The 56,786-nt window shown below is 53.3% G+C and carries 57 protein-coding genes and 1 pseudogene (1 of these 58 running past the window's edge); 44 read left to right on the plus strand and 14 right to left on the minus strand.

All coding sequences use genetic code 11. From position 1 onward, the window contains the following. A partial coding sequence (locus tag VFK44_04180; GenBank protein ID HET7627570.1) for a glycosyltransferase occupies nucleotides 1-882 on the plus strand: 882 nt, incomplete at its 5' end. Nucleotides 883-885: 3 nt separating this feature from the next. Here the strand turns inward: VFK44_04180 and VFK44_04185 are convergent. Continuing rightward, nucleotides 886-1,908 (minus strand): asparaginase, encoded by a 1,023-nt coding sequence (locus VFK44_04185; protein HET7627571.1) that lies wholly within the window; start codon nucleotides 1,906-1,908, stop codon nucleotides 886-888. Nucleotides 1,909-2,057: 149 nt separating this feature from the next. Between VFK44_04185 and VFK44_04190 the strand changes: the two genes are divergently transcribed. The 4 genes from VFK44_04190 (at nucleotide 2,058) to VFK44_04205 (ending at nucleotide 5,442) form a co-directional block, all read left to right on the plus strand. Then, complete coding sequence (locus VFK44_04190; protein ID HET7627572.1) at nucleotides 2,058-2,528, plus strand: Hsp20/alpha crystallin family protein; 471 nt, start codon at nucleotides 2,058-2,060, stop codon at nucleotides 2,526-2,528. Between the two features lie 144 nt (nucleotides 2,529-2,672). Further along, entirely contained in the window at nucleotides 2,673-3,287 is a 615-nt protein-coding gene (locus tag VFK44_04195) for a TetR/AcrR family transcriptional regulator (GenBank protein ID HET7627573.1), read from the plus strand. After that, nucleotides 3,284-4,555, plus strand: a complete 1,272-nt coding sequence (locus VFK44_04200; GenBank protein HET7627574.1) for an MFS transporter — start codon at nucleotides 3,284-3,286, stop codon at nucleotides 4,553-4,555. Before VFK44_04195 ends, VFK44_04200 begins: the two co-directional genes overlap by 4 nt. A 98-nt stretch (nucleotides 4,556-4,653) precedes the next feature. Then, a complete protein-coding gene (locus VFK44_04205) occupies nucleotides 4,654-5,442 on the plus strand; it encodes a carbon-nitrogen family hydrolase (GenBank protein HET7627575.1) in 789 nt (262 codons plus the stop codon). Here the strand turns inward: VFK44_04205 and VFK44_04210 are convergent. Beyond that, a complete protein-coding gene (locus VFK44_04210) occupies nucleotides 5,433-5,603 on the minus strand; it encodes a hypothetical protein (protein HET7627576.1) in 171 nt (56 codons plus the stop codon). The genes VFK44_04205 and VFK44_04210 overlap by 10 nt on opposite strands. 661 nt (nucleotides 5,604-6,264) lie before the next feature. On the opposite strand from VFK44_04210, the gene VFK44_04215 reads away from it, so the two are divergent. Beyond that, the gene (locus VFK44_04215) at nucleotides 6,265-6,915 is read left to right on the plus strand and encodes a transcriptional regulator (GenBank protein HET7627577.1); all 651 of its coding nucleotides are present in this window, start codon (nucleotides 6,265-6,267) and stop codon (nucleotides 6,913-6,915) included. Between the two features lie 339 nt (nucleotides 6,916-7,254). On the opposite strand, the gene VFK44_04220 is transcribed toward VFK44_04215, so the two are convergent. Both VFK44_04220 and VFK44_04225 read right to left on the minus strand, forming a co-directional pair. Beyond that, nucleotides 7,255-7,377 (minus strand): hypothetical protein, encoded by a 123-nt coding sequence (locus tag VFK44_04220; GenBank protein HET7627578.1) that lies wholly within the window; start codon nucleotides 7,375-7,377, stop codon nucleotides 7,255-7,257. Then, complete coding sequence (locus VFK44_04225; GenBank protein HET7627579.1) at nucleotides 7,374-7,742, minus strand: MarR family transcriptional regulator; 369 nt, start codon at nucleotides 7,740-7,742, stop codon at nucleotides 7,374-7,376. Before VFK44_04225 ends, VFK44_04220 begins: the two co-directional genes overlap by 4 nt. Nucleotides 7,743-8,160: 418 nt before the next feature. Between VFK44_04225 and VFK44_04230 the strand changes: the two genes are divergently transcribed. Genes VFK44_04230 through VFK44_04250 form a run of 5 tightly spaced genes read left to right on the plus strand, consistent with a single transcriptional unit; the run spans nucleotide 8,161 to nucleotide 12,676 of the window. Further along, entirely contained in the window at nucleotides 8,161-9,333 is a 1,173-nt protein-coding gene (locus tag VFK44_04230) for an ABC transporter substrate-binding protein (GenBank protein HET7627580.1), read from the plus strand. A 14-nt stretch (nucleotides 9,334-9,347) separates the two neighbouring features. Further along, on the plus strand, nucleotides 9,348-10,232 hold the full coding sequence (locus VFK44_04235) for a branched-chain amino acid ABC transporter permease (GenBank protein HET7627581.1): 885 nt from the start codon (nucleotides 9,348-9,350) through the stop codon (nucleotides 10,230-10,232). A gap of 3 nt (nucleotides 10,233-10,235) precedes the next feature. Beyond that, nucleotides 10,236-11,219 (plus strand): branched-chain amino acid ABC transporter permease, encoded by a 984-nt coding sequence (locus VFK44_04240; protein ID HET7627582.1) that lies wholly within the window; start codon nucleotides 10,236-10,238, stop codon nucleotides 11,217-11,219. After that, entirely contained in the window at nucleotides 11,191-11,970 is a 780-nt protein-coding gene (locus VFK44_04245; protein ID HET7627583.1) for an ABC transporter ATP-binding protein, read from the plus strand. The genes VFK44_04240 and VFK44_04245 overlap by 29 nt, the downstream gene beginning before the upstream one ends. Continuing rightward, complete coding sequence (locus tag VFK44_04250) at nucleotides 11,963-12,676, plus strand: ABC transporter ATP-binding protein (GenBank protein ID HET7627584.1); 714 nt, start codon at nucleotides 11,963-11,965, stop codon at nucleotides 12,674-12,676. The genes VFK44_04245 and VFK44_04250 overlap by 8 nt, the downstream gene beginning before the upstream one ends. Before the next feature lie 32 nt (nucleotides 12,677-12,708). Here the strand turns inward: VFK44_04250 and VFK44_04255 are convergent, their stop codons facing one another. Further along, nucleotides 12,709-13,431 (minus strand): type II toxin-antitoxin system prevent-host-death family antitoxin, encoded by a 723-nt coding sequence (locus tag VFK44_04255; GenBank protein ID HET7627585.1) that lies wholly within the window; start codon nucleotides 13,429-13,431, stop codon nucleotides 12,709-12,711. Between the two features lie 253 nt (nucleotides 13,432-13,684). On the opposite strand from VFK44_04255, the gene VFK44_04260 reads away from it, so the two are divergent. The 6 genes from VFK44_04260 (at nucleotide 13,685) to VFK44_04285 (ending at nucleotide 17,990) form a co-directional block, all read left to right on the plus strand. Next, complete coding sequence (locus tag VFK44_04260; protein ID HET7627586.1) at nucleotides 13,685-14,401, plus strand: (Fe-S)-binding protein; 717 nt, start codon at nucleotides 13,685-13,687, stop codon at nucleotides 14,399-14,401. Between the two features lie 19 nt (nucleotides 14,402-14,420). After that, the gene (locus tag VFK44_04265; protein ID HET7627587.1) at nucleotides 14,421-15,815 is read left to right on the plus strand and encodes a LutB/LldF family L-lactate oxidation iron-sulfur protein; all 1,395 of its coding nucleotides are present in this window, start codon (nucleotides 14,421-14,423) and stop codon (nucleotides 15,813-15,815) included. Beyond that, the gene (locus tag VFK44_04270; GenBank protein HET7627588.1) at nucleotides 15,815-16,498 is read left to right on the plus strand and encodes a lactate utilization protein C; all 684 of its coding nucleotides are present in this window, start codon (nucleotides 15,815-15,817) and stop codon (nucleotides 16,496-16,498) included. Before VFK44_04265 ends, VFK44_04270 begins: the two co-directional genes overlap by 1 nt. A 106-nt stretch (nucleotides 16,499-16,604) precedes the next feature. Further along, a complete protein-coding gene (locus tag VFK44_04275) occupies nucleotides 16,605-17,123 on the plus strand; it encodes a universal stress protein (GenBank protein HET7627589.1) in 519 nt (172 codons plus the stop codon). Nucleotides 17,124-17,318: 195 nt separating this feature from the next. Next, complete coding sequence (locus VFK44_04280; GenBank protein HET7627590.1) at nucleotides 17,319-17,762, plus strand: SgcJ/EcaC family oxidoreductase; 444 nt, start codon at nucleotides 17,319-17,321, stop codon at nucleotides 17,760-17,762. A gap of 6 nt (nucleotides 17,763-17,768) precedes the next feature. After that, the gene (locus VFK44_04285) at nucleotides 17,769-17,990 is read left to right on the plus strand and encodes an excisionase family DNA-binding protein (GenBank protein HET7627591.1); all 222 of its coding nucleotides are present in this window, start codon (nucleotides 17,769-17,771) and stop codon (nucleotides 17,988-17,990) included. Between the two features lie 101 nt (nucleotides 17,991-18,091). On the opposite strand, the gene VFK44_04290 is transcribed toward VFK44_04285, so the two are convergent. The 4 genes from VFK44_04290 to VFK44_04305 form a co-directional block, all read right to left on the minus strand. Continuing rightward, nucleotides 18,092-18,901 carry an AAC(3) family N-acetyltransferase gene (locus VFK44_04290; GenBank protein HET7627592.1) on the minus strand — a complete coding sequence of 270 codons (810 nt, stop codon included), beginning with the start codon at nucleotides 18,899-18,901 and terminating at the stop codon, nucleotides 18,092-18,094. A gap of 61 nt (nucleotides 18,902-18,962) precedes the next feature. Further along, on the minus strand, nucleotides 18,963-19,385 hold the full coding sequence (locus VFK44_04295; protein HET7627593.1) for a hypothetical protein: 423 nt from the start codon (nucleotides 19,383-19,385) through the stop codon (nucleotides 18,963-18,965). Next, entirely contained in the window at nucleotides 19,349-20,182 is an 834-nt protein-coding gene (locus tag VFK44_04300) for a sulfurtransferase (protein HET7627594.1), read from the minus strand. The genes VFK44_04295 and VFK44_04300 overlap by 37 nt, the downstream gene beginning before the upstream one ends. Before the next feature lie 115 nt (nucleotides 20,183-20,297). Continuing rightward, nucleotides 20,298-21,731 (minus strand): amidase family protein, encoded by a 1,434-nt coding sequence (locus VFK44_04305; GenBank protein HET7627595.1) that lies wholly within the window; start codon nucleotides 21,729-21,731, stop codon nucleotides 20,298-20,300. A 609-nt stretch (nucleotides 21,732-22,340) separates the two neighbouring features. On the opposite strand from VFK44_04305, the gene VFK44_04310 reads away from it, so the two are divergent. The 7 genes from VFK44_04310 to VFK44_04340 are packed head-to-tail and all read left to right on the plus strand — an operon-like array spanning nucleotide 22,341 to nucleotide 30,646. Continuing rightward, entirely contained in the window at nucleotides 22,341-23,330 is a 990-nt protein-coding gene (locus tag VFK44_04310; GenBank protein ID HET7627596.1) for a Gfo/Idh/MocA family oxidoreductase, read from the plus strand. Next, on the plus strand, nucleotides 23,282-24,316 hold the full coding sequence (locus VFK44_04315; protein HET7627597.1) for a sugar-binding protein: 1,035 nt from the start codon (nucleotides 23,282-23,284) through the stop codon (nucleotides 24,314-24,316). Before VFK44_04310 ends, VFK44_04315 begins: the two co-directional genes overlap by 49 nt. Continuing rightward, nucleotides 24,313-25,863, plus strand: coding sequence for a sensor histidine kinase (locus VFK44_04320; GenBank protein HET7627598.1), 1,551 nt, complete (start codon nucleotides 24,313-24,315; stop codon nucleotides 25,861-25,863). Before VFK44_04315 ends, VFK44_04320 begins: the two co-directional genes overlap by 4 nt. After that, nucleotides 25,850-27,463, plus strand: a complete 1,614-nt coding sequence (locus VFK44_04325; protein HET7627599.1) for a response regulator — start codon at nucleotides 25,850-25,852, stop codon at nucleotides 27,461-27,463. Before VFK44_04320 ends, VFK44_04325 begins: the two co-directional genes overlap by 14 nt. A gap of 34 nt (nucleotides 27,464-27,497) precedes the next feature. Further along, the gene (locus tag VFK44_04330; protein HET7627600.1) at nucleotides 27,498-28,805 is read left to right on the plus strand and encodes an extracellular solute-binding protein; all 1,308 of its coding nucleotides are present in this window, start codon (nucleotides 27,498-27,500) and stop codon (nucleotides 28,803-28,805) included. A 52-nt stretch (nucleotides 28,806-28,857) separates the two neighbouring features. Next, entirely contained in the window at nucleotides 28,858-29,823 is a 966-nt protein-coding gene (locus VFK44_04335; protein HET7627601.1) for a sugar ABC transporter permease, read from the plus strand. Nucleotide 29,824: 1 nt separating this feature from the next. Next, complete coding sequence (locus tag VFK44_04340; protein HET7627602.1) at nucleotides 29,825-30,646, plus strand: carbohydrate ABC transporter permease; 822 nt, start codon at nucleotides 29,825-29,827, stop codon at nucleotides 30,644-30,646. A gap of 100 nt (nucleotides 30,647-30,746) precedes the next feature. Here VFK44_04340 and VFK44_04345 read toward each other — a convergent pair whose 3' ends face one another. Both VFK44_04345 and VFK44_04350 read right to left on the minus strand, forming a co-directional pair. Beyond that, complete coding sequence (locus tag VFK44_04345) at nucleotides 30,747-31,115, minus strand: hypothetical protein (GenBank protein ID HET7627603.1); 369 nt, start codon at nucleotides 31,113-31,115, stop codon at nucleotides 30,747-30,749. Nucleotides 31,116-31,150: 35 nt separating this feature from the next. After that, nucleotides 31,151-31,876, minus strand: a complete 726-nt coding sequence (locus tag VFK44_04350) for a class I SAM-dependent methyltransferase (GenBank protein ID HET7627604.1) — start codon at nucleotides 31,874-31,876, stop codon at nucleotides 31,151-31,153. Nucleotides 31,877-32,075: 199 nt separating this feature from the next. Here VFK44_04350 and VFK44_04355 point away from each other — a divergent pair. Together VFK44_04355 and VFK44_04360 are read left to right on the plus strand one after the other, a co-directional pair. Next, nucleotides 32,076-32,150, plus strand: a pseudogene (locus VFK44_04355) (YjcZ family sporulation protein). 199 nt (nucleotides 32,151-32,349) lie between these two features. Then, on the plus strand, nucleotides 32,350-32,457 hold the full coding sequence (locus VFK44_04360) for a YjcZ family sporulation protein (GenBank protein HET7627605.1): 108 nt from the start codon (nucleotides 32,350-32,352) through the stop codon (nucleotides 32,455-32,457). A 115-nt stretch (nucleotides 32,458-32,572) separates the two neighbouring features. Here the strand turns inward: VFK44_04360 and VFK44_04365 are convergent, their stop codons facing one another. Together VFK44_04365 and VFK44_04370 are read right to left on the minus strand one after the other, a co-directional pair. Next, nucleotides 32,573-33,343 carry a MerR family transcriptional regulator gene (locus VFK44_04365; GenBank protein ID HET7627606.1) on the minus strand — a complete coding sequence of 257 codons (771 nt, stop codon included), beginning with the start codon at nucleotides 33,341-33,343 and terminating at the stop codon, nucleotides 32,573-32,575. A gap of 932 nt (nucleotides 33,344-34,275) precedes the next feature. After that, the gene (locus tag VFK44_04370) at nucleotides 34,276-35,499 is read right to left on the minus strand and encodes an ROK family protein (protein HET7627607.1); all 1,224 of its coding nucleotides are present in this window, start codon (nucleotides 35,497-35,499) and stop codon (nucleotides 34,276-34,278) included. Between the two features lie 154 nt (nucleotides 35,500-35,653). Between VFK44_04370 and VFK44_04375 the strand changes: the two genes are divergently transcribed. The 9 genes from VFK44_04375 to VFK44_04415 all read left to right on the plus strand — a co-directional run bounded on the left by VFK44_04375 (nucleotide 35,654) and on the right by VFK44_04415 (nucleotide 46,363). Beyond that, nucleotides 35,654-36,691: a family 43 glycosylhydrolase gene (locus VFK44_04375; GenBank protein HET7627608.1), complete on the plus strand. Its 1,038-nt coding sequence runs from the start codon at nucleotides 35,654-35,656 to the stop codon at nucleotides 36,689-36,691. A gap of 59 nt (nucleotides 36,692-36,750) precedes the next feature. Continuing rightward, complete coding sequence (galT, locus tag VFK44_04380; protein ID HET7627609.1) at nucleotides 36,751-37,731, plus strand: galactose-1-phosphate uridylyltransferase; 981 nt, start codon at nucleotides 36,751-36,753, stop codon at nucleotides 37,729-37,731. Beyond that, on the plus strand, nucleotides 37,724-38,902 hold the full coding sequence (locus VFK44_04385) for a galactokinase (GenBank protein ID HET7627610.1): 1,179 nt from the start codon (nucleotides 37,724-37,726) through the stop codon (nucleotides 38,900-38,902). The genes galT and VFK44_04385 overlap by 8 nt, the downstream gene beginning before the upstream one ends. A gap of 30 nt (nucleotides 38,903-38,932) precedes the next feature. Next, nucleotides 38,933-39,979 (plus strand): aldose epimerase family protein, encoded by a 1,047-nt coding sequence (locus VFK44_04390; protein ID HET7627611.1) that lies wholly within the window; start codon nucleotides 38,933-38,935, stop codon nucleotides 39,977-39,979. A 338-nt stretch (nucleotides 39,980-40,317) separates the two neighbouring features. Further along, entirely contained in the window at nucleotides 40,318-41,229 is a 912-nt protein-coding gene (locus tag VFK44_04395; GenBank protein HET7627612.1) for a helix-turn-helix domain-containing protein, read from the plus strand. A 164-nt stretch (nucleotides 41,230-41,393) separates the two neighbouring features. Continuing rightward, nucleotides 41,394-42,671 carry an ABC transporter substrate-binding protein gene (locus VFK44_04400; protein ID HET7627613.1) on the plus strand — a complete coding sequence of 426 codons (1,278 nt, stop codon included), beginning with the start codon at nucleotides 41,394-41,396 and terminating at the stop codon, nucleotides 42,669-42,671. Between the two features lie 77 nt (nucleotides 42,672-42,748). Continuing rightward, a complete protein-coding gene (locus tag VFK44_04405) occupies nucleotides 42,749-43,648 on the plus strand; it encodes a sugar ABC transporter permease (protein ID HET7627614.1) in 900 nt (299 codons plus the stop codon). Next, nucleotides 43,645-44,478 (plus strand): carbohydrate ABC transporter permease, encoded by an 834-nt coding sequence (locus VFK44_04410; GenBank protein ID HET7627615.1) that lies wholly within the window; start codon nucleotides 43,645-43,647, stop codon nucleotides 44,476-44,478. The genes VFK44_04405 and VFK44_04410 overlap by 4 nt, the downstream gene beginning before the upstream one ends. Nucleotides 44,479-44,614: 136 nt before the next feature. Beyond that, the gene (locus tag VFK44_04415; protein ID HET7627616.1) at nucleotides 44,615-46,363 is read left to right on the plus strand and encodes a glycoside hydrolase family 2 TIM barrel-domain containing protein; all 1,749 of its coding nucleotides are present in this window, start codon (nucleotides 44,615-44,617) and stop codon (nucleotides 46,361-46,363) included. 372 nt (nucleotides 46,364-46,735) lie between these two features. Here the strand turns inward: VFK44_04415 and VFK44_04420 are convergent, their stop codons facing one another. Continuing rightward, nucleotides 46,736-47,611, minus strand: a complete 876-nt coding sequence (locus VFK44_04420; protein HET7627617.1) for a LysR family transcriptional regulator — start codon at nucleotides 47,609-47,611, stop codon at nucleotides 46,736-46,738. A 179-nt stretch (nucleotides 47,612-47,790) separates the two neighbouring features. On the opposite strand from VFK44_04420, the gene hpaI reads away from it, so the two are divergent. The 9 genes from hpaI to VFK44_04465 all read left to right on the plus strand — a co-directional run. Further along, the gene (gene hpaI, locus VFK44_04425) at nucleotides 47,791-48,708 is read left to right on the plus strand and encodes a 2,4-dihydroxyhept-2-ene-1,7-dioic acid aldolase (GenBank protein ID HET7627618.1); all 918 of its coding nucleotides are present in this window, start codon (nucleotides 47,791-47,793) and stop codon (nucleotides 48,706-48,708) included. 11 nt (nucleotides 48,709-48,719) lie between these two features. Next, nucleotides 48,720-50,198, plus strand: coding sequence for a 5-carboxymethyl-2-hydroxymuconate semialdehyde dehydrogenase (gene hpaE / locus VFK44_04430; protein HET7627619.1), 1,479 nt, complete (start codon nucleotides 48,720-48,722; stop codon nucleotides 50,196-50,198). A 14-nt stretch (nucleotides 50,199-50,212) separates the two neighbouring features. Beyond that, nucleotides 50,213-51,688: a 4-hydroxyphenylacetate 3-monooxygenase, oxygenase component gene (gene hpaB / locus VFK44_04435; protein HET7627620.1), complete on the plus strand. Its 1,476-nt coding sequence runs from the start codon at nucleotides 50,213-50,215 to the stop codon at nucleotides 51,686-51,688. A 12-nt stretch (nucleotides 51,689-51,700) separates the two neighbouring features. Beyond that, entirely contained in the window at nucleotides 51,701-52,684 is a 984-nt protein-coding gene (gene hpaD, locus VFK44_04440) for a 3,4-dihydroxyphenylacetate 2,3-dioxygenase (protein HET7627621.1), read from the plus strand. Nucleotides 52,685-52,696: 12 nt separating this feature from the next. Then, nucleotides 52,697-53,533: an FAD synthetase family protein gene (locus VFK44_04445; protein ID HET7627622.1), complete on the plus strand. Its 837-nt coding sequence runs from the start codon at nucleotides 52,697-52,699 to the stop codon at nucleotides 53,531-53,533. Nucleotides 53,534-53,552: 19 nt separating this feature from the next. Beyond that, the gene (locus VFK44_04450; GenBank protein HET7627623.1) at nucleotides 53,553-54,017 is read left to right on the plus strand and encodes a flavin reductase family protein; all 465 of its coding nucleotides are present in this window, start codon (nucleotides 53,553-53,555) and stop codon (nucleotides 54,015-54,017) included. A gap of 74 nt (nucleotides 54,018-54,091) precedes the next feature. Next, entirely contained in the window at nucleotides 54,092-55,282 is a 1,191-nt protein-coding gene (locus tag VFK44_04455; protein HET7627624.1) for an ABC transporter substrate-binding protein, read from the plus strand. Between the two features lie 70 nt (nucleotides 55,283-55,352). Further along, the gene (locus VFK44_04460; protein ID HET7627625.1) at nucleotides 55,353-56,234 is read left to right on the plus strand and encodes a branched-chain amino acid ABC transporter permease; all 882 of its coding nucleotides are present in this window, start codon (nucleotides 55,353-55,355) and stop codon (nucleotides 56,232-56,234) included. 8 nt (nucleotides 56,235-56,242) lie between these two features. Next, on the plus strand, nucleotides 56,243-56,786 hold the 5' portion of the coding sequence (locus VFK44_04465) for a branched-chain amino acid ABC transporter permease (GenBank protein HET7627626.1). It continues 488 nt past the right edge of the window; only the first 544 of its 1,032 coding nucleotides appear in the window; the start codon lies at nucleotides 56,243-56,245; the stop codon falls past the right edge of the window.

The following is a 56,786-nucleotide window of genomic DNA, read 5'->3' on the forward strand; positions in this document are numbered from 1 at the left end:
GGCAACTATTATGCGTTCTCTGTGGACGGCGAACGCATGGGCTGGATTCATGAGGATGCGATCGATATCGTCAAGGAGCCGACAATTATCAAGGAGAGAGCGGTCGCGCGAATCGCGCAAATTTGCTTGAAGGAAAACGACGACGTTTGGGATCGGCCGTTCGGGTTGACGGATGCGGAAAAGACCGTGAAAAACGCAAAGTTTCTCGACGGAAGCATCGTTCATGTGGATAAGGAAGCGACGACGCCGGCAGGCACGTCTTCCCATGTTGTTAAGAACGGCTCCCCGCTCGGCTGGCTGCACAACCGTTCGCTCGTCGTACGGGACTTGTTAGGGATCGAAGTCGACGGCCGCTTCATCCCGGAACCGAGCCGGGAAAACGTCAACTTCGTCAACGTCGGCCGGTTGTCGCCGGAAAAAGGGCAGGACAACCTCATTCGCGCGTTCGCCCGTTTTCACAGGCGGCACGCGAACAGCAAATTGTACATTTTAGGAAACGGTCCGTTGAAGCCCGATTTACAAGCGTTGGCCAAGGAACTCGACGTCGATGACGCGGTTTACTTGCTCGGCCAGTTGGAAAACCCGTTCGCTTTCATGAGAAAGTGCGACTGCTTCGTCCTCTCTTCGCATTATGAAGGGCAGCCGATGGTGCTGCTCGAAGCGATGACGCTCGGCATGAACATCGTCGCGACGGACATCGTCGCCAACCGTACGGTTCTCGACGACGGCAGCTACGGCTTGCTCGTCAAAGACAGCGTCGACGGGCTTGTGAAAGGGATGACGCAAGTCGCTGAACGAAACGTTCCTATGAAAAAATTCGATTACGAAACGTACAATCTGACCGCCATGGCCACCTTTTACGAAAAATTACAGTCCTCGTGATTCTCACGAGGACTGTACGCGTTCAAGCGTGAAATCGGCAACGATCTTGCCGATCTTTTCTTTTCTAACATTGTACACCGGAGGCTCAACGTACGCTTCCAGCTCGGCAAACGTCTCCGCTGAACCGACACCGAGCTGCTTCAGCACCGCCATCGCCGCCGCTTTCGTCGCCCGCTCGTTCCCGTCTTCGACTTTCACGAGCACGCCGAGCCCTTCCCCGACAATGCCGATCCCTTGCACGCCTTCGGCTCCGACCTTCGCGACGACTTTTCCGCCGTAAGCTTTCATCACGTCGGTATCGAACCGGCGCGTACCGCCGACGAGCTCCGGATGCGCGGTCATCGCTTCCCGCACTTTACGCAGCGCCGCTGCGTGCTTCGTTCCCTCCGGTTCGGCGAGCCGCGCATAGCCGTAAGCGGCGTTGGCGAGCGGCAAGCGGTGCACCGGCACGCCGCAGCCGTCGACGCTCGTGGCAATTTGCTCCGCCGGGTAGTCGCACACCTCGGCGATCACTTGCAAAATCCGTTGTTGCACCGGATGATCCATCTCCCGATACGTGTCAACATCTTCTTTCATGTAAACGGCTGTCGCGAGCATGCCCGAATGCTTGCCCGAACAATTGCTGAACACGGGAGTAAGGTCCCCGCCGCCGAGTATGTGCTTTTCGTACCCTTTTCGGTCTCTCGGCACGTGTGCGCCGCACTGCAAGGCGTCTTCTCCGATGCCGACACGTTCCAGCATCGTGTGAACCCCGCTGCGGTGGAAATCTTCGCCGTTATGGCTGGCACATGCGAGCGCAAGGTCGTTCGCGGTGAACCCGAAGTGGGCGGCTGCGCCTGTTTCGATGAGCGGAACGGCTTGAAACGGCTTCATCGACGAGCGCGCAAACGTTAACCGTTCCGGGTCTCCGTACTTATACAATAATTGGCCGTTACGGTCGACGACGGCCGCGTGAATCGCATGCGTGCTTTCCACGTAATCGCCGCGGTAAACTTTGATCGCGCCATGCGCGGATGGTTGCGTCATTCCACATCTCTCCCTCGTTCGATTCCAATCAAGATTATAGCACGTCACCTAACGCGAAGATAGACAAGCGTTTTCATCTAGGAATAATTTTACACAGATCGCGCATTTTATGAATGAGACTCGTTTGAAAGGAAGGTGTTTGATAAAAAATGAATGATTTGACGCAGTGGAACGACCGCAACCATCCTTTTTCCCGCTTCCGCGAAGAAATGGGCGGCTTAATGCAGCGCTTCTTCAATGATCCGTTTTTCTGGAACGACGATTTCATCGACCGCCGTTCCGGTTTCCAGCCGAAGCTGAACGTGAAGGAACGCCCCGACCGATACGTAGTCGAGGTGGAAGTGCCGGGCATGAATCCGCAGGAAATCGATATTGAATTGCATGGCAACCGGCTGACGATCAAAGGGGAAAGAAGAATGGAAGAAACGGTCAACGAAGAAGGCCATTTTCACCGCATGGAAAGCAGCTACGGCTCGTTTCAGCGTTCGTTCCCTTTGCCTGACGATGCCAACTTGGAGACCATCACCGCCGAAAGCAAGAGTGGTGTCGTCACGATTCAAGTGCCGAAAAACGAACAGCAGCAACCGAGAAAAATCGACATCGGTAACGTCGAACATTGATGGCCGAAAGGCGATGATTTCTCATCCGGGAGCGTCTTCTGCTCCCATTTTTATATGCATTCCGGAACTTGAAATCTTTGGTTGAATAAGGTACTATGAGAAAAAATGATTGATTGATCAATCAAAAAAGGAGAGCCGGCAAAAATGGGGAAACGACAAAAGCAACAAGAAGAGAAAAGGGCAAGGATTGTGAAGGAAGCGATTCCGTTATTCGCGCGAAGCGGGTATACGCAAACGACGATGAACGAGATTGCCAAGGCGTCCGGAGTGAGTTTCGGCAGCGTGTTCACGTATTTCGGGAGCAAAAGTGCTTTGTTCGAGGCATGTGTATTGGAACGGTTGGATGAATGGGGACCGCTGTTGCTGGAAGTCGGGGGGAACGGCGGAAGTGCGTTGCGCCAAATCGAAGAAATGATTCGCGTCCACGTGGAATGGTTTACGCGTGAACAAGAATACTTGAGGCTGATTCAATATGTGCTCGGGCAGCCGGATCGGTTTGAATCGTTGATCCGGCATTTGGACGAATTCCTCGTCCGGTTTCAAGTGGCGTTGCGACCGCTCATCGTTCAAGGACAAGCGAACGGGGAATTGGAACAAGCGGATGCCGATATCGTTGCCTTGGCCTACATCTCCTACTTGAATGGGATTCGGCTGACGATTGGCTTTCCGGCCGAAGAGGAGATTTGGCAAAAGTTCGCCGAGCAGGCGATCTGGTTGTTCCGACCGGTTCGGCCATCCGGGAAGGCGGTGGAGCAATGAAAATTTTCGAATTGCATCCGACCGTGCAGCTGCGTTTAGGCATTCAATTTTTCGCGGCGCTCGTTTCGAGTTCGGTGCTTCCGTTTCTGGCGGTATATTTCGCCGGGCGTCTCGGGCAAACCGTCGTCGGGCTCATGCTCGTCACCATCGTCTTGTCGGGGATCACCGGCGGGTTTGCAGGCGGATTTTATTCGGATAAAATCGGCCGGAAAAAGCTGATGATTGCTGCGGATTTCGTCGTCGTCCTCACGTACGTCGCCATTGCATATGTAAATTCCCCGTGGCATGATTGGCCCTACGTCACTTTCGTCCTGTTCATCGTTGCCACCTTTGCCGAAGGGGTGATGGTTCCCGTTGCACAAGCGATGATCATTGACGTCAGTTCGCCGGACAACCGAAAGTTTATTTTTCGCCTGACCTACTGGGCGATGAATTTAGCGGTCGCGCTCGGCGGCATCATCGGAGCGTATTTGTTCGAGGCACACCATTTTGCGTTGTTTTTAGGCATTGCTGCGGTGAGTGCCGCTTCGATGCTCATTACGATCTTCTGGATTTCGGAGACTTACGTGCCGCGTCAAGTCTCCGAAGAAAAGTCCGCAGCCGGGCCGTCGATTTTTTCCACCTATCTGGCCGTGTTGAAGGATTCCATTTTTATAAAATTTGTCGTTTCCGGCATCTTGTTGCTGTCCCTTGAGCAACAACTGACGAACTATTTGGGTGTCCGTTATGCGCAACACATCCCAACCCAAGATTTGTTTCCGGGCGACGCTTTCCGGTTTCAAGTGGACGGTTTGAAAATGCTCGGCTTTCTGCGGACGGAAAACACATTAATCGTCGTCTTCTTTACGGTTCTCATCACGATGTTGGTCAAGAAATTTTCTGATTCGTGGGTGTTTTACGTCGGTGCCGGGATGTTTACGCTCGGGTATTTCGTGCTTGGGATCAGCGTAAGTCCATGGGTGCTCTTCGCTGCAATGGTCATTGTGTCCGCCGGCGAAGTGTTGTACGCTCCAGTTAAACAAGCGTATTTGGCCAATATTGCTCCCGAAAACCGCAGAAGTTCCTACATGGCGCTCAACAACTTAACCTTTTACATTGCGATGATCGTTGCCGCTGTTTTCATTACGCTCGGCAGTTGGCTGCCATTCGGCGTCATTGCCGGCCTGTTTTTGCTGATGGGGGCGGTGAGCATAGGGTTGTTTCGACGGATCATGCCTGAATTGGAAAAGCGGAGCGCGTTGAACGAAAGCAAACCGTCGGCGGGATAACCGGAAGGAGTTTCGAGGGGCAGCGGTGAATGGTACAATGTAAAAAAAAATCGCGGCGGACACGGACGTTGTCCCAGCCGATCAGAGGAGTGGTTGAAATGAAATATGCCGTTTGGCAGACGGATATTGTCGCCGGCGATCCAGAGCGGAATCGTGCGCAGGCGGCCGAATGGGCGGCGGAAACGGTAAAAATTGATGCCCCGGACGTGCTCGTCTTGCCGGAGATGTGGACGACGGCCTATACGCTGGACCGGCTCGAAGAAGTCGCCGACCGCGACGGCGAACCGACGTTGTCGTTCTTGCGGGAGCTGGCGAAACAACACGGCGTGCACGTGATCGGCGGTTCGATCGCCAACAAGCGGGACGGTGAATTTTACAACACGGCGCTCGTCGTCAATCGCGCCGGCGAAGTCGTCCATACGTACGACAAAATTCACCTCGTGCCGATGCTCGACGAACCGGCCTATTTGGCCGGCGGCACCTCGAGAGCCGCGCTCTTCGAGCTCGACGGCGTCAAAATGGCCGTCATCATCTGCTACGACCTGCGCTTCCCCGAGCTCGCCCGCCAGCTCGCGCTGGCCGGCGCCGAGGTGCTCCACATCGTCGCCGAATGGCCTTCGGCCCGCGCCGCCCACTGGCGCGCCCTGCAACTCGCGCGCGCCATCGAAAACCAAATGCCGGTCGTGTCCTGCAACCGCATCGGCACGACCGGCGGCACCCGCTTCTGCGGGGCGTCGATGGTCATCGACGCCTGGGGCACGGTCCTCGCCGAAGGCAGCGAGGACCGTGAAGAAACCGTCACCGCCGCGATCGACCTCACCCAGGCGGCGACGGTTCGCAAGCAAGTGCCCGTCTTCGCCAGCCGCGTCCCCGACCTCTACTTGTGATTCCGGTCGCCGCCGCGGCTTCTCTCGGCCTTGCGGCTGTCCGACTTTGCCGTCGGATTGCCGCTCGTATATTCATACGTCGCCTTCACATTCGTCTCGCCCGCCTTGTGATTGCTCCACATCTCGTACTTTTCACCGCGATACGCCTGATCCTTTTTCATCCTCTTTCTGCACCTCCTTCCTCTATGTAGCTTTTCTAAATTCACGTTCGTTCATCCCGGAAATTTTATAAGCTGCCTTGCGGCGTTGGGTTACGCTTCGGGTGTGCGGCCTTGCGGCGTTGGGTTGCGCTTCGCGTATGCGGCCTTGTGGCGTTGGGTTACGCTTCGCGTCCACGTTCGTTTGATTAATTTGCATTTTGTGCTTATGACTGGGGCGACAGGCGCAGCCAGTATTGATGCTTGTTTGCTCCAATCATCCTTGGTTTTGCTCCAATCGATCCGGTTTTGGCGCAAAAGAACCCCCTTTTCGCTCCAATCCACGTCATTTTCGCTCCAATCAACGCTTGAATCTGTGGATAACTCCTGTCCGGGCCTCTCTCGCCGTGCTCCGCCAAGCGGAATCCGCAAAAATCGAACGAAAAAGCAAAAAATCTCCGCAAATGACACGCATCCGAGTCAAAAATCGTGTCAGCGAGGCGCGATGGCGGCGCCGGGGGGAACGATACGACATTGCATCAACCGGAAACTCCCGGTTGGCGCGATGTCGACGCCGGGGACACGATTAAGCAGATGCTTGATTTTACAACTTTCTTCTCTTTCGCTTTCCAGAATTCACGTTCGTTCCTCCCGAAAATTTTAGAATGAAAGGTATGTGTTGCTCATGTTTTCACGAATGTTTCATGATTGGCTCAAGGAAGAGACGGCCGCTGAACCCGGCCGCCGCAGACGCGAAATCCTCGAAAACGGCCTCAGCCGAGGCTCCATTGCTTTCCTGCGCGACGTCTGGTACCCCGCCGTCGGCCACTTCACCGACCTTCACCCCGAGTGGGAGCTGCGCGACCTCGGCGGCGGCTATCGCTACCTCGATTTCGCCTACACGCCTGGCGGCGCACGAGGCGCCATCGAGATCCAAGGCTTCGGCCCGCATGCTCGCGACCTCGACGCCACCCGCTTCAAAGACCTTTGCTGGCGCCACTCTTACCTTGCGCTCGAGGGCTGGACGCTGTTGCCTGTCGCGTACCTGTCGGTACGGGACGAGCCTGAGCGGTGCCAGCAGCTCATCCTCGCTTTCATCGGCAAATTCACGTCCCTCGACGTGGACGCCGCGCTTTCATGGACCGAAGCTGAGCTCGTGCGCTTCGCCCGCCGCCGTCTGATGCCGATCACGCCTGGTGAAGCGGCGGTTCATTTGCGGGTGAGTGAAAAACATGCCCGCCGCTTATGCAATCGGTTGGCAGAGAAAGATATTTTCCGTGTTGCGAACGGTCAAATGCGTTATCGCACATACGAGATGAATCTTTCATCTCGGTAGTTCATTCTAACGGACATCAGATCCTCTTAGAGGTGAAAATAGGTAGTCTGAAAAATGTAACGGACATCAGATCTTCTTAGAAGCTCCGAACTTGTGGAAACGAGCAAAAATAGTGCTCTAAGAGGATTCAATGTCCGTTAGAAAAAACATACCCTTTCAAAAGAACGCTAAGGTGACCAGATGTCCGTTACAATATCCAAAACCGGAAATTTTTCGGCCAAAAGCCGAAAAATCTCCCATCTAAACGAAAAAACGAGTCGAGAGATGCCTCTCGACTCGTTCCATCTTACACAGCGCGCAAGAATTTGCGCCCGCTGGCGAGGACGAGCACGCTCACGATCATGCCGGCGGTGCCGACGCGATGCCGCCGGCGAAGGCGGAGAAGGCGATGATGAGCAGGAGGCCGGTGAGCAGGCTGCCGGATGAATCGTTCGGCTGCCGGTGCTGGAAGTTTTGGTTCATTCTGGTTTCCTCTCCTCTGTTTCCCGGTCATCAAGTATTTTTTCATACAATCTTTTCAATTGTGCGAGTTCGGCTTCGTTCAATTTGTTGAAGTAGCGCGCGAAAGTCCGATTGCGCGCTTCTGTGAGGTGTTCGAGAAACGCAGCGCCTCCGTCTGTCAGCTGCAGGCGGACGATGCGGCGGTCTCTTTCGCCTCGTTGCCGATCGATCCATCCGGCTTTGACCATACGATTGGCAAGCAAAGTGACACCGCCGAGCGTGATTTGCAACTGTTCGGCGAGCTGGGACATTTTTAACGGTCCGTTTTGTTCGAGCAGCCGCAGCAAATGCACTTGTGAGCTCGACAGCTCCATGTTCATTTTCATGCGCATGTCCTTGTTGAAACGGCGAATGACGTTGACGAATAATAAGGCGAGATCTTCGTGAATGACAAACCCTCCTCAATTTTAGAGACATCACCTTTCTTAATGTCTGCCAACCCTTGAGTTCGTTCCGGCGTACGGCTAACTCAGTGCCAGTACGAAGCAGCCGGAGTTTTCGGTTAGCCTAACATCGTCTACTCGACGAAGCATTGTTGGGCCCTCCTAATTTTATCGGATGCATGCAATTCCGATCCTGTCATAGTCAATTAACTTTACTATGTAAAGTATTTAACGAGTCAACAATTTTGCCGCCAATTCACCGGTAAAATTTGATATTTACTTCCTTAGGGTGATGTGCTTTAATCACATTAATAGATAATATAGTTTATTTTCAAAACAATACGAAATGGGGGACAATGAAATGAGGCGTAAATTTAAAGCGATCTTGCCTTTCGTCGTTATTTTAGCGTTATTTATGCTTTCCGCCTGCGGCGGAGGAACTTCTTCCGGTACGGGATCGGGAGACGGGTCGAAGAAAGATGAAGCGAGCGGCGGAGCCATCTCCGCAAAAATCGGAGTCATTTCGTATTTGAGCGGACCGGGGGCGGCTTATGGTGAGGCAATCACGAACGGCCTCAAGCTGGCGAAAGAAGAGATCAACGAAGAAGGGAAAGTGAAGATTGAACTTGTCATCGAGGATTCGGCGGGGAAAGCGGATCAGGCGCTTTCAGCAGCACAAAAGCTGATCAACTCGGAAAACGTGAATGCGATTATCGGGCCGACGTTGAGCACTGAGATGCAGGTGGTCGGTCCAGTGGCGGATCAGAACGGGGTGCCGATCATGGGGACGTCGACGACGGCCGCGGGCATTCCGCAGCTTGGGGAGTATGTGTTCCGGGATTCACTGCCGGAGTCGCAAGCGATTCCTGCGGCGATGAAGAAGGCGGTCGACAAATACGGAGCGAAAAAAGTTGCGATTATGTACGGCAACGATGACGTGTTCACGAAATCGGGTTATGACACGATGAAGAAGACGGCCGAAGAGATGGGACTCGAGGTGTTGACGACGCAGACGTTCCAGAAAGGTCAGTCGGATTACAAGGCGCAACTGACGAAAATTAAAAATTTGCAGCCGGATTTGATCCTCTGTTCGGCGCTGTACAATGAGGGCGCGGTCATCATGGACCAAGCGCGAAGCATGGGCATCGATGTGCCGTTTGTGGGCGGCAACGGGTTCAACTCACCGCAAGTGATAAAAATTGCCGGCGATGCCGCTGACGGATTGATTGTGGCAACACCGTGGTTCGGCGGGAAGGATGATCCGAAGGTACAGGCGTTCGTGAAGAAATACGAGGAGGCGTACGGCAAAGCTCCGGACCAGTTCTCGGCGCAGGCGTATGACGGGTTGAAAATTATGGCCAAGGCGATCGCCGATGCCGGATCGGCCGAACGCGACGCGATTCGCGACGGACTTGCGGGCATTGACAGCTATGAAGGTGTGCTCGGCAAATTCTCGTTTGACGATGAAGGCGACGTCGTCATGGAACCGGTCGTGCTCGTCATTAAAGACGGCAAATTCCAAGTTCTCGAATAGAAGGATGTGAAGTCATGTTGCTCGAACAGCTTATTAACGGAATCACGCTCGGCAGCGTTTATGCCATTGTCGCCCTCGGCTACACACTCGTGTTCGGCGTGCTCGGCATCATCAACATGGCTCACGGTGAAATTTTCATGTTCGGCGCGTTCATGGGCGTCGTCACGACAAGCATGCTGCATGCGCCGATCTGGCTGGCGTTTCTCGCGGCGATCGCGGCAACGGCGATGATGGGCTACTTGCTTGAACGCTTGGCGCTCCGGCCGCTCCGCGGCAAGCCGGGCGTCTCCCACCTCGCGCCGCTCATTAGTACGATCGGTGTATCGATTTTGCTTGAAAATTTGGCAAACCAATGGTTTGGCTCCGGGAATCATCCTTTCCGGAGCCGCTTTGCCGAAATCCATTTTACCGTCGGAGACGTGACGGTTTATTTTGTGCAAATCGTCATTTTTGTGATTTCCGTTGTTTTAATGGTCGGCTTGTCCCTCTGGCTGGCGAAGACGAAAGCGGGCAAGGCGCTGCGGGCGACCGCCGAAGATCTTGACACGGCTTCGCTTCTCGGCATTGACACGAAGAAAATGATCACGATCACCGTGATCGTCGCTTCGGCGATGGGCGGGGTTGCCGGCATCCTCGTCGGCATGGCATTCAACTCGGTCAATGCGCAAATGGGACTTTCGGTCGGCTTGAAAGGCCTCGCGATCATCATTCTTGGCGGAATGGGCAGCGTGAAAGGCGCCGTCGTCGGCGGGATGATTCTCGGCCTCTCGGAAACTTTTATCGTTGTCGCCGGTTTTTCCGGGTATCGCGACGCCATCGCTTTTGTGATGATCATCATTATTTTGCTCATTCGGCCTGAAGGCCTTTTCGGAAAACGGGCATCGGACGCGAGGGGGTAAAATATGCTTGGAGAACTCGTCAATCCTTATTACGTGCAAGTGGCGTCGTTCATTCTTATTAACATCATTCTCGGGCTGAGCATCTACATCACGCTCGCTTCCGGCCAACTGTCGCTCGGCAACGCCGGCTTCATGGCCATCGGCGCGTATACTTCAGCGCTTCTCACCGTTAGTGCCCATCTCCCGCTCGTCGTCGGCGTGGTTTGCGGAACTTTTTTTGCAGGAATTCTCGGGGTGCTCGTCGGCATTCCTTCTTTGCGTTTGAAAGGGGTGCACTTGGCGATCGCCACGCTCGGCTTCGGGGAAGTCATTCGCGTCATTCTCGTCAATGCGGGTGCGCTGACGAAAGGGGCCATCGGCATTGCCGGCATCCCGCAGCTCGGGCGGGAGATCTTGAAAGGTTTGCAAACGTTCGGCTTTGACCCGAAAACGATCGGCCTCGCGAACAACGAATTCGTATTTTTATCAATCTTTCTCGTGTTGCTCGTCATCGTCGTGTTTGTCGTTCTGTTTTTCGTCAGGCAAAATCGATCCCGCGTCGGACGAGCGTTTGCGGCCATCAAAATGGACGAACGGGCGGCGGAAACGATGGGCATCAACGTGACGTATTACAAAGTGCTGTCGTTCGCTCAAGGGGCGTTGCTTGCCGGATTCGCCGGCGCATTGTACGCTCACGTATTATCGTACATCAACCCAGGCGATTTTTCTTACCATCGCGCGGTGGAAATTTTAATTTTTGCGGTGTTCGGGGGCAGCGAAGTGATTGTCGGCTCGATTTTCGGCGCCTTTTTCCTCACCTTGCTTCCGGAAGCGCTGCGGTTCTTGGCTGACTACCGTTACATCATTTACGGGGTGATCCTCATTCTCATGATGGCTTTTCGCCCGCAAGGCGTCATCGATGCAAACATGCTGCGCAAGATCGGCGCGTTGAAATCGACAAAACGGGGGGAGGTCGGCCATGGTGCTGCAAGTCCAAAAGATCAGTAAGCGATTCGGCGGCATATCCGCGTTGACCGACGTCTCTTTTTCCGTCAAGGAAGGGGAAGTGTTCGGCTTGATCGGTCCGAACGGGGCCGGAAAAACGACGATGTTCAATATTATTACGGCGGTGTTTGCGCCGACCGAAGGCGAGGTTGCCTTCGGCGGAGAAACGATCAGCGGGAAGAAACCGCATCAAATCACGAAAAAAGGCATTTGCCGAACGTTCCAAAACATTCGGTTGTTCGATAAAATGACGGTGCTGGAAAATGTCATGACCGGGGCGCATGCACGCAGCCAAGCGGGTGTTTGGGGGAGCGTATGGCGAACGAAAGCGCAGCGGCGGGAAGAGCGCGAATTACGCGAGAAGGCGGCCGGCTGGCTGGAGACGGTCGGGTTGGGCGGTGTGGAAGATGTGGTTGCTGAGAATCTCGCGTACGGCCAGCAACGCAAGTTGGAAATTGCGCGGGCGCTCGCCAGCGAGCCAAAGCTGTTGCTGCTTGACGAACCGGCGGCGGGCATGAACGAAGCCGAGACGGAAGAATTGCAGGCGTTGATTAAAAAAATCCAGGCGCTCGGCAAAACGATTGTGTTGATCGAACACGACATGCCGCTCGTCATGGCGGCTTGCGACCGGATCGCGGTGTTGAATTTCGGCGAGAAAATCGCCGAAGGTGAGCCGGAGGCGATTCAAAATCATCCCGATGTGATTGAGGCGTATCTCGGGAACGAGGGGGATGGAGATGGCGACATTGCTTAAGCTTTCCGGCGTGGCCGCGTATTACGGAAACATTCAAGCGTTGAAAGGCATTGATCTCGACGTCAAAGAAGGATCGATCGTGACGATGCTCGGCGCCAACGGTGCCGGAAAAACGACGACGATGAAGACGATTGCCGGGCTGTTGAAGCCGAAGCAAGGAACGGTTGAATTGATGGGCAGCAACGTGACCGGTCTATCGCCGCATTTGCTCGTGCGGCGAGGGATGGTGCTTGTGCCCGAAGGGCGTGCGATTCTGGCGAACATGACGGTTGAGGAAAACTTGGAGATGGGGGCGTTTTCGCGAAGCGACGGCGAAGTGAATGCCGATCTTGATCGCGTCATGGAACGCTTCCCGATTTTGAGAGAACGCCGCCGCCAAACGGGCGGTACGCTGTCCGGCGGCCAGCAGCAAATGCTGGCGATCGCCCGCGCGTTGATGGCGCGGCCGAAGCTCCTGCTGCTCGACGAACCGTCGATGGGGCTCGCGCCGCTCGTCGTTGCCGATATTTTCAAGATCATCGAGGAGATCAACGAAGCGGGTACGACGATTTTGCTCGTTGAGCAAAACGCGCGCCAAGCGTTGAAGGTTGCCGATTACGGTTACGTGCTTGAGACCGGCAAAATCGTCGCCGAAGGCACGCCAGCCGAGCTGCTCGAAAATACGAGCATCGTCGAGGCGTACTTGGGGCGAAAAAAATCCGGATAAAGCCGCTTACATTGCGAGCGGCTTTTTTTATATTATGAAGCAAAAACGTCTTGCAACGGGATTTCCAACCCTTCAAAAAACGGGGAGTGTAAAGTTTGACTGGCGCTCTTTAAAAAGGTTTTGCTGTCGGTAATGTCGTTATTGTCCAACGAATAAACCATGATTTGTTCATTGATGGGATCGACAATCCAATATTCTTTCACCGCGCATTGCTTGTACAGGTCAAGTTTTTTGATCATATCTTTACTTCTCGTGGAAGGCGATAAAACTTCGACGACCAGGGTCGGCGTTCCTTGATAGCGGTCTTTCTCATCGCGATTGTCCTTGTCGCAAATGACGAGAATGTCCGGTTGAACGACGCAAATGTTATTTTCTTCTTTCAATAAGGTTACATCAAACGGAGAGGTCAATGGGACACACTTCTTACCTTTAAACCACAAATAGAAGGTACCGTGAAGTTCATGGACGATGTGTTGGTGTTTATAAGAAGGAGAAGCTAGATTGTAGATGACACCGTCGATTAATTCGTAGCGTTGTTCCGATGCCTCCGTTAACTCCAGAAATTCCTCGTATGATACCCAGCCTTCGGTTGATCGATACTCTGAAGATTTTACCCTGACTGAATCGGGCTCGTGACAAGGAACTATTTTCACAACATCTTTCCCATTTTTCGTTACGATGATTTCCTCTTTCGCTTCGGCAAATTTTAAATACTTTCCGAAATTATTTTGCACTTTCGTCGAGGCCACTCTCATTTCAAAGACACCTCTTTTAGCTAAATTTCTTTAAATATATCATAAAATAGGTATATTTTTAAGTTCATTCATGAAATTTAGCTAATTATCACCTAAACAAAGGTCCACAATTTCCTGTTTAAATCGTTGGAAATATCGTATAATTCAAAATAAAGCAGGACAAGGATGGGGGCAGCGCAACAAGTTCGGCGGCGGCTCCATAAAAAGATGTTGGGCTGTTGCAAGGCGGACAGTTTAGGGAGGTGGCGGCAAAATGAAAGTTTCCTTGTTTATTACATGCTTGTGCGACGTGATTTATCCCGACGTCGGTAAAGACGTCGTCGAAGTGTTGGAGCGTCTCGGCTGCGAGGTTGATTTTCCAGCAGGCCAGACGTGCTGCGGGCAGCCGGCGTATAACAGCGGCTATCGGAGGGAAGCGGTGAAGGCGGCGAAGCCGATGATCGAGGCCTTTGCCGACTCGGACTATGTTGTAGCACCGTCGGGCTCGTGCGCGGCGGTCATCCATGAATATGAAAAGTGGTTTCCCGGCGAGCCGGTATGGCAGGCGAAAGCCCGGCAGTTGGCGGCGAAAACGTATGAGTTCACGCAGTTTCTCGTCGATGTGCTGAAAGTGACTGATATCGGGGCAAGATACAAGGCGCGGGCGGCGTACCATACGTCGTGCCATATGACACGGCTGCTCGGGGTGAAGGAAGCACCGCTCAAGCTGCTCGAGCATGTCGAAGGGCTCGAGCTTGTGCCGATTTCGAATGCGTACGATTGCTGCGGATTCGGCGGGACGTTCGCGGTGAAGATGGCCGCCATTTCGACGGCGATGGCGGATGAAAAAATTTCCCATGTGGAGGCGGCGAAGGCGGACGTCTTGATTGGCTCGGACGGCGGGTGTTTAATGCACTTGAAAGGGCGGATCGACCGGCTCGGCCAGCCGGTGGAAGTGAAGCATATCGCGCAAGTGCTGAATGGACGATGAAGAAGGAGGCGATTTCGGGATGCCGATGAAAATCGAGGGCGGTCCGTTCAAGGCGCGGGTGGAGGAAGCGTTGCACAACGACTTCATGCGCGGTGCGGTGCGGAGGGCACAGGACGGATTGCGCGGACGAAAGCTGGCGGCGACGAATGAGGATCGTGACTTCGAAGATTGGGAAGCGTGGCGGCAAGCCGGGGAGGCTGTTCGCCGCCATACGATTGAAAATCTCGATTATTATTTAGAGCAGTTGAGCGAAAATGTCGAGGCGCGCGGCGGGCACGTGTTTTTCGCAGCAACGGCGGAAGAGGCGACGGCCTACATTCGCCAGGTCGTGAAAGCTAAAGATGCGAAGCGGATTATAAAATCGAAGTCGATGGTCACGGAGGAAATCAGCTTGAACGCGGCGCTTGAGGCGGACGGGTGCGAAGTCGTCGAGACGGATCTCGGCGAGTACATTTTGCAGCTCGACGACCACGAACCGCCGTCGCATCTTGTGGCACCGGCGGTGCACAAAAACCAAGCGCAAATTCGCGAGTTGTACGCGAAGAAAATCGGGTATACGGCGACAGAGAAACCGGAAGAAATCACGGCGCACACGAGGAAGGTGCTGCGGGAGACGTTTCTGCATGCGGACATCGGCATTACCGGCTGCAATTTCGCCGTTGCCGAAACAGGAACGGTGACGCTGCTCACGAACGAAGGAAACGCTGATCTGGCGACGAGCTTGCCGAAAACGCAAATCAGCGTCATGGGCATGGAGCGACTTGTGCCGACGTGGGAAGATCTCGACATCCTCGTCAGCCTGCTCAGCCGTTCGGCCGTCGGCCAGCGGCTGGCGACTTACGTGACCGCGCTCACCCCCGGCCGCGAAGAAGGCAGTGTCGACGGACCGGAAGACTTCCATCTCGTCATTGTCGATGCCGGCCGTTCGAAAGCGCTCGGCACCGAGTTCCAGGACGTGCTTCATTGCATTCGCTGCGGTGCCTGCATCAACGTCTGTCCTGTCTACCGCCATATCGGCGGCCACGCGTACGGCTCGATCTACCAAGGCCCGATCGGCGCGGTGCTGTCGCCGATTCTCGGCGACAGCGATGCCTTCAAAACGCTGCCGTTCGCCTCGAGCCTATGCGGCGCTTGCACGGAAGCGTGCCCGGTTGGGATTCCGCTTCACGAGCAGCTCGTGGCGCACCGCCGCGCCATTGTTGAAGACCACGGCGAGGCGCCGTGGTTCGAAAAGCTGGCGATGCGCGGCTTCGGAGCGGCCGCCGCGAAGCCGGAGCGATTCGCGCGTGCCGGAGGCACGGTGCGGTTAGCGAAGCCGCTCGCGAGAGCGTGGACGGCGGAGCGCGAATTTCCCGCGCCTGCCCGCACGACGTTCCGAAAATGGTTTGAGGAACGGAAGGGGGCGGGGCGGTAATGGAGCGCGAGCGGTTTTTGGCGCGCGTGGCCGCAGGCCTCGGGCGCGAGCGGCGACGCGAAGCGGAGCGGCCGGATTGGCGCGGCCAGCCGCATCAAAGGCTTTATGCGGATGAGAGCGCCGAGGCTTTGGGCGACTTGTTCGAAGAACAATGTCGGTTCATGAAGACGGAAGTGAAACGGACGTCGCGGGCGGAGCTGGCGGAGGTGCTGGAAAGCACGGCGGCGGAGTATGGCGGCGGGCCGGTGGTCGTGTCGGACGACGAGCGCTACGAGGCGTACGGGCTCGGCGGCTTTTTGCAACGGGAAGGCGTGAGTGTGTGGGATGACGCGAAAGGGCGCGGGATGATCGAGCTCGCGGAGCGGGCGAAGGTCGGCGTGTCGTTCGCCGACCTGGCGTTGGCGGAGTCGGGGACGGTGGTCGTCTTCAGCCGGCCGGGGAACGGCCGGACGTTGCATATGCTGCCGGAGAATTACATCGCCATCATCCCGAAAGGCCGTCTTGTCCCGAGATTCTCGCAAGCTTCGCGTTACATCCAAGAAAATTTTATCCGAAAAAACGGGGTTCCTTCTTGTGTGAAATTCATCTCGGGGCCGTCGAACAGTGCGGACATTGAACTGAAGTCGGTCGTTGGGGTGCATGGACCGGTTCGAGCGGCGTTTTTGCTTGTCGAAGATGCGTGACGCGGGATCGTAATCGTTTTGTCAGGAATTTATGCGTAAACTGTCGCACAATTGCAACAAAAAACGGGTATCGAAAGGTAATCCAACCTTTAAAGGGGTGAAAACGATGGGTTATCACAAGATACTTGTTGCTTTTGACGGTTCTGAAGACGGTGTAAAGGCACTCCGGCATGCGATCGATTATGGGAAAGATCGGAAAGTTCATTTGGATGTGGTGACCGTCGTAAAGAGTCACCAGCGAGGCGAACACATTCATGCGATTCCCGGCGCGAGTGCGACGATGTTGCAAGGAAGCGAGGCCGGTCAAATGGCGCCGCGGACGATTAACGCGGAAGCGGAACGGGCCGGTGTTCATCACGAAGTGATGGATGACAAGACGCGGGCGAAAGGGGAGGAAACGCTGAAAGAGGCGAAAGCGGAACTGGAGGGGACGGCGATTTCGTACGAAACGCACGTGCTCAACGGTGAACCGGCTGATGAAATCGTGGATTTTGCGGTGGCGCACGAAAACGACTTGATTGTCGTCGGAAATCGAGGGCTGAGCGGCTTGAAAAAGTTAGTGCTCGGCAGTGTCAGCAAGAAAATCGTCTCACGAGCCCACTGTCCGGTGCTCGTCGTTAAATAATTCATCATGCTCTTCCCGGCAGTCGGGAAGGGCGTTTTTTTTATGAATCCGGGGTTCAGGCGGTCTTGCGAACTTTCCGTCGCATCCGGCTTTCTTTGCTGCTGTTGAATGCAGTTGGGGGTGTTGAAGAAAGTTTCGTCGTGTCAGGCTCGCCGTCTTTCGGTATACTGGGAACTAGAATGGAGGTGGATCCGCATGACGGAACAAGTCAAGCATGAGGTGTGCCGGTTGTACGAACGACTTTTGCAAAGCTGGAACGATCAAGACGCTGCGGGCATGGCATCGTTGTTCACTGGAGACGGCGAGAGTATCGGGTTTGACGGCAGCGAAGGGGTCGGCCCCGGTGAAATCAAGGCCCACTTGCAGCCGATCTTTGAACACCACGAAACGGCAAACTATGTTTATAAAATTAAGGACGTCCGCCTTTTAGGGCCGGGGGTGGCCGTGTTGCGGGCGATGGCCGGGATGGTTCCGCCAGGCAAAACGGATATCAACAGCGAGTTGAATGCGCATCAGACGATGGTGGCGGTTGAGGACGGCGGCAGCTGGATGGTTGCGCTGTTTCAAAACACACCGGCGCAGTATCACGGCCGGCCGGAGCTTGTCGAGGCGATGACGAATGAATTGCGAGAGGTTTAATGAGCGATGTATTTAACGATAAAAGAAACCGCCGAATACTTGTCCATGTCGGAAGCTCAAGTGGAAAGGCTGATCATGCAAGGGAAAATTCGGGCGTTGCACGACGGCGGGGACTATTTAATCTACAAAGAGCAGTTTAATGCCCATTTGCGGGAAGTAGAGAAGGCGAAAAAGCGGCTGGAAGAAGAACCGCTTCCCGAAGATTGGGACGTGAAGGACGAGGATTGAAAAATAGCGGAACCGAGCGACCCTATTTTCGGCTGAGACCGTGGAATAGAGTCCTCTCGTTCCGCTATTTTTTCGGATACTCCGAACTCGCCAAAATAACGTCACTGCGTTCCGTTATTTCGCAGCCAAGCGGCTGCGAAGTCGACGAGCGCACGCTGCTCAACGAGTTTCGCGTCGGCGGAGCCGACGCGGCCGGCGCGGACCGTGTGCGCTTGTTCGAAAGCGGCGCCGATCGCCGGAAAACGGTCTTCGTCGTAGTCGAGTTCGCCGTAGGATTTCCACACTTTGCGACCGTTTTCGAAGATCGGGCTCCGCTTCGTGACCGGCGCGGCCGCGCCGGAATGATGCTCGGCAAGGTGCATCGACGTGTTGCTGTCGTAGTTCGTGCCGAGCATCAGCACATGGCCGCCGAGCCGGTACACGGCGCCGAGCGGCGACGCATCGCCGAGTCCGTCATCGAGCGAATGGTTCGCGGTTACGAACTCGGCGTGCTTGCCCCAGGCGGCGAAGGAATGCACCGGATGGTTGCTGCGCAACACATCCGGAAAGGTACGAAACGCCTCGGCGATCGCGCCGATGAAAAAGGTCGGCGTGATCGCAGGGTCGAACGCCGGCATTTCTTCGCGGACGGGCGCCCACCACGACTGGGGAATGGGAGGGTTCTCCCATTCCGCGGGGTCGGACAGGTTGGCGCTGTGGGCCGGCATGATGAGCGTGCCGTCGGGCGTGAGCACGTCCTGCAGCGCTTGGATGACGGCGACGGGGCCGCCGCACACCCAGCCGAGCGAGCTGAGCGAAGTATGCGCGAGGAGGGTCATGCCGGGCGAGAGCCCGAGCGCTCGTAAATCCCGGGCGAGGGATTTGCGGGTGCGCGGGGCATCCGCACCGGAAATGGCTTTTTCTTCTGACATCGGGGGTACCTTCCTTTCGCAAACAATAACCCGGGCCGTTGACGGCCCGGGTTCCTCTAGTTTACCAGTTTCGGATCGGTCCGTCGTCAAGGCAGCCGGGACGGACGAGTCCTTTTAGAAAGTTCTTGCTGACGGGGAGCGTGACCATATGCTCGATCCAATGGTCGCGCTCGCGTTCGGGCAAGCGCACAAAAAACGATTCCGCGGTGAGGTGAATGAAAGCGTCGTCCTCGCCGCTGATGCCGAAATCAAAGCTCCAGACGCCGGTTTTTGAGATGCGCCCGGACGTGTCCGTGCGAATGATCTTGATCCCGTCTTGTTCCTGGTAGCGATCCAATACGTTCGACTCGAAAAACAGCTGCAGCTTTTCGGGCGTATTTTTTTTCGATAATTCGTTGAAGAACTGTTTTGCGATCGTGATGTCACTGACTTTTTCCAAGCCGATCCCTACTTCTCGATCGGAACGCCGACCATGCTGCCCCATTCGGTCCACGATCCGTCGTAATTCCTGACATTTTTATAACCGAGCAATTCATGCAACACGAACCACGTATGCGCCGAACGTTCGCCGATGCGGCAATACGTGATGACGTCTTTGTCCGGCGTTACTCCTTTGCCGCCGTACAATTCTTTCAATGCGTCTTCGGACTTGAACGTGCCGTCGTCCTCCGTCGCTTGTTTCCAAGGGATGTTGGCTGCGCCGGGGATGTGTCCGCCGCGTTGCGCCGTTTCCGTCATGCCCGGAGGTGCGATCACTTCTCCCGTGAATTCTTGCGGGCTGCGCACGTCCACGAGCGCCGTCGCGCTGTTCAAGGCATCCATGACATCCGGCTGCAACGCCCTCAGCGATGGATCAGAAGCTTTTACCGGGTATTCCGTTTTTTCCACGGACGGTACTTCCGTCGTGTAGTTGCGGTTTTCTTGCTCCCATTTCACGCGGCCGCCGTTGATGAGCTTCACTTTTTCGTGGCCGAACATTTTCAGTTGCCAGTAAGCGAACGCGGCAAACCAGTTGTTGTTGTCGCCGTACAATACGACCGTCGTGTCCGGCGTGATGCCCGATTCGCCAAGCAGGTCAGCCATCTGTTCCGGGCTTAAAATGTCCCTGCGCACATTGTCGTTCAGCTGGGTCGTCCAGTTCCAGGCGATCGCGCCTTCAATATGTCCCGATTCATATGCACTGTTGTCGACGTCGACTTCGACGAGTTGGACGTCTTTGTCGCCTTTATGGTCGTCTGCCCATTGCGTAGAAACGAGTGCTTCCGATTGAATTTCAGCCATTTCGTGTAAAACCTCCTTGAAAAATTGAACTTTGATTTCAAAATACTACTAAACCGGTGGGATTACAAGAGTATTGCTTGATTAGTCGGAACTTTTTATAAAATTGACACCGGAATCACAGTCGCGGAGCGCGCCGATGCTTCGTCGCCTGTTCGAACGCGTAAGCCAATTTTATCAAAACGCCTTCCTCAAACGCCCGTGCCGTGAACGTCACCCCGAACGGCTCCCCTGTCGCCGTGAACCCGCCTGGCACCGTAATCGACGGATACCCGGCTCGCGCCGGCATGTCCGCTCCGAAAATTCGCCGGAAACGCAGCGCATCGAGCCCGTGCTCCGCCATCGCCCGGTCAATGCCATTTTCCCGCGAATTTTCGATGTCATGGATGCGGCTCTCGAGATACGCCGCCTCCGTCAGCGTCCCGCTCGTCGCTTCCGCTTCGAGCAGCAACGTCTGCCCGTACTTCAGCACGCTCTCGGCATGCGCCTCGTTATACGCGATCACTTCGCGCAGCGAATGCGGCTGCCCCGGCGCCAACTTCGCCAGATACGCATTCAGGTCCGCCTTAAATTCGTGCACAAGCACGTCCAGCGTCCACTCGTTCCCCGCGCTCGCTATCGCGACCGGGTCTACGACCCGCGCGCCCATCCGCTCCAGCTGCGCGATCGCCGCTTCCATCACCTTGCGCTGCTCCGGCTCCAGCTCCTCGAAGCATCCTTCGCGAACGACGCCAATGCTTGCGCCGTTCATGCCGTTCGCGTCGAGATGCTTCGTGTAGTCTTCGCGCTCGCGCGGCGCCTTCCCCGTCGCCGGATCCTCCGGATCCGGCCCGGCGAGCGCGCCGAGCAGCAGCGCCGCATCGCGCACCGATCGCGCCATCGGACCTGCCGTGTCCTGGCTGTGCGCGATCGGGATAATGCCGCTGCGGCTCACGAGGCCGACCGTCGGCTTCACGCCGACAAGCGCATGCGCGCTTGCCGGGCTCAGGATCGAACCCGACGTCTCCGTGCCGACGGCGAGCGCCGTCATGTTGGCGGCGACCGCCGCCGCCGAGCCTGAGCTCGATCCGCCGGGATCGTGGCGGCAGGGGCCGTACGGGTTCAGCACTTGGCCGCCGCGCGAGCTATACCCGTTCGGCATGCCTTCCGTCATGAAATTCGCCCATTCGGTGAGATTCGTTTTGCCGAGGATCACGGCGCCCGCTTCACGGAGCTGCTTCGCGACGAAGGAGTCCTTGGCGGCATACGAATCTTTCAATGCGAGCGATCCGGCACTCGCGTGCATTTTATCGCCGGTATCGATGTTGTCCTTGAGCAGGACCGGGATGCCGTGCAGCGGACCGCGAGCACCGCTTTCCGCGCGTTCCGCGTCGAGCGCGGCGGCGATGTCGAGCGCGTCCGGGTTGATTTCAAGGACGGCGTTGATCGCGGCTCCTTCATGGTTATGCTTTGCGATTTGCTCCATGTAAGCGAGGACGATTTGCTCGCTTGTAAGCTCGCCGGAGGCCATCGCCTTTTGCAGGTCGTCGACTGACCATTCTGATAGGTTCATTTCTGTTTTCCCCTTTTTTGTTTGTGATGGTGTTCAAACGAATATGTGATCTGATAAAAAACGAGAATGAATGGGTTCACGATGTTTACAGACATGTGCTCCGCTCAGCAGTTGGAGCGTGATGCGGACGAAATGTCCGCTGCTGCGAAACTTGAAATGTCAGCGGACACCATGAATCTCTGTAAAGAAACCGAACACTGATGACGGAGGCGGCGAAAATGCCGGAATCGCTCATGACAGACGTTATTTCCGGTATAATGCCCGGATTTGAAATTTATCGCTCACTGGAAGCGCTATTTTCCGGAAAGGGTGGAAATTCGCGAAGAAATTCACGTGAATTCGGGAAATAGCGCTCCTCATGAGCGATTTCATCTGAAAATCGCCATTTTTAAGAAAATAAGCCTCCTGGTGAGCGTTATTGGCCATCCCAGCGACAATCTTTCATGTCCGCCGCAGCGGACATGTTCCAATCCGCCCGTCCGTTTTTCCTCCATCTTACACCTGACCCAACCGGCAGGCAACGTACGTCAACTCCCATCACATAGTCTCAACTGACGACTATGTTAAAATTGGAAAAAAAGCGAATGGTGAGAGGATGTGAATGCAAACATGACAAACCAAGTACACTGGGGAATCCTCGGTAACGCCGGAATCGCGCGCAAAGCGCTCATCCCAGCGATCCAACGCGCGGACAATGCGAAGCTGTACGCAATCGCGAGCGCGAGCTCGAACGTGGAACAAGCGGCGCGGGAATATGGAGCCGAACAGGCTTACACCAACTACGAAGCGTTGCTCGAAGATCCGGAAGTGGACGCGGTGTACATTCCGCTGCCGAACGGCTTGCATGCGGAATGGGTGAAGAAGGCGGCAGCGGCGGGCAAGCATGTGCTGTGCGAAAAGCCAGCGGCGTTGACGGCGGCGGAAGCCGCCGATATGGTCACGGCATGTGAACGCAGCCATGTCCTCTTCATGGAGGCGTTCATGTACCGGTTTCATCCGCAGCATGAGAAGGTGCGCGCGCTGATCGCCGAAGGGGCGATTGGCGAGGTGCGCACGATGCGCTCGCGGTTCAGTTTCACGCTGAACGATGCGGCGAACAACATACGGACGAATCCCGAGCTCGGCGGCGGGGCGCTGTATGACGTCGGCTGCTATTGCATTCATGCCAGCCGCTATATGCTTGGAAGCGAGCCGACGCACGTGTATGCGCAAGCGAGAATTGACGGCCGGTTCGGCGTCGACATGACGACGAGCGGGCTGCTGACGTTTGCCAACGGCGTGCAAGCGGCGTTTGATTGCAGCTTTGAGGCGCCGGACGAGGAGTTTTACGAGGTCGTCGGCAGTGAAGGGCGGATTTATGTGGAACGGCCGTTTCGGCCGGACAAAACGGACGACGGCAACGGACGTATCGTCGTGAACGGGGAAACGCATGTGATTGAAGGCGATGCGTACAAGGCGCAAGTGGAGCATTTTTCACGATGCGTACTCGAGCAGACGGAGCCGGTGCATCCGGGAGCAGAAACGGTGAGGAACATGCAGGTGATTGATGCGTGCCGCGAGGCGATGCGCACCGGAAACGCGGTGAGCGTTTCGAGGTGAAACTTTATCGAGGGTTATACGCGGCGCTTGCCGGGTTGCTGGCCGTTTCGTTCGCACTGACGGTGTATTTTATGATTCGGGGTGTGCAATCGGATGCCGGTTTGGCGAAATCGTCTGAATACGTTCGGCCGCACTATCATTTCGTGCTCATTCCTGAGGAAATGGACAATCCGTATTGGCGGTCAGTGCAGAAAGGGGCCGACGCTGCGGCGAAAAAGTACGGCGCCGTTGTCGAGTATCGCGGGCCGGTACAGTCGAATCTTTCCGAACATATAAAAGTAATGCGTGAATCAGTGGCCGCGAAGGTGGACGGCATTCTTACGCAAGGCCTTGATGAACGGGAAGTCGCGGTGATCAATGATGCGATTCAACACGGCATTCCCGTCGTCACTGTGGATACAGATTTGCCCGGCAGCCGGAGGCTTGCCTATGTCGGGACGGACAATTATGCGGCTGGGCTGAAAGCCGGCCGGTATTTGGCGAAGGCGACCGGCGGGCTGGCGAAAGTCGGCATCGTCACCGGAAGTTTCGAATCGACGGGGCAGCGGCTGCGCGTGAAAGGGTTTCGCGACGCGGTGGCGGAGATTCCCGGGATTGAAGTGGTTGCCGTTGAATCGTCGCAGATTTCACGAGTGCAGGCGGCCGAGAAAGCTTATAAAATTTTCCGGGAGCACCCGGAAGTGAATGCCTTTTTCGGGACGAGCGCGCTCGACGGGATCGGGATCTCCGCTGCGGCGCAAAGTCTCGGCCAGTCGAAAACGGTGTTCTTGCTCGCTTTTGATGCGGTCGAGGACACGCTCACTTTAATGAAGGACGGCAAGATTGACGCGACGATTGTTCAGAAGCCTTACGAAATGGGGTATGAAAGTGTGAGGCTGATGGTGGAAATCGTCAACGGCAAACCGGTGACGGAACGACACGTAACGCCGGTGAACATTGTGCTTCCGGCGGACTTGCCGCTTTCGCGGAAGGCGGAACGCCGATGATTCGCATTCGCACGAAGTTGTTCTTGTTTCTGCTGCTTCTCGCAGCGCTGTTGAACTCCGTGGCGTATTTTTTATATCAAAACGGGCAACGCTCGATCGATGAATACAACCGTGTGCTGCAGCGATTTTATTTGTTGAATGAAGTTTCTCAGCAAACCTCGGCGGTTTTCGAACAGCTGAACGTTTATTTGGCGGAACAAACGCCGGAAGCTTACGGTGACTACTTGCGCGCCCGCACTAACCTGAAACGCAAGCAAGATCAATTGTCTGCCATCGCTACGCAAGCCAACGGGTTGACGGTGGATAACTACCGCAACATGATTACGAGTTTCCTTGAAGAATGTGCGATCGTTTCCGGTTCGTTTCAGAGCGGTTCGATCGACCGTTATTCAGCTCATTTGCCGAAGGCGGAACGAATTTCCTTGTTCATCAAAGAAACCACCCTTGATTTGCTCAACGAGGAATTGGCCCGGTATCAAAATTTTTATTTGCAAATGAACAAAAAGAGCGCATATTTCCAATCGATGGGCATTTTCGTGTTCGTCTCGACGTTTTTGCTTTGTGCGTTGTTTGCGCTCTGGTTCTCAAGGGGCATCACACAGCCGATCGGGCAGTTGACGGCGGCCGCCCGGGAAATTTCACAAGGGCAGTTGGACGGGGAGCCGGTGCAGGCGTACACGAAAGACGAATTGCGTTTTTTGACGCAAACGTTTAATGAAATGCGTGCCGACATTCGTCGTCTCGTAGGGGAAATCAAGGAACAATCGGAGCTCGACCAGCTGTTGAAAGAGATGGAACTGAAAAGCTTGCAAAGCCAAATTCATCCGCATTTCTTGTTCAACATTTTGAACACGCTTTCGCGCACCGCCTATTTGGAAGGCGCGGAACGGGCGAGTGCCTTGATCGATTCGACGGCAGCGCTCATGCGCCATAATTTGTCGCGGCTTGATCGTCCGACGACGCTCGGCAAGGAAGTGGAAATCATCCGGGAATATTTCTTTCTCCAGTCGGCGCGGTTCGGAGATCGGGTCTCGTTTCGCACTGAGATTGACGAAGGTTGTTTGCAGCGGCCGGTGCCGAACATGACGTTGCAGCCGATCGTGGAGAATGCGTTCGTGCACGGAATCGAATCGTATGAAAACGGAGCGGAAATCACGATAAAAATTGCGCCCGAAGGCACCGATGTGCTCGTGGAAGTGTCCGACAACGGGGTAGGCATGGACGAGGCGACGCGCCAACGGCTGTTGGCTGACGCGGAAACAGAGGCGAACGGCGATGAGCGGACGTTTGAGGATGCGGACAGGGGTGAACCGGATGGTGCCGGCCGAGGTGAAGCCGCGGCGAGCCGGGAACGGGAGCGGGACGGTTCAGAAGCGGCGAAACCGCACGGGCATTCGACGGGGCTCGGCGTCCATAATGTCATGAAACGATTGGCGTTGTTTTATCGAAAAGAAGGGTTGCTCGACATCCAGTCGGCGGTAGGGCAAGGAACGACGGTTCGCTTGCGGTTGCCGGAGATAACGGGAGGTAAAGATGAGTCGTTATAAAATTATGATCGCCGACGACGAAGAAATTGAGCGGCTGGCGATGCGCAATATGTTAGCCGAAGGCGTCCAAGAAGCGGAAGTCATTGCTGAGGCGGCGAACGGCCGTGAGGCTGTGGCGTTGGCTGCGAAACGAATGCCGGACGTCGTTTTCATGGATATTAAAATGCCGGGAATGGACGGCGTCGAGGCAGTGAAGCGGATCAGGGAAGCGCAGCCGGATGTCAAATTCATTATGGTCTCGGCGTTCGATACGTTCGCGTACGCCCGTGAAGTCATGAAGGAGGGCGTGAAGGACTATTTGTTGAAGCCGAGCAAGAAGGAAGAAATTTGGCGGACGGTTCGGCGCGTGCTCGCGGAAGTGGAAAGCGAGCGGGCGGAGCGACGGGAGCGCGAAGCGCTCGAGGGGAAATTGCGTCAGGCGGAGTCGGTTGTGCGAGCGGAGTGGGTGACGGCGCTGTTTCTGAACCGGGTGGAGGAGGCGGAAGCCGCCGACCGGTTCGGGTTTATTGACTGGCGCGAACAGACGGCGTATGCGGCCGTATGCCGAGTGGCGGGAAGAGAGCAGGAGAAAGCGGCGTATGAATGGCTGCGGCAGGAGTGGATTCGTCGGGAGGAAGCGTTTGTCGGGCCGCTGATCGGCGGGCATGTGCCGGTGCTTGTCCCGGTGCGAGACGGAAAGGATGGCAGGACGGTGCGTGCGAAGGCGGTGCGGGGAGCGCAGCGGATATTGGCGGACTTTGAGGCGGTGTTCGCGGATGTGGCGCTGGCGATCGGAATGGGCACGGAAGTGGAGCGGCTGGAGGCATTCAGTACGTCGTGCGACGAGGCGTTGATGGCGTTGGACCAGACGAACGCGAATGTGCGGGTAATGATGTTTCATGCTTCTTTGAATGCGGGAAGGGGCGCGGAAGATTTGCGGCTTGAGCAGTCGTTGTTGGAAGCGGTTCATGACGGTCAAGTGCAACTGATGCTGCGCCTGTTCGACAAATGGGCAGCTGGAAAAAGTAAAACAAGTGATTTCGGACGGGAGCTCGAAGATGTTGCCTACCGTGCAGAACGGATGACGGAAAATGCAGGTGTTGTACTTGCGCCGCACGAACAAGTCAAGGACTCCGGCGACATTCACGAGCGGGTAGCTGCGGTGCGAACAAGACTGCTTTCGATCGCCAAACAAATGGACAAGTGGCAGCACGAACACGCTTACGGAACGTTGGAAGCGGCGAAACGATACATGGAAGCGAATTTTCAAAGCGCCTTGACGTTGGAAGAAACGGCGGAGCACGTCGGGCTGAGCCCTTATTATTTCAGCAAGCTGTTTAAAGAACGCTCCGGGACAACTTTTATCGACTATGTCACCGATTTGCGCTTGAAACAGGCGAAACAGCTGCTCCGAACGAGCGGCATGAGCTTGAAAGAGATTTGTTATGCGTGCGGATACGGGAATCCAAACTACTTCAGCCGCCTGTTCAAGAAACGGGTCGGCTGTCCGCCAAGCGAGTACCGGTCGAATGGAGAACCGCAAAAAAAGGAAGAAGATCGCAAAAAAAGGAAGGAAATTGACGCCCACGGCGACCAAGGAGTCCCTTACAATCAATCATGACAGCGTTTACATTTAGTAAAGGGGGAATTCCTGAATGAAAAAGAAGTTCAGCTTATGGACGGTCATGCTGCTCGTCGTTGCTTTGTTATTGTCGGCATGCGGCGGGTCTGGATCCGGATCGGAAGACGCATCCGGGGATGCCGGAGACGGCGGCAGCGGCAAAGTCAAGTTGGAAATTTTCAGCTGGTGGACGGCAGGCGGTGAAGCAGATGCGTTAAAAGCCTTGTTGAAAGGGTTCAAAGAAAAATATCCGAACATCGACGTCGTTAATGCTGCGGTCGCCGGCGGTGCCGGATCGAATGCGAAAGCGGTGCTTTCCACGCGGATGCAAGGCGGAGATCCGCCGTCGACGTTCCAGGTTCACGGCGGAGCGGAACTGTTTCAATGGGTGAACGCGGGAAAAATGAGCCCGCTTGATGAGTTGTACAAGGAGAAAAGTTGGCAGGACAAGTTTCCGCAAAAAGTGATTGACATGAACAGCAAAGACGGTCACGTCTGGGGTGTGCCGATTGACATTCACCGCGGAAACGTCGTGTTTTACAACAAAGCGATTTTTGAAAAATACGGCATCGAACCGCCGAAAACGTTTGACGAGTTTTTCGCGGCTGCGGAAAAGCTGAAGGCGAATGGCGTAACGCCGCTCGCGCTCGGCGACAAAAACGTTTGGCCGGCAACGATGTTGTTTGAAAACGTGTTGCTCGGCACGATTGGGCCGGAAAACTATGCGAAATTGTGGACCGGCGAGCTTTCTTTCGACAGCGAAGGCGTCCGGAAAGCGGCAGAACGGTTTAAAAAGATGCTCGATTACGTGAACGAGGGTCATAGTTCGCTCGCCTGGCAAGATGCCACACAGCTGATCATTGACGGCAAGGCGGCAATGAACGTGATGGGCGACTGGGCGGAAGGCTATCTCGTCAGCAAAGGTTGGAAACCGAACGAAGACTTCGGCTGGATCGAATCACCGGGAACGACGGACGATTTTATGATCATCAACGACTCGTTCGGCCTCCCGAAAGGCGTGGAACATCCCGATGCGGTCAAGAAGTTCCTCGGTTATCTCGGCACGCCGGAAGCGCAAGCGGCGTTTAACGAAATTAAAGGATCGATTCCAGCGAACACGGAAACGGACATGTCTGGATTCAACGAATACAGCCAATCGGCGATGAAAGACTTTAAAGCGGCTGATGAAAAAGGAACGCTCGCGTTGAGCCTTGCCCACGGTTCCGCGGCACCTCCGGGATTCTTGAATCAAGTGAACACCGCCGTCAATATGTTCGTCACCCAAAAGGATGTCGATTCGTTCCTGCGATCGCTGAAGCAGGCAAGCTCACAATTGCAGTAACCAATGGGGGCGCCGCAGGCGCCCTTCTTTTCTTTAGGGGAGGGAGAAACATATGAACACGCAACCGACAACTGCAAAACGTCCGCTGCTTCCGCGGACGAACGCAAAACGGCGGCTTTCGAAAGACCAGCTGCTCGCCTTTTTATTTTTAACGCCTTCCTTGCTTTTGATCGCTGTTTTCGTTTACGGGTTCATCGGCTGGACCGGCTATGTGTCGTTGAGCCAATGGAATTCGATCGTTCCCGATTTATCGTGGGCCGGGCTCGACAACTACGTTCAACTTTTTCAAACGTTTCGTTTCCAAGCTGACTTGCGCAACATGGTCGTGTTCACGATCTTGTTCATCGCCTGTGTCATTTTTCTCGGCCAGTTGTTCGCGGTGCTGCTCGATCAAAAGCTGAAAGGCGAATCGTTGTTTCGTAACATCTTTTTGTTCCCGATGGCTTTATCGTTTGTTGTAACGGGGGTTGTTTGGCGCTGGGTATTGAATCCAAAAACAGGAGTCAATCTCCTTCTCGATGATCTCGGCTGGGCGTTTGGCTGGTATACGGACACGAGCGTCGTGCCGGGGTGGTCGTTGTTCCAAATCGAATTCGGCATGCCGATCGCACTCATTGCCGTCATCATTGCGGCCGTCTGGCAAATGACCGGTTTCTCGCTGGCGATGTATCTTGCCGGGCTGCGTGGAATTCCCGAGGAGCTCAGGGAAGCGGCGCGCATGGACGGCGCCAGCGAACGACAAATTTATTTTAAAGTCATTTTGCCGCAGCTCAAACCGATCACATTCGGCGTCATCGTCATGATGCTCCACATTTCGTTGAAAATCTTCGATTTGATTTACACGATGACCGGTCCGGGTGCCAATTTTGTCACCGACATGCCGGCCGTCAACATGTTCGACACGACCTTCCAGGCGAATTTATACGCGCGCGGTGCGGCGATTGCCATCGTACTGTTGTTGCTCGTTGCCGTATTCATCGTGCCTTACTTGATCCGAAGCCGAAAGGGGGAAGCTTAAGATGACTGCACGCTTACTTTCCAGGAGCTTGCTTTATGCAGTGCTCGTCCTGTTCGCCGTCGTCTTTCTCGTCCCTTTTTACGTGTTGCTCGTGACGAGCTTGAAACCGTTCGCCGAAGTGTCGATCGCGACGATGTGGCAGCTGCCGCATACCATCGATTTTTCCAGCTATCGCGCCGCATTTCAACAACTGGCGCCGAACTTTTTGAACAGTGTCTATCTCGTCGTTCCGGCTACGCTCCTTTCCGCACTGCTCGGTTCGTTGAACGGCTACGTGTTGTCGAAATGGAAATTCAAAGGCTCGGAATGGGTGTTTACCGCGTTATTGTTCGGGATGTTCATCCCATACCAAAGCATCTTGATTCCGCTCATCCAAACGATTCAAAAGATCGGCTTGTACAACTCGATTGCCGGTCTCGTGCTCGTCAACGTTGTTTACGGCTTGCCGGTGACAACGCTCATGTTCCGCAATTTCTACGCAAGCATTCCAGATTCGATGATCGAATCGGCGCAAATCGACGGCGCCGGCTTCATCCGCGTCTACCGGCACATCATCGTGCCGCTGTCGATCACCGGCTTCGTCGTCGTCGCCATCTGGCAATTTACGAACATCTGGAATGAATTCTTATTCGCGATCACGATTACCGGCCACGGCCAGCATCCGATCATGGTCGCTTTGCAAAACCTGGCCGGCAGCCAAGTCGTCCACTGGAACATCCAGATGGCCGGCGCGTTGCTCGCCGCCTTGCCGACGATGCTCGTCTACATTCTCGCCGGCCGCTACTTCATTCGCGGCTTGTTGGCCGGTTCCGTCAAAGGATAATCGGAACGAATCGCTCACTAGAAGCGCTATTTTCGAAAAATGTGCCGTTGCGCCGCGGAATCGCGCACCACAGGCCTTATTTTCTTAGAACCCCCGGAAATCATGGCGATTTCCGGGGTTGTAGCGAAAATAAGGTGCTGGATGAGCGATAATCTGGAAATCGCCGGCATTTTGCGCAAATAAGAACGCTCATGCGCGATTTCTTCAAAATCATAAGATCGGATAGTTTCGGCAGGCCGAAACTGTCATCATCCACAACGGACAAATCGCGCATCAGAAGCGCTATTTGCCCAATATCCGCCGATGTTCGCACGAAATCGCGCACCACAGGCCTTATTTTCTTAAAAACCCCGGAAATCATGGCGATTTCCGGGGTTGTGACGAAAATAAGGTGCTGGATGAGCGATAATCTGGAAATCGCCGGTATTTCGCCCAAATAAGAACGCTCATGCGCGATAATTGGGAACAACTCCCCTTCTCTTGTTCAGAAGGGGAGTTGTTGCGTTATTTTTTTATCCCCATAAACACGCCGTAGCCGTGGTAATCTTCATACTTTGTCAAGATCGACAAATTTTGTTGTTGGATCGACTTAATTTCGGCGGCGTTTTCTTTTGTCGCCGGTTCCGCAAGCGAGGGGTCGTCGAAGCCGGGAAGAAAATGGAGGAGGTCATCGGCGAGCGCGGTCGGATTCCACACCTCTACTTCTTTAAACCCGGCTTCTTCGATCATATGCAGCCATTGATCGAGCGAAGGGAGTTCTTTGGCGCCGTACAAGGTGCTGATCGCTTGCTTCATCGCTTCGGGGAGCGGTTTGACGGCCATTAATTCCCGATCAAACAATTCGCCTTCCGGACGCAGCACGCGCACATATTCCCTCAACGCCTTCGGAATATCGGCAAAAACTGTCACTGACTCGCCCAACACGACATCGAACGATTCATCTTCAAACGGAAGCTTCGTTACGTCTCCTTGAACGGCCTTCACGTTCACCCCTTTGCTTTGCGCACGCTTCTGCGTTTTCTCCACCATTTTTTCACGGAGATCAAGCGCGGTTACGTCGCATCCTTTTTCCGCAAGATAACAGGCGGTTTGCCCTGTTCCGGAACCCACCTCGAGCACTTTCGCTCCTGCAGCAATCGGGAAATGGCTCAAAAAATTCAAAGTCGCGGCAAAGCCGCCGGGATGAGCGCCGCCTGCCCCAACGTGAGCTAACATATCATGATAATCCATCGATTTCTGATCCTCTCCTTTCTTCATGTCACATCTTATGGCACATAGCAGGAGATTGGGATGGGTTTCCTTTGAAAAATAGGCCTTGTCTCCGCCGTTGTCCGCTACGGCACAGCGAAAGGGCGCATAGGGTAGTAGTGTAACAGGCGAATGCGATTCGCCGTTGCAGTTCAAAGTTTTTTTGAAAGGAGTTTTTCCCATGAGTGGATCGTACGGAGGCGGCTTTGCGTTAATCGTAGTGCTGTTTATTCTGTTGATCATTGTCGGAGCTGCCGGTTACGGAGGCGGCTACGGCTTTGGCGGCTATGGTTATGGCGGCTATGGCTACGGCGGATTCGGAAGGGTACCTTTCTGGTGGTAAAACTCTCCCGTTAAGCAAGGGAAGGGTTGCATGCCGGCAGTCTGCCCTTTAAGACTTACAATTACGGGTTTGATAACGTTCGGGCAAGATCGTTTCTCGGAAAGGAGGTGTTATGATGGGCTACGGTTGCGGCGGCTACGGCGGTTATGGTGCCGGTTTCGCGTTGATCGTTGTGTTGTTTATTTTGTTGATCATTATCGGAGCGTCTTACGTTTATTAAGCCAAAGGACATCCCCCATGCAGTGACCCATTCAACCTCCTATGAATGAAACGGATCGGAACGAGAGGGGCGATCGTGCCCCTCTTATTGTCGTACATAAAAAAAGGGGACTGCGTCATCCCCTTTCTGCTGCACCGGTATAAAAGTAAATCGCGTCACGAAGAAATTCCGCCGCTCCCGGCTTGATTTCGTCGTAATGTTTCTTGAACCGTTCATCGTCGACGTACATTTGCGCCAGCCCGGCATGCGCTTCTTTGCTGTAGCGGTCCCAATAGTACGTCAGCCATTGCCGGTGCAAGTCGGCTGCGCGCTGCGCAGCTTCGCCCGCAGGATCTCCCTCCGCCATCGCTTTCTTTAACGCTTCGCCCACTTCGTTTGCCAGCCGCGTCACGTTCTCGTAATCGTCTTGCGTCATGCCGCGAACTTTCGCATTCGCTTTTTCAACCGTTGGGTTGCCGTATTTTTCGCGAATTTCCTTTCCGTACTTCTTCTCGTTGTCTTCGATCAGACGTTCCTTGAATCCCGCAAATTTTTCTTGATCGGTCATCTTTCTTCCTCCTTTCATCGCTTCGATCGTTTGCTCGACGTTGGCGATCAAATGATCTACATGCGTTCTTTTTTCGAGGAGCTGCTTGCGGTGATCTTGCAAAGCTTGTTCACGGTTAAAGGACGGGGCGGAAATGATGGATTTGATCGTTTCCAAGCTGACGCCGAGTTCGCGGTAAAACAAGATTTGCTGCAGCAAGTCGACTTCCTTCGGGCCGTAAATGCGGTAACCGGAAGTGTTGGTTCTCGCCGGTTTGAGCAATCCGATTTTATCGTAATACCGCAGTGTCCGCGCACTCACCCCCGCGGTTCGCGCGAGTTTTTGAACCGTATATTCCATGGTCTCACCTCCTCGTACTTTCACGATACACCTTGACGTAACGTCAAGGTCAACTCTTTTTTTGCAATCGATTGCAGAGCACCGTGCGTGTCACTTTAAGCACTTATTTTTCAAATTGCCGGGCGGAATACACGAGTGGATTAAGAAAGGTATACGAACAAGCAGCAGAAACATAAAATACCAAAGTGCAGGGGCACTTTGGTTGAGGATGCAGAATAAGTGTCAGCTTACGGTCTCCGCGAATTCAAAATGGTAGCGATCAATAACCCAAAGGTTATCATCAAGGTGAGAGATTCGTACGGAGTCAACGTGATCACCTCCCGGTAGGCGGGATCACTTATTCTGCATAAATTTCTATTATCTGTTTTGCCAGTATACAACAAAACATTTGTCAAAGGGGCAGTTTTTCAAAAATTGGGAAAAAGGACACGCGGCGGATCGTCTCTTTCAGAACGAAAGCAGGGGTTCGGAGGGATGAAGTATGGCATGAGAGACAAGCGGGAACCGCTCAAATCGATTTGAGCGGTTCTGTCATCGGCCGGCCGTTTCCTTCTAGGATGGTTCTTGTTTGCGTTGATTTTTTCTGATTTTCCATGACACAAGCGCCGCCAAAAGGAGTTCAAGGACTACAACGAATCCGCCTCCAAATACAAGTCCAGTGAAGTATAGGAATTCGTTCGTGCTTCTCGCAAATAAAAACCAGCAACAAACGAGAATACTTCCAAGAATCAAATGAATTACAGAGACCTCAAATAAAACTGATCCGTATTTGTGTTTCAACTTTTATGAAGCATACTTATAACTTACATAGAATCCTGACAACAGCAATAGAAAATAAACAGAAACGAACAAATCGACAGCTGTCATCGCATCTCCTCCGATATATCGATCTTGGCGATCGCACCGAAATCCTCTTTACACCCCTTGCCGCGTTAGGCTGTTCGTCTCGCGGAAAACAATTCGACGAGGATGAGAGTGGCGGCTCCGAGCGCTGTGGCTTGTTCACCAAGGTTGCTTTGGACGATGTCCGTCTTTTTGGCGGAATTCGTCAATGCCCGGGATTTCACCGTCTCTTTCACGGGATCGAGCACGAAATCTCCGGAACGGGAAACGCCGCCGCCTATGACGATTCGCGCCGGATCGACGGTATGGAGCAAGTTGGTGAGACCGATGCCGAGATATACGCCCGTTTCCCGTAAAATTTCTTTGCTCAATGCGTCTCCTTGTTTCGCGGCTTCATGGAGCTTTTCACCGTCGATGTCCTGCAAACGTCCGCCGGTTAATTTCGTCAACAGGCTTTGCTCTCCGGCGGCAATGCGCTTCGCGGCCCGTTTGGCGATCACGGGACCGGCGGCAAGCGATTGCAAGCAGCCGTAATTGCCGCAGTCACATTGCGGCCCGTTGATGTCGATCGTCATGTGCCCGATTTCGCCGCCGATGAAGTGAGAGCCGTGAAACAGTTTGCCATCGATGATGATACCCGCGCCGATGCCGCGCCCGACGTTGACACATACGAGCGAATCGGCGCCGTTTCCGCTGCCGAACCACGATTCGCCGAGCGCCATCGCCCGCGCATCATTTTCCACTTTTACGAGCATACGAAACTCTTTTTCCAAATAGTCTTTGATCGGGATGTCCCGCAATCGCAAATTCGGGGCGAATAGCGAGATTCCTTGTTTTACGTCGACCATGCCGTGCATGCCGACACCGATGCCGATCACGTTATGATTGCTTTTCCGTTTTTGCGGCAACAGGCGCAGCACGCTCATTTTCATCAGTTCCAACAACTCGGTGCTCGTGATGCCCTCTGTAAGATCTTCCTGGAACTGTTCAACGATGTTCCCGTTCAAATCGGTCATCACGACTTTAATGTCTTTTGGGCCGACATCGATGCCGATTACGTGGAATTGTTCGGCGTTAATGACGAGCATCGTCGGTTTTCTCCCCCCGCGGGAAACGCCTTGACTTTTTTCAATGACGATTTTCGATTCGAGCAGCTCTTTTACGATGTTGCTTACGGTCGGCGGGGTCAGTTTTGTTAATTTGGCGATGTCGGCGCGTGAAATCGAGCCTTTTTCGCGGATCGTGTTTAAAATAAGCGAGCGGTTGAGCGATTTCATCAACTGAAAGCTTCCCACGGTCGGTGATTGCGGCATGGTCTGTCTCTCCTTTATTCTATCGATTGTTGCCAATCAATCGTTTCAAACTACGGTTAACCTTATTATACTGCCGGGGAACTTCCCATTGCAAAAATGCGTGAGAAACACTACAATGAAAGAAAATAAAATTAATTAAGTAAGAAAGGGAGCCATGAACAAAAAATTATTGATCACCCTCTCTGTTGTTTTCGCAGCATTCGTTGGCGGTTTCATTGTTTATGAAAATATGGGAAACGCGGCAAAAACGCATTACGTGAACCCGGTTTTCGAACCGGTTCTTGCGGATCCGACCGTCGTGAGGGCGGATGATGGTTATTTCTACGCTTACGGCACGGAAGATGCGTGGGGAGAGAAAGTCGAATCGAAGTTGATTCCGATTGTCCGTTCGACGAACTTGATCGATTGGGAATACGTTGGGGAAGCCTTTAAGAAAAAGCCCGACTGGAAACCGGCCGGCGGATTATGGGCACCGGACATCTCGCGGTTTAACGGTAAGTATTATTTATACTATTCCTTCTCTTTATGGGGAGACCCGGATCCCGGGATTGGTGTAGCCACTTCGGAAAAGCCGGAAGGCCCGTTTCAAGATCACGGCAAACTGTTTTTGAGCAGCGAAATCGGTGTCAACAACTCGATCGATCCGCAATTGTTCGTGACCGACGACGGAACGCCGTATTTGTTCTGGGGAAGTTTTCACGGCATCTACGGGGTCCAACTTTCAAAGGACGGATTCTCAACGGTCGGGAAGAAGTTTCAGATCGCGGGAGACACGTATGAAGGTGCCTTCCTTTTTAAGAAAAACGGTCATTTTTACTTTTTCGGTTCGCGCGGCTCTTGTTGCGAAGGGGCAGACAGCACTTATCACGTAGCGGTGGGACGGTCTGACTCGTTGAAAGGACCGTATGTGGACAAAAACGGCGTGAAACTGACGGAATATGGAGGAACGGACGTATTAAAAGCGCGCGAAGACGGGAAATTCGTTGGTCCTGGCCACATAACGGTCGTCACGGACGACGCCGGTCAGGATTGGATGCTTTACCATGCGATCGATAAAAAAGATCCGTTGTTGTGGAACGGGGCTACTCGACGTCCGTTAATGCTCGACCGGATCATTTGGAAAGACGGGTGGCCGCTTATCAGAGGGAAGTCTCCAAGCGAGACGAAACAGGAAGGTCCCGTGATCCGTTAAACAGGCGGTTGGAACGAAGGCAGATGGAGTGTGTCAACTAGATGGAGGAGGAGAAGCCAGTGGCTGAATTGCGATATAACCCTTTATTGAGAGATTGGACGATGGTATCGGCGAAAAGGCAGAAACGGCCGAATTTGCCAAAAACCGATTGTCCATTTTGTCCGGGATCAGGGAAAGTCCCGGATGATTATGACGTTTACATGTATCCGAACGATTTTCCGGTATTGAGTCCACAGGCTCCGCAGCCGGACCCGGTTGGAGGCGGTTTGTACGAGACGAGGAAAGCCGAAGGGAAATGCGAAGTCGTCTTGTACTCCCCGGACCACCGTGCGACAATTCCGGACTTAAGCCGGGAACATATGCGCAAGCTCGTCGGTCTCTGGGAAGAACGCTTCGTCGAATTGGCGAAAGTATCGTCACACAAATACGTCATGATTTTTGAAAATCGCGGCGAAGAAGTCGGGGTAACAATGCCTCACCCGCACGGACAAATCTATGCATATCCGTTCGTGCCGCTGAAAGTGAAGACGGAGCTTGATTCATGCAAGGCTTATTATAGCAATAACGGGCGAAACCTTTTTGATGACATGATCGCAGAAGAGAAACGATTCGGTGAAAGGGTGATCGCTGAAAGCGAACATTTCATCGCGTTCATTCCGTTTTTTACCGATTATCCTTACGGTGTGTTTGTCGTCAGTAAAACGAATCATACGAAAATCACACAGTTCAGCGAACAGGAGAAACAGGAATTAGCAGACATGCTGCAAGACATCGTCGGCGGTATGGACAACATTTACGACAAGCTGTTCCCTTATATGATGGTGATGCACCAAAGCCCGGTCAACGGGGAAAATGCGGATGCTTATTATCGTTTTCACATCGAATTCTATCCTCCGTTGCGGGAAAAGGACAAAATCAAATATAATGCCTCTTCGGAGACGGGAGGCTGGGCTGCTGCGAATCCAACGAAGGTGGAGGACAATGCGGAAATTTTGCGCAATGCCATTTCACGACATAAAGAAGGAGGCCGCCATGATTGAACATGCACTCGCTCAATTTCAACATTATTTTCCGGGAAATAAAGACACCATTCGCGTCTTTTTTGCGCCTGGACGCGTCAATTTAATCGGCGAACATACGGACTACAACGGGGGCTGGGTGCTGCCTGCGGCGTTGACAATCGGCACGATTCTTGTCGTGCGGCCGCGGCGTGACGGTGAATTTCATCTTGTCAGCGAAAATTTTCCCGGCCGTCCAGTCCATTTCGATGTGGATCACTTAGACTTTGATCGGAACGATCCTTGGGGGAATTATCCGAAGGGGATCATGAAGGAACTCATTGCGGAAGGCTTGAAGCTCGAAGGTGCCGATCTTTATTATAACGGAAATATACCGAACGGAGCGGGACTGTCCTCTTCAGCTTCGATCGGAATGGTGACTGCCTTAGCGTTGTCGGAACTTGCGGGACACAAGCTGCCGGTCGAGGAACTCGCCTTCATTTGCCAACGGATGGAAAATGGTTTCATCGGCGTCAACACCGGGATCATGGACCAGTTTGCAGTCGGTTTCGGCCGCAAAGACCATGCGATATTCCTCAATTGCCGTACGTTGAAAAAGGAAGAGGTCCCACTCGACCTCGGCGATTATAAGATTGTCATAACGAACACGAACAAACGGCGCGGGCTTGCCGACTCGAAATACAATGAACGGAGAAGCGAGTGCGAAACCGGATTGACGGCCTTGCAACGAATCGAACCCGGGTTGAATACATTGAGTGATCTGTCAGTCGCGGATTTCGAACGATTGGAGAGCCGGATTGAAGACGAAACGGTGCGTCGCCGTGTGCGTCACGTCGTGAAGGAAAACGACAGGGTCGTTCGAGCAACACGGTTGCTGCAAAACAAAGATTTGCGCGGCTTCGGTGAACTGATGGAGCAGTCTCATGTGTCTTTGCGGGACGATTACGAAGTGACCGGGCGTGAATTGGATGTGTTGTTCGATGCACAGCGGCAGGCGGAAGGATGCATCGGTACGCGCATGACGGGCGCCGGTTTCGGCGGTTGTACCGTGAGTCTCGTCGCCGCGGATGAAATCGAATCGTTTAAAACGCGGGTAGCGGCGATTTATGAACGGGAAACGGGGCTTGAGCCGTCGTTTTACAGCTGCAAAGCCGGAGACGGTGTCAAAGAATTGAAAACGACGGTTGTCTAAAGCCTTGATCGGGAGATGAGGAGGAACGCCATGGAAGTGTTTCAAAGAAAGTTTGGAGAAGTTGACGGAAAGAATGTAACGCTGTTTACGGTGAAAAACGACAACGGGATGGAAGTGTCGTTCATCGATTACGGCTGCATTATTACGAAAATCGTCCAGCCTGATGCAAGCGGGAACTTGCAAAACGTCGTGCTCGGATTCGACTCGATGGAAGAGTATTTGCAGTTTTCTCCGTATTTTGGGGCGGTAGTCGGCCGGGTTGCGGGAAGAATCCGGCGCGGCACGTTCGAATTGGACGGAAAACGGTTCACACTCGCGAAGAATGAAAATGAAAAAAATCACCTGCATGGCGGGAAAAAGGGTTTCAGCGACGTCGTTTGGGATGCCGAAATCGTCGAAAACGAAAAAGAAGCCGGCGCGATATTGCGTTATACGAGCGGTGACGGAGAAGAAGGCTACCCGGGCATGTTGGCATTGAAAGTGACGTATTTGCTGACCGATGCGAACGAGTGGGTGGTCACTTATGAAGGCAAGACAGACGAAGCGACATTGCTGAACATGACCAACCATACGTATTTCAATTTAAGCGGGGATTTGCAGCGGGACGTTTTGGACCATACGTTGAAGCTGCCGAGCGAGAAATTTTTGGAAATCGATGAAGAACTGCTTCCGACTGGAAGGGAACTCGATGTAGAAGGGACGGCATTTGATTTCCGGGAGGCACGTCCGCTTCGCAATGGCGCGAACTCTGCCCACCCGCAAAACAAGCTCGCCGGCGGCGGATTCGATCATCCGTTTATGATCGAGACCCGGAAACCTATCGTTCTCACCGATGAAACGAGCGGCCGGCAATTGACGGTTACGACCGATCAACCTTGCGTCGTCGTCTATTCCGGCAATCAACTCGACGATTCGTTTGACATCCGGGGAACGCGGGCCCGCAAACATCTCGGTGTTTGCCTAGAAACGCAAAAACCGCCTGACGCAATCCATCATCCTGAATGGTCGTCTGTGGTGCTGCGGGAAAACGAGACCTATCGGGCGAAGACGACGTTTTCTTTTTCGGTCGTCAAATGATAGCAAAGAGTGTCGTTGTGAGCCAAGTGCTCGGCGACACTCTTTTTTACGTCTTATCTTCTATTTTTACATGTCCTTTCATATAAATAAACATTCGCCGTCTACCATTGGCTTTTCATCATGGCACGGACAACTGCGGCTTTTGTTCCTCTTTTTATAAAAAGACTAAGTCGAAAACACCAGACGTTATTCCACTCGCGCTCAATCGGGCAGAAAAAGAACTCTCATCAGCCTTCTATATGGCTCTAGCATTTCGACCAGCGTTCTTCTATGGTATATTTTAAGAAAAGTTGTAATAAAGGGATGAATGTAATTAGATGAGGACACTACACTTATCAATGGAACAAGCCGTGCAAGCAACGAAGGCGCTGTCGAATGCTCACCGCTTGAATATTTTGAAACTATTGAGCCAAGAACCGATGAATGTCAATGAAATTTCCGAGAAGTTGAACTTGCCCTTTTCTACAACGGCGGTGAATGTGAAAAAACTGGAAGACGCCGGGCTGCTGTCGACGGAAATCATTCCTGGCAGGGGCAGTCGGAAAATCAGTTCGAAAAAATACGATCGCATCGTCATCGACCTAAGTCCGGAAGTATCGAAATCCGGCGACAGTGTCATGGTCGAAATGCCGATTGGGGAATATGTGGATTGCGAAGTCGAACCGTCTTGCGGACTGCTCAATGAGCACGGGTTTCTCGGGATGCTCGACGAGCCGAGAAGTTTTTACGAACCGCATCACAAAGAAGCTCAACTTATTTGGTTTCGTCACGGTTACGTTTCGTACCGCTTTCCAAACCGCATTCCATTCGGGGCAGAGATCGAAGTTTTCGAGTTTTCCGCCGAACTTTGTTCGGAAGCTCCGTATTCGAGATTGGACTGGCCGTCGGACATTACGTTGTGGGTGAATGATGTCGAACTGGCGACTTGGGTCTCCCCAGGAGACTTTGGCGGTGAAAGAGGATTTCTTACCCCGTCTTGGTGGGACATGAACAATACGCAATTCGGCATGTTGAAAAGGTGGCGTGTGACAGAGGAAGGCTGTTTCGTTGACGGTACGAAAATGTCCGACATCACAGTGCGGCAATTGAAGTTACATGATAAACCGTTTATTTCCGTAAAAATCGGGGTAAAGAAAGAAGCGGAAAACCGGGGAGGCGTCAATTTGTTCGGGCGTAAGTTCGGGAACTATGAGCAAGACTTGATTTTGAAAGTACAGTATGTCGGCAGCGGCGAGGAGAGCGCCGGTTGACCGAAAAGAGCCGGGGGAACGGTGATATTTTTTTGTTTAAAAAATTGTTGTAATAAAACATGCTATCATGCTATAATGAACCCACGCGATAAGTTAAGTAATTTAATTAACTTATGTGAAAGCGGTACCAACTATCCATTAAGGGGGAAGAATCTGTGAAGAAAATGAAAGGTTTGGGCTTGATTTTGGCCGCGATCCTCATCTTTGCATTGGCCGCCTGTTCCGGCGGCAACTCGGCATCGACCGACAACAATGGTAATTCGGGAGATTCCGGAAGTTCCGGCGACTCCGGCGGAACAACGAACATTTCTTTTTGGGGACCATTCTCGGGTCCTGACGGTCCGAATATGAAGAAAATCGTCGATGCGTATAACAAATCGCAAGACAAAGTTCATGTCGATTTTCAAATTGTTCCTTTTACCGATTATTATAAAAAAGTGGACCTTGCTTTCAACAGCGGGAAAACACCTGATGTTCTTATCATTCACGGCAACCAGCTGACGAAATACGTGCAAAAAGACTTATTAAAGAATTTAAATGATTTTGTCGGCGACAAAATTAAAAAGTCGGATTACAACCAAACCGCGATTGAGCAAGATACGTTTGACGGCAACTTGTATGCGATTCCGTTGGACATCCATCCGCTCATGATGTACTGGAACAAAGACATGTTCAAAGCCGCGGGATTGGATCCGAACAAACCGCCGCAAACGCGCGAAGAATTTTTGAAGGTGACGCAGAAATTGACGGACGCGAGCAAAGGGCAATACGGATATGTCGTGCCTACGCTCTGGCCGCAGCAATTCATTTTCCCGACGATCGTTTATCAAAACGGCGGAAAAATGTTGAAAGACGGCAAAGTTGATTATACTTCGGATGCTGTCGTCAACGCATTGAAATTCGAACACGACTTGATTTACAAATACAAAGTTTCGCCGCCTAACGTCCAACAAGACGGCGAAGTCACGCTCTTCTTGCAAGGGAAAAATGCGATCCAATTCAACGGTCCTTGGATGTTGAACCAGTTTAAGGAAGCCGGTTTGAACTTCGGGGAAGCTCCGGTGCCGCAGCTCGGCACTGAGCAGCAAGCAGTATTCACCGATGGTCATAACTTCGCGATTCCGAAAAGCGACGACGAAGAAACGGTCACCGCTGTCATGGACTTCTTGAAATACGTCGGCGGACACGGCATGTCTTGGGCGAAATCCGGTCAAGCTCCGGCCGCGAAAGCGACTTATCAGAGCGAGGAATTCCAGTCGTTGAAATATCAACCGGCCATCGTCAAAGAATTTGAATACGCGCAATTTGCTCCGAAAGATCCGAACTGGGGCACTTACACGACTCCGCTTTGGGATGCTGTCAACAAAGTGTTGTTGGACAAAGCGGACGCGATGGAAGCTTTGAAAAAAGCTGAAGAACAAGCAAATAAAGCTGCGCAATAACCATTTACGGGAAGAAGCGGAGCGGGCGAACACTGCCCGCTCCCATTCTTCCGTTTTCTGTTCAGAGGAGGTTCACCGTGAAAAAACCGAAAGGCTCGTTCACTTCGACTTTGTTCGTCGTGCCTTATTTGGTCATGTTTTTATGTTTCTTATTTATTCCAATTGTTTATGGCATTTATATCAGTTTTCATGATTGGGGATTGCTTGACCAGGAACATCCTTGGGTTGGTTTGAAAAACTATCTCGCGCTCTTCGACTCCGACACCCTTGTGCATTCCGAATTTTTCACGGGGTTTTGGAATACGTTTCAATTCGTCGTTTATTCGGTGCCGCCGCTGGTGGTTATCGGGCTGGCGCTTGCCTTGCTCGTCAACAGTTTGCCGAAACGTTTGAAAACGTTTTTCCGCACCGCCTACTTCATTCCTTACGCGATTTCCGTTTCCGTCATTGCCGTCGTTTGGCTTTGGCTGCTCGACACGAATGCCGGTTTGGTGAACAATTATTTGACGGCTTTAGGTTTTCAGCCGGTTCCATGGCTGACAACGCTTCCGTATGCGTGGATTTCGATCGTTGTCGCGACAATATGGTGGACAATCGGATTTAACATGATCATCTTCGTGAATGCGTTGAACGACGTACCCGACGAGTTATATGAAGCCGCATCGATCGACGGCGCCAGCGCTTGGCAAAAGCTGACAAACATCACTTTGCCTTCGATCAAGTCGATCACGTTGTTTGTCGTCATTACGTCGACAATTGCATCGTTCAACGTGTTCGGTCAACCTTACTTGATGACCCGCGGAGGACCCGGGGATTCCACGAGGGTGCTGCTCATGGAAATCGTCGAGGAAGCGTTCTCCAGACGCGAATTAGGTTCGGCGTCCGCGATGGCCATTACGATGGCGCTCGTGATGATCTTGATCTCCATTTTTCAATTTAAAGTATCGAACATCGGCAAAGGAGGAAAAAGCGAATGAGGAACAAAAAGAAAACGACCGGGCTAATTATTCTTGCTTCCGTCGTCGCGATTTTCTTCCTGGCTCCGCTGTTTTGGATGCTCTCGACATCGTTTAAGTCGGATACGGAGGCGCTCGTCGGCGGCTTACACTGGCTGCCGAAACATTTCACATTCGAAAACTATAAATATATGTTTCTGCAACAAGGATTGGACGTACCTGTCTTGAAGTGGGTGTTCAACTCCCTTTTCGTCGGCATTGCCGGTACCTTGATCATCGTCGTTGTCGATGCGATGGCCGCTTATGGGTTGGCACGCCTGGACGTTTATTTTCGAAAAACGTTGTTTGCAGTTTTCGTCGGAACGTTGATGATCCCGTGGGTCATTACGTTTTTGCCTTTGTATATGGAATTCAATGCGTTCCACTTGCTTGATACGTACGCAGTGCTGATTTTACCGTACTCCGGGAATGCCTTCGGTGTGTTTTTGCTGTATCAATTTTTCAAAGGATTTCCGAAAGAACTCGAAGAAGCCGCCGTTCTCGACGGGGCGAACAAATGGAAGATTTTCACCCGGGTGGTCATTCCGACGGCGCGCCCGATCATGTGGACGCTTGGCATTTTTTCGTTCATGACGATTTACAACGACTTTCTTTGGCCGCTCGTCGCGACGAGCTCCCCGGAAATGCGCACGATTACGACTGGGATTTCGATCATGGCCCAAGGAAGTTTTACGTCCTCCTACGGACGTTTGATGGCCTTGACGACGTTGGCGACTTTGCCGATTTTTGTCATTTTCATGATCGGCCAGAAGCAGTTGATCAAAGGCATTACACGAACCGGGATAAAATAAACCTGTATGCTGTGAGGGCGTTTTGAAAAGAGCATGAATCCAAGAAAGTGTTGAAAATGGCTGACAAAGAAGTCGAAAAAGGTTGCAACCATCAAATCAATGACAGGTCGGCCACCGGGAGAAGGAGAGGGATTTTGTGACGGTAAGAAACGAGTATCCGCGTCCGCAATTTGTGCGCGATGAATGGATGAACTTAAATGGAAAATGGGATTTCGCTTTTGATGATGAGAACAAAGGGGTCGACGAGAACTGGTATAAAAAATTCCCGAAACAACGCGAGATTGTGGTCCCGTTTGCTTATCAAACGAAAATGAGCGGCATCCACGATCCATCGTTTCACGATGTTGTTTGGTATCACCGCACATTTGACGTCGATTCAGCATGGGAAGGCAAACGGCTATTGCTCCATTTCGGCGCAGTCGACTATTGGGCGCAAGTTTATGTGAACGGTGAATTGGCGGTTACGCATGAAGGTGGGAATACGCCTTTTTCGGCGGACATTACGCATCTCGTGAAGGGCAAAGACAATCACCTGGTCGTTCGTGCCGAAGACCCGTCTGAGGACGTAACGATCCCGCGCGGCAAGCAATATTGGCACGAGCAATCGGCATCGATTTTTTATACGAGAACGACTGGCATTTGGCAAACGGTATGGCTTGAGCCTGTTCATCCGGTTCACATTGATTCCGTTCGCTGGACGCCGCAAATTGACCGCGGTGACATCGATGCTGAATTCGACGTGAGCGGTTACAACGGCCGCGATGTTCAATTGCATGTGGACATTCGTTTCAAGGGCGAGACCGTCGTCTCTGACACGATGACGATTCATGAAGCGTATACGAAGCGAAGCTTTAATTTGCGCAACCGCATGGTGGACCGCAGCAACATCCACGGCGACGGCTGGTATTGGACGCCGAAAAATCCGAACTTGTTCGACGTGGAATTAACACTCACCGCGGACGGAAACACGGTTGATCGCGTCGAGAGCTATTTCGGCATGCGCAAGGTCTCTATAGATGCCGGTAAATTTATGTTGAACAACCGTCCGTATTTCCAAAAGCTCGTCCTTGATCAAGGCTACTTTCCGGACGGATTGCTGACTGCGCCGACCGATGAAGATTTGAAGAAAGACATTGAGCTTGCAAAGGAAATGGGCTTTAATGGCGCGCGGAAGCACCAGAAAGTCGAAGATCCCCGCTACTTGTATTGGGCGGACAAACTTGGCTTTCTTGTATGGGGCGAGATGGCGAACTGCTCGGAATACAGTGAAGAAGCGGCACGCCGCATGTCCGCGGAATGGGCGGAAGCGGTGAAGCGCGATTACAACCATCCAAGCATCGTGACGTGGGTACCGTTGAACGAGAGCTGGGGCATTTCGCGGGTAGCGATTGAAAAGCAGCAGCAACACCATTCGCTGGCGATGTATTACTTAACGAAATCGCTTGATACGACACGTCCGGTGTTGTCGAACGAAGGTTGGGAGCATACGATTTCCGACATTCTCGGCATTCATAATTACCGGTCGGCAGAAGAGATGCGCGAAGCTTATGCATCGATTGAAAGGGCAATCTCGACGACCCCGTCGAACCGGCTGATTTACGCTGAAGGCTACGAGTATCGCGGTGAACCGATCCTCATTACAGAATACGGCGGTATTGCTTATCAAATGGACGATTCACAAGGCTGGGGTTATTCAACCGTTCAATCCGGCGATGAACTTGTGGAAGCTTACCGTGCGCAAACCGAGGTTTTGCGAAAATCGCCGGTTGTGCAAGGGTTCTGTTACACGCAGTTGACAGATGTGGAGCAAGAGATCAACGGCTTGCTCACGTACGACCGCCAACCGAAATGCGATCTCGCGAAAATCAAGGAGATTAATCGATAAAAGAATGAGGCTGACACGAGAAGGTCGTTAAAAAGCGACGGGGCGCGTCAGCCTTATGACATTCGATCATTCAACCGAGTCAACTGACGACAGCTAAGAATTTATAGGGTGTCACCAAATGTAAGACACATTTGGGACACCTTTTTTTACTGGCGGCGAATTATCGCTCACCACGGTTCTTATTTTCTCGAAAAATCCCGTTTTTAGATGAAATCGCGCATGAGGTGCGCTATTTTCTGAATGCACACGAATGCAAGCCGCAACTTTCGCTATTTTTCAGAAATAGCGTGTTCAGTGAGCGATATTAAAAAAACAGCGGCTCATTTGGGATAATAGCGACTCTCATGAGCGATTCCCCCAACGTCAATCCCGTTACCCTTCAAACCTCTCCAAAAAATGCTCCGCATTTTTTGACAAGTAGCGGTCCTTCATCCAAATGACCGCCGATTCCGACAGCAGCGGCGGTCCTTCGATGCGCAGCACTCGGCGGCCGGCGCCGTACGGCGGCAGCAAGGTCGATTCCGGCAGCACGGCGGCGCCGACGCCGGCCGTGACGAGCTCTAGCAGCATCGCCGCATCCGGGCATTCGCATACGACGTTCGGCTCGAGACCGTGGTCCTTGAAGTGGTTGACCACGGTCTCGAATTGGCCGACTCCGCTGATTCGGTGCAAAAGCACCAGCGGCATCGCGGCCAATTTTTCAAGCGGGATGTTTTCTTCCCGCCCTTGTGTCCACGCTTCCGGGACGACGGCTACGTACGGCTCCTGCGGCAACGGCAAGGCATGAAAATCGCTCATCTCCAGCGGCAGCCGGACGATCGCCAACTCGATCTCGCGGTTGCGCAAGTTTTCCGCCATCCGAAACGAATCCCCGCTGCGCAAATGAAAGGTCACGAGCGGGTATTTCTTGCGAAACGCCCGTATCCGCTCCGGCATCGGCGCGAAACATGATTTCACGCAGCCGATCGACAAGGTTCCCCGCAATCCGTGGCCGGTTTCCTTTACCTCCTTGACCGTTTCCTCCATCTGATGAAGGAGCGTTTCCGCCTTTTCAAGCAACACTTCGCCCGCTTTCGTCAATTCCATTTTCCGTCCGTTTCTTTCGATCAACAGGACGCCGAGTTCTTCTTCCAACTGTTTCAATTGCTGGCTCAACGGCGGCTGCGCCATATGCAGTTTTTTTGCGGCGCGCGTAATTTGTCCTTCGCGGGCAATCGTGACAAAGTATCGAAGGTGGCGAAAATCCATCACTCTCTCCTCCTGTTTCATATGAAATAAATATTAAATAACTACAAAATTAATATTTTTCATATATTATAACGCGTGCTATAGTGAAATTGTAAAGAAAATTGTGATAGATCACACAGAAAGCGAATGAGGGGCAGCCAGAGGGTTGGTGCTGCACAAAACAATACGGGAGTGATTCTATGGCAACGATCGAAGAGGTGAAACAACGTCTGCGGGGATCGGTAGCCCCGATCATCACGCCGTTTAATGAAAGCGGTTCCATTGACTACGGAACGCTTTCGGACTTGATCGACTGGCACATAGAAAACGGCAGTCACGGCATATCGGTCACCGGTACGACGGGGGAACCGAGCTCATTGACGATCGAAGAACGCGTGAAAGTCATGGAAACCGCGCATCGAGCGGTGAACGGCCGAGTGCCGTTTGTGCCCGGTACGGGGTCGACGAATCACGCCGAGACGATGGAGTTGACGAAGAAAGCCGAGGAAATCGGCGCCGATGCGGCGCTCGTCATTGTGCCGTACTACAACAAACCATCGCAGCACGCGTTGTACAAACATTTCCGCACGGTAGCTGAATCCGTCGACATTCCGATTGTCATTTACAACATTCCAGGACGAACCGCTGTAAATCTTGAAGTCCAAACGCTTGCAAGGCTTGCTGAAGATTGCCCGAATATTATCGGCGTGAAAGAATCGAACAAAGACTTTGAGCATGTCAACCGTGTGTTACTCAATTGCGGCCGCGATTTCCTGCTGTTTTCCGGCATTGAACTATTGTGCTATCCGATGCTCGCGATCGGCGGGGCAGGATACATCAGTGCGACAGCCAATGTGGTCCCCGACAAAGTGGCGGAGCTATATGACGCGTGGAGCGACGGCAACGTCCAACGGGCTCAGGACTTGCATTACGAATTGATGCCGCTCAACGACGTGCTTTTCAAAGATACGAATCCGGCACCGCTGAAGGCGGCTCTCGGCATGATCGGAAAGATTCATCCGGCGCTGCGTTTACCGATGGATTTGCCTTCGGAACCGTTGCAGGCAGAAATTCGCGAGGTGCTCAGCCGATACGTGAACATCCCGGGGAACGCTTAGGAGGGAACCGAATGGAAGACATCCAACTGTACATCAATGGCCGATTCGTGAACGCTGGGTCTGGCGAGACGTTCGACAACTACAACCCTTATACGAATGAAAAAATTAACGCCGTCGCCGCGGGGGGCAAAGCGGATATCGACGCAGCCGTCCAGGCCGCCCACGAAGCGTTTCGGAGCGGTCCGTGGGGGCGGATGAAGGTGAGCGAGCGGCTCACCTACATTCGCCGCATCGCCGATGTGATCGACGCTCACATCGACGAAATCGCTCCGCTCGAATCGCTCGACACCGGGCTGCCAATCAGCCAGACGAAGAAGATGGTCGCCCGTGCGGCGCAAAATTTCCGCTTTTACGCGGAAATGGTATCGAGCCGCATGGTCGGCGAAGCGTACCGCGTCGACAACGAGTTTCTCAATTACACGATTCATAAGCCGGTCGGCGTCGCCGGGTTGATCACGCCGTGGAATGCGCCGTTCATGCTCGAGACGTGGAAGATCGCGCCGGCGCTCGCGACCGGCAACACGGTCGTGTTGAAGCCGGCGGAACTGTCGCCGCTGACGGCGAACCGGCTCGCGGAAATTATCGCCGAAGCTGAGCTGCCGGACGGCGTGTTCAACGTCGTTCACGGATTCGGCGAAACGGCCGGCGCGTCGCTTGTCGCGCATCCGGACGTGAAGCTGATTTCCTTCACCGGCGAAACGGTGACCGGCTCGGAAATTATGAAAAACGGCGCGGACACGTTGAAGCGGTTCTCGATGGAACTCGGCGGCAAGTCGCCGATCATCGTCTTCGACGATGCCGATTTCGACCGCGCGCTCGACGCGTGTACATGGGGAATCTTCTCTTTCAACGGCGAGCGCTGCACGGCGAATTCGCGGCTGTTCGTGCAGGAATCGCTGCACGACCGATTCGTGGAAGCGTTGAAAGAGCGGGTGGCGAACATCGTCGTCGGGGATCCGATGGACGAGAAGACGCAAGTCGGACCGCTCATCCACCGGGAACATTTCAACAAGGTGAAGTCGTATATCGAGACGGCTAAGGAAGAAGGCGCCGAAATTGTAAGCGGTGTCATTCCTGAAGAACATGGGCGCGGCAATTTCGTGGCCCCGACGCTGCTCTTGAACGTGACGAACGACATGCGTGTCGCACAGGAAGAAATTTTCGGTCCGGTGCTCGCGGTCATGACGTTTAAAGACGAAGCAGAAGCGATCCAGCTTGCCAACGACATCAAATACGGTTTGGCCGGTTACGTGTGGACGAAAGACATACAGCGCGGCCATCGTGTCGCTCAATCGGTCGACGCGGGCATGCTTTGGATCAACGCGCAAAACGTCCGTGACTTGCGCATCCCGTTCGGCGGGTCGAAGGCGAGCGGAATTGGGCGCGAAGGCGGGCATTACGCATTCGAATTTTATACCGAAACCCAGGTCATTCACGTCGCGCTCGGAGAGCATCACATTCCGCAGTTCGGCAAGATACCTAAACGATAACGGAGGCGATGGAGATGCCGGCGAAAACAGGCCAGCAATACATTGAACGATTAAAGAAAGCGAAAAACAACGTCTACATTCACGGCGAAAGAGTTGAGGACGTCACGGAGCATCCGGCGTTCAAAGGCGTTGTCCGTTCGATGGCGGATTTGTACGATTTGCAGCACGAAAAACCTGAAAAAATGCTTTATGAATCACCGACGACAGGCGATCTTGTCGGAAAAACGTTCATGGAGCCAAAGACGATCGACGATTTGATCGCGCGCCGCGAGGCGATCATGGAGTGGCAGCGGTATTCCGGCGGTTTGATGGGACGTTCGCCTGATTATTTGAACGCCGACGTGATGGCGATGGGCGCCGCGTACGAATTTTTCGCCGAAGGCGATCCGATGTTTGCGGAAAACGCGAAGCGTTACGCGGAATATGCGCGCGAGAATGATTTGAGCTTGACGCATACGCTCATTCACCCGCAAGTGAACCGGGCGAAAGCGCAGCATGAGCAGAAAGATGCGAATGTTGCTCTGCATCTCGTTGAAAAAAATGACGACGGCATTATCGTCGACGGCGTTCGTTTGCTTGCCACGCAAGGAGCGATCACCGACGAAATTCTCGTCTTTCCTTCGACGGTGAAGAAAGCAGGGGAGCTCGACGATCCGTATTCGCTCGCGTTCGCGCTTCCGAACAACACGCCGGGCTTGAAATATTTGAGCCGCGAGTCGTTCGACTACGGCAAGAATGAATACGACCATCCGCTCGGCTCGCGCTTCGAAGAAGGCGACACGATCGTGTCGTTCGAAAACGTGCTCGTGCCGTGGGACCGCGTGTTTATCTTGGAAAATTCCTCGGTATGCAACCGCGCGTTTCGTGAAACGAACGCGGTCGTGCATATGGCGCACCAAGTCATTGCGAAAGACATCGCCAAAACGGAGTTTTTGCTCGGTGTCGTGTTGAGCGTGATGGATGCGATCGGCATCGACGGCTTCCAGCACGTGCAAGACAAAGGGACGGAAATCATGCTGACGCTCGAAACGATGAAATCGCATTTGTTCCGTGCGGAGCATAATGCGAAGCTCGATCGCTGGGGTATGATGACGCCTGATTACGAGGCGCTCGATGCGGCGCGCAACTGGTTTCCGCGCGTATATCCGCGGATGGCGGAAATCGTTCGCATCCTCGGAGCATCCGGCATGATGGGCATCCCGACGCAAGCCGACTATGAAAATGAAGAAATCGGCACGCTCTTAAACCGCGCCACGCAAGGCAAGAACGTCGAAGGCTATGAGCGTGTGCAGTTGTTCCGGCTCGCATGGGATTTGACGATGAGCGCGTTCGGCAGCCGGCAAACGCATTATGAATATTATTTCTTTGGCGATCCGATCAAGATGGGCATGGCTTACTTCAACAATTACGACAAAGAGCCGTACAAGGCGCAAATTCGCGATTTTCTCGGACGTTCCAAACAATCGCGGCCAACTTTTGTGAAGGCGTAAGGGGGGGACGGCATGAACTTTAACATATTGCGTGCGGCGCGGGCGGTCGTGCGTGTGACTGACCTTGATGCTGCCCGCAAATTTTACGTCGACGCCCTTGGTTTCGTCGAAACGGAAGCGGACGCGGAAACGATTTATCTTCGCGGCCTAGAGGAGCATGTGCATCATTGCTACGTATTGAAAAAAGCAGCTCAACCGGGCGTGGAAGCAATCAGTTACAAAGTCGCTTCGGAAAGCGATCTTGATCAGCTTGCAGTCCATTTCGAACGGAAGGGCATGGCGACGGTGTGGCTGGAAAAAGGCGAGCAACATGCGGTTGGACGTGCGCTCAGGGTTCGTGACGTTTCCGGCATTCCGGTCGAGTTTTTCGCGGAAATGACGACCGTCGACCGTTTGCTGCAACGTTATGACATGTACAAAGGTTCTCGCATGCAGCGGATCGATCATTTTAACTGCATGGTGCCCGATGTTGAGAAAGCGTACGATTTTTATATCAATGAACTCGGTTTTGCTTGTTCCGAATATACTGCGAATGACGAAGAACGCATTTGGGCTGCGTGGCTGCACCGGAAACCGGCGGTGCATGATGTCGCCTACATGAACGGCGAAGGCCCGCGCCTCCATCATGTCGGCTTTTGGTTGAGCGACCCGATGAGCGTCATCCATACGTGCGACGTCCTTGCTTCGCTCGGCTATGGCGATCACATCGAACGCGGCCCCGGCCGGCACGGTCTGTCGAACGCCTTTTTCCTTTATTTACGCGATCCTGACGGCAACCGCGTTGAACTGTACACGGGCGATTATTTGACGAGTGACCCGGATTTCAAGCCGATTCGCTGGGATTTGAACGATTCGCGCCGGCAAACATTCTGGGGCCATGAAGCGCCGGACAGCTGGTTCGCCGAGGCGACACCGTTTCTGGATATCAATGGCGAATCAGAAGTGAAGCAGCAGCCGGCGAAGTTGAAGCAGAGCAAACCGAATTTCGTAACTTGAGGAGGCGATCGTTTGCAAGTCACACATGTGAAGCATCAAGAGAAAGCAACGATCGACAGCGGCAGCCCGCTCGTGATGGCGCTCGGTTTCTTCGACGGCGTGCATCTCGGGCACCAAGCCTTGCTGCGTGAGGGGAAACGGAAGGCGGAGGCTGCCGGCTGCCGCTTGGCGGTAATGACATTTTGGCCGCATCCGAATGAAGTGTTGAAAGGCGAACGAAACCGGAACTATTTAACCCCGCTCAGCAAGAAGATCGAAACGTTCGCCGCTTTCGGCGTCGACCAAGTGTTTGTTGTCGCGTTTGACCGGACGTTTGCCGCGCTGCCGGCTCGTGATTTTGTCGCTCAGTATGTGACGGCTTTGAACGTCCGCCATGTGGTCGTCGGATTTGACTTCACGTTCGGTTTCAAAGCGGAAGGGGATGTCCGCCTGCTCAGGCAATTGAGCAAAGAAAGGCGTTTCGGTCTTTCCGTCGTGCCGAAAAAAACGTACCGCCGCGAAAAAATCAGCTCAAGTGCTTTGCGGCAACTGTTGGCCGACGGCGACCTTGCGCTCGTCCCGTATTATTTGGGACGGCGGTATGAAATCGATGTCGATTCAGCATCGATGAAAGACGACAAGTGCTGGGAGATCGTACCGGCGGACAGGTCGCTGTTGCCGATGCCGGGGCGGTACCATGTCGAGTATTTCGACGGAAGGGGTGTTGCGAAAGCGGTGTTCGAACGGTTTGACGACGCGCGGAACTCGTGCGAGCTCACTTTTGTCGACAGTAGCGGCCAACGGAACCTGCAACAGGGAAAGTTGCTTTTCATCAACCGGATTCCGTCCGTGGAGGAAAAGTCCGGATAATGGAGGAGGGGATCGCAAAATGGACGACAGAACGTTTCGGAATGCGATGGGGAAATTTGCGACGGGCGTGACAGTCATTACGACGGCGGTCGACGGGGAAATTCACGGAATGACCGCGAACGCGTTCATGTCGGTTTCGATCAATCCGAAACTCATTTCCATTTCTATCGACGAAAAAGCGAAAATGCTCGAAATGATTCACCGTTCCGGCATGTTTACCGTCAACATTTTGTCGGCCGAACAAGAGGACGTCTCGAAACATTTTGCCGGGCAATTGCAAGAGAAGCCGACGTTTCGATTTGAGCGGCTCCGCGAGCTGCCCGTCATCGAAAACGCCTTGGCCAACATCCTGTGTGAAGTCGACAGCTCGTACAAAGCAGGCGACCATACCATTTTTATCGGAAAAGTGCTTGATTTGACCATTCGCGAAGGGCACCCGCTGACGTTCTACGAAGGAAGATACGGATTTGCCAATACGAGTTGAAGAAAGAGAACTTCTCTTTCTTCAGCACTCTGTGCATCACGCATACCAATTTTATGAAAATGGGGGGGTTTCAAATGAACAAGAAGCTTTTGTCCATCGTTGTCGCTGTCTTGTTGCTTATGATGACTGCGTGTTCTTCGGGCGGTTCGAAAACGTCCGGGGGCGGATCGGGCGCGGATTCGGAAACGATTAAGATCGGCGGGATCTTTTCTTCATCGGGGGGAGCGTCTCCGCTCGGTAAACCGGAACTGGACACAGTGAAAATGCTAACGAAAGAAATCAATGACAACGGCGGGATTAACGGGAAAAAGATTGAACTCATTCCTTATGATGCAAAATCCGACCAAAACGAAGCCGTGTTAGCAATGAAAAAATTGACTGAACAAGATCACGTTGTGGGCATTATCGGCGGAACGACAAGCGGAAATACGCTGGCGATGATTCCGCTGGCGGAGAAAGCGGAAGTGCCGTTTATTTCCCTGGCCTCGAGCAAACAAATTGTTCATCCGGACGACGGCTCATCGCGAAAATGGATTTTCAAAACAGCGCAAGGCGATGACATTGTCATTCCGAGAATCTTGAACTATTTGAAAGACAAAGGCTGGACGAAAGTCGCGTGGATGAATGTCGCCAACTCGTTTGGTACGGGCGGTCACGAAACGTTCAAGGCGCTCGCTTCCGATTACGGTGTACAAGCTGTCATTGAAGAAGAATTCGAAGCGGACGTGAAAGATGCCAAGTCGATGTTGACACGCGTGAAAAAAGCCGACCCGCAAGCCATTATCGTCTGGGGAACGGCGCAGGAATCGGCAGTCGTGACGAAAAACATTCGCCAATTGGGCATGGATGTGCCGATTATCGAAAGCCACGGCATTGCATCGAAAGATTTCATCAAATTGGCGGGTGACGCGGCCAACGGGGTCGTTTTTCCGGGCGGACGGCTGCTCGTCGCCGATCAAGTGCCGGATGCAAACGCCCAGAAGAAAAACTTGATGGATTACAAAAAAGATTTTTCGGAACATTACGACTACCCGGTCAGCACGTTCGGCGGCCATGCGTGGGATGCGTTCCACATCATGATCGAAGCCATTAAAGCGGAAGGCGCCGATCCTGCGAAGATCCGCGATCATATCGAAAATGAAACGAAAGATTTTGCGGGCATTACCGGCGTGTTCAACATGAGTCCGGATAATCATAACGGCCTTTCGGCAGACAGTCTCGTCATGATTCAAGTGAAAGATGGGGAGTGGACTTTGGTGAAATAAGGCACGGAAGGGAAAGCGGGACACTGAAAGCTCCCGCTTTTCCCCTTTCGCTACAGGGGTGAGATCAAACATGGAACTTGTCAGCCAACTGCTGCAGCTATTCTTTTCAGGCCTGACCGTCGGCAGCATCTATGCGCTTATCGCGATCGGTTTTGTTGCGACGTACAACGTTACGGGCGTACTGAATTTCGCGCAAGGAGAATTCGCCATGTTCGGCGCACTGACGTGCATTTCCCTTGTCGGGTTCGGCATGCCTTTATTTGCTGCCGTCGTTTGCAGCATACTTATCGTTACGATTCTCGGAGCCGTCTTCGAGCGGCTCGCGATTCATCCCGCCCGCCGCTCGTCCGTTCCCGTCATGATCATCATTACGATCGGTGCCTCGATTGCCTTACGCGGCATCGGCATGATGATTTGGGGAACGAATCCGCATACATTGCCTCCTTTTACGAAAGGCGAATCGATTCATTTGCTGCATGCGGTCATTTTACCGCAAAATTTATGGGCGATCGGCATCGCTCTGGCCAGTCTCGTCGGCATGTATGTGTTTTTCAATAAAACTTATACCGGGAAGGCGGTTACTGCTTGCGTCGTCAATCGGTACGCGGCACGGTTGATGGGCATTCATCCGGAATGGATGTCGCTGGCGGCCATTTCCGTATGTGCCGGCCTCGGCGCGCTCGGCGGCATTGTCATCGCTCCGATTTCCGGCGCGACGTACAACATGGGCCTCATGCTCGGCATGAAGGCATTCGTCGCCGCCGTCATCGGCGGCTTGACGAACGCACCCGCTGCCGTCGTCGGTGCCTTCATCATCGGCATTCTTGAATCTTTTACCGCCGGCTTATGGACGACCGGCTTTCAAGACGCCGTCAGCTTCGCGATTTTGCTCATCGTGTTATTTTTATTGCCAAACGGCATTTTCTCGAAATCATCAGGGAAAAGGGTGTGAGCGCGTCTATGGCCAAGGCTATACGGAACATTTACAATCGCAGCTTAACCGGCCCGTTGCTCGTTTGCCTGTTTCTCGCGCTTCTTCCTGTCGGGTTTCCTTCGAATTACATTTTGAGCATACTCATTATCGTTGCGTTTTACACGATTGTCGGCACCGGACTCACACTTCTCATGGGCTATGCGGGGCAAATTTCACTCGGGCACGCCGCTTTTTACGGCATCGGTTCGTACACGTCCGCAATCTTAAGCGCCCATGCTGGACTTTCTCCATGGCTGGCGATGCTCGCTGGCATGGTTTTATCGGCGCTCGTCGCTTTCATCGTTGGCATTCCGACGTTAAAGCTGAAAGAACATTATTTGGCGTTGGCGACATTAGGATTCGGTGTCATCGTTTTCGTGTTTTTCAAAGAGTTGGACGGTCTGACCGGCGGTTTAAATGGATTTTTCGGCATTCCGTCGATCAGCCTGTTCGGCTTTCCGTTTGACAACGATTTTCGATTTTATTATTTAATTTGGACGTTGGCGATGCTCGGCATTATCTTTGCGAGAA

The sequence above is a fragment of the Bacillales bacterium genome, assembly GCA_035700025.1.
Lineage (GTDB): Bacteria > Bacillota > Bacilli > Bacillales > DASSOY01 > DASSOY01.

Excerpts from the sequence above, each read along its gene's own strand:
- VFK44_04295 (HET7627593.1), bottom strand. The coding sequence starts at position 19,385 with ATGGGGCAGCATGGTCGGCGTTCCGATCGAGAAGTAGGGATCGGCTTG.
- VFK44_04280 (HET7627590.1), top strand. The coding sequence starts at position 17,319 with ATGACGGAACAAGTCAAGCATGAGGTGTGCCGGTTGTACGAACGACTT.
- VFK44_04375 (HET7627608.1), top strand. The coding sequence starts at position 35,654 with ATGAACAAAAAATTATTGATCACCCTCTCTGTTGTTTTCGCAGCATTC.
- VFK44_04285 (HET7627591.1), top strand. The coding sequence starts at position 17,769 with ATGTATTTAACGATAAAAGAAACCGCCGAATACTTGTCCATGTCGGAA.
- VFK44_04225 (HET7627579.1), bottom strand. The coding sequence starts at position 7,742 with ATGAAAATGAACATGGAGCTGTCGAGCTCACAAGTGCATTTGCTGCGG.
- VFK44_04410 (HET7627615.1), top strand. The coding sequence starts at position 43,645 with ATGAGGAACAAAAAGAAAACGACCGGGCTAATTATTCTTGCTTCCGTC.
- VFK44_04370 (HET7627607.1), bottom strand. The coding sequence starts at position 35,499 with ATGCCGCAATCACCGACCGTGGGAAGCTTTCAGTTGATGAAATCGCTC.
- hpaD (HET7627621.1), top strand. The coding sequence starts at position 51,701 with ATGAACTTTAACATATTGCGTGCGGCGCGGGCGGTCGTGCGTGTGACT.
- VFK44_04395 (HET7627612.1), top strand. The coding sequence starts at position 40,318 with ATGGAACAAGCCGTGCAAGCAACGAAGGCGCTGTCGAATGCTCACCGC.
- VFK44_04350 (HET7627604.1), bottom strand. The coding sequence starts at position 31,876 with ATGGATTATCATGATATGTTAGCTCACGTTGGGGCAGGCGGCGCTCAT.
- VFK44_04245 (HET7627583.1), top strand. The coding sequence starts at position 11,191 with ATGGTGCTGCAAGTCCAAAAGATCAGTAAGCGATTCGGCGGCATATCC.
- VFK44_04400 (HET7627613.1), top strand. The coding sequence starts at position 41,394 with ATGAAAGGTTTGGGCTTGATTTTGGCCGCGATCCTCATCTTTGCATTG.
- VFK44_04365 (HET7627606.1), bottom strand. The coding sequence starts at position 33,343 with ATGGAATATACGGTTCAAAAACTCGCGCGAACCGCGGGGGTGAGTGCG.
- VFK44_04305 (HET7627595.1), bottom strand. The coding sequence starts at position 21,731 with ATGAACCTATCAGAATGGTCAGTCGACGACCTGCAAAAGGCGATGGCC.
- VFK44_04420 (HET7627617.1), bottom strand. The coding sequence starts at position 47,611 with ATGGATTTTCGCCACCTTCGATACTTTGTCACGATTGCCCGCGAAGGA.
- hpaI (HET7627618.1), top strand. The coding sequence starts at position 47,791 with ATGGCAACGATCGAAGAGGTGAAACAACGTCTGCGGGGATCGGTAGCC.
- VFK44_04210 (HET7627576.1), bottom strand. The coding sequence starts at position 5,603 with ATGAAAAAGGATCAGGCGTATCGCGGTGAAAAGTACGAGATGTGGAGC.
- hpaB (HET7627620.1), top strand. The coding sequence starts at position 50,213 with ATGCCGGCGAAAACAGGCCAGCAATACATTGAACGATTAAAGAAAGCG.
- VFK44_04235 (HET7627581.1), top strand. The coding sequence starts at position 9,348 with ATGTTGCTCGAACAGCTTATTAACGGAATCACGCTCGGCAGCGTTTAT.
- VFK44_04190 (HET7627572.1), top strand. The coding sequence starts at position 2,058 with ATGAATGATTTGACGCAGTGGAACGACCGCAACCATCCTTTTTCCCGC.
- VFK44_04270 (HET7627588.1), top strand. The coding sequence starts at position 15,815 with ATGGAGCGCGAGCGGTTTTTGGCGCGCGTGGCCGCAGGCCTCGGGCGC.
- VFK44_04260 (HET7627586.1), top strand. The coding sequence starts at position 13,685 with ATGAAAGTTTCCTTGTTTATTACATGCTTGTGCGACGTGATTTATCCC.
- VFK44_04230 (HET7627580.1), top strand. The coding sequence starts at position 8,161 with ATGAGGCGTAAATTTAAAGCGATCTTGCCTTTCGTCGTTATTTTAGCG.
- VFK44_04320 (HET7627598.1), top strand. The coding sequence starts at position 24,313 with ATGATTCGCATTCGCACGAAGTTGTTCTTGTTTCTGCTGCTTCTCGCA.
- VFK44_04330 (HET7627600.1), top strand. The coding sequence starts at position 27,498 with ATGAAAAAGAAGTTCAGCTTATGGACGGTCATGCTGCTCGTCGTTGCT.
- VFK44_04215 (HET7627577.1), top strand. The coding sequence starts at position 6,265 with ATGTTTTCACGAATGTTTCATGATTGGCTCAAGGAAGAGACGGCCGCT.
- VFK44_04455 (HET7627624.1), top strand. The coding sequence starts at position 54,092 with ATGAACAAGAAGCTTTTGTCCATCGTTGTCGCTGTCTTGTTGCTTATG.
- VFK44_04310 (HET7627596.1), top strand. The coding sequence starts at position 22,341 with ATGACAAACCAAGTACACTGGGGAATCCTCGGTAACGCCGGAATCGCG.
- VFK44_04300 (HET7627594.1), bottom strand. The coding sequence starts at position 20,182 with ATGGCTGAAATTCAATCGGAAGCACTCGTTTCTACGCAATGGGCAGAC.
- VFK44_04450 (HET7627623.1), top strand. The coding sequence starts at position 53,553 with ATGGACGACAGAACGTTTCGGAATGCGATGGGGAAATTTGCGACGGGC.
- VFK44_04255 (HET7627585.1), bottom strand. The coding sequence starts at position 13,431 with ATGAGAGTGGCCTCGACGAAAGTGCAAAATAATTTCGGAAAGTATTTA.
- VFK44_04240 (HET7627582.1), top strand. The coding sequence starts at position 10,236 with ATGCTTGGAGAACTCGTCAATCCTTATTACGTGCAAGTGGCGTCGTTC.
- VFK44_04200 (HET7627574.1), top strand. The coding sequence starts at position 3,284 with ATGAAAATTTTCGAATTGCATCCGACCGTGCAGCTGCGTTTAGGCATT.
- VFK44_04325 (HET7627599.1), top strand. The coding sequence starts at position 25,850 with ATGAGTCGTTATAAAATTATGATCGCCGACGACGAAGAAATTGAGCGG.
- VFK44_04195 (HET7627573.1), top strand. The coding sequence starts at position 2,673 with ATGGGGAAACGACAAAAGCAACAAGAAGAGAAAAGGGCAAGGATTGTG.
- VFK44_04205 (HET7627575.1), top strand. The coding sequence starts at position 4,654 with ATGAAATATGCCGTTTGGCAGACGGATATTGTCGCCGGCGATCCAGAG.
- VFK44_04385 (HET7627610.1), top strand. The coding sequence starts at position 37,724 with ATGATTGAACATGCACTCGCTCAATTTCAACATTATTTTCCGGGAAAT.
- VFK44_04185 (HET7627571.1), bottom strand. The coding sequence starts at position 1,908 with ATGACGCAACCATCCGCGCATGGCGCGATCAAAGTTTACCGCGGCGAT.
- VFK44_04290 (HET7627592.1), bottom strand. The coding sequence starts at position 18,901 with ATGTCAGAAGAAAAAGCCATTTCCGGTGCGGATGCCCCGCGCACCCGC.
- VFK44_04390 (HET7627611.1), top strand. The coding sequence starts at position 38,933 with ATGGAAGTGTTTCAAAGAAAGTTTGGAGAAGTTGACGGAAAGAATGTA.
- VFK44_04340 (HET7627602.1), top strand. The coding sequence starts at position 29,825 with ATGACTGCACGCTTACTTTCCAGGAGCTTGCTTTATGCAGTGCTCGTC.
- VFK44_04265 (HET7627587.1), top strand. The coding sequence starts at position 14,421 with ATGCCGATGAAAATCGAGGGCGGTCCGTTCAAGGCGCGGGTGGAGGAA.
- VFK44_04220 (HET7627578.1), bottom strand. The coding sequence starts at position 7,377 with ATGAACCAAAACTTCCAGCACCGGCAGCCGAACGATTCATCCGGCAGC.
- VFK44_04275 (HET7627589.1), top strand. The coding sequence starts at position 16,605 with ATGGGTTATCACAAGATACTTGTTGCTTTTGACGGTTCTGAAGACGGT.
- VFK44_04460 (HET7627625.1), top strand. The coding sequence starts at position 55,353 with ATGGAACTTGTCAGCCAACTGCTGCAGCTATTCTTTTCAGGCCTGACC.
- VFK44_04335 (HET7627601.1), top strand. The coding sequence starts at position 28,858 with ATGAACACGCAACCGACAACTGCAAAACGTCCGCTGCTTCCGCGGACG.
- hpaE (HET7627619.1), top strand. The coding sequence starts at position 48,720 with ATGGAAGACATCCAACTGTACATCAATGGCCGATTCGTGAACGCTGGG.
- VFK44_04360 (HET7627605.1), top strand. The coding sequence starts at position 32,350 with ATGATGGGCTACGGTTGCGGCGGCTACGGCGGTTATGGTGCCGGTTTC.